The sequence below is a fragment of the Janthinobacterium sp. ROICE36 genome (genome assembly GCF_002869965.1).
Lineage (GTDB): Bacteria > Pseudomonadota > Gammaproteobacteria > Burkholderiales > Burkholderiaceae_D > Janthinobacterium.
Map to the genome: position 1 here is coordinate 1 of NZ_PEBS01000022.1, position 55,132 is coordinate 55,132.

The 55,132-nt window shown below is 62.2% G+C and carries 54 protein-coding genes, 1 other RNA gene and 4 pseudogenes (1 of these 59 cut by a window edge); 22 read left to right on the plus strand and 37 right to left on the minus strand.

The window, feature by feature from the left end; genetic code table 11:
• Positions 1-247: pseudogene (locus CSZ94_RS11295) on the plus strand (IS630 family transposase); the annotation flags it as partial.
• Positions 248-261: 14 nt separating this feature from the next.
• Here CSZ94_RS11295 and ylqF read toward each other — a convergent pair.
• Positions 262-1,209 (minus strand): ribosome biogenesis GTPase YlqF, encoded by a 948-nt coding sequence (ylqF, locus tag CSZ94_RS11300; protein ID WP_102121594.1) that lies wholly within the window; start codon positions 1,207-1,209, stop codon positions 262-264.
• Positions 1,210-1,409: 200 nt separating this feature from the next.
• On the opposite strand from ylqF, the gene CSZ94_RS11305 reads away from it, so the two are divergent.
• Positions 1,410-2,207: a hypothetical protein gene (locus CSZ94_RS11305; protein WP_146009785.1), complete on the plus strand. Its 798-nt coding sequence runs from the start codon at positions 1,410-1,412 to the stop codon at positions 2,205-2,207.
• A 151-nt stretch (positions 2,208-2,358) separates the two neighbouring features.
• Complete coding sequence (locus tag CSZ94_RS11310; protein WP_146009786.1) at positions 2,359-2,751, plus strand: hypothetical protein; 393 nt, start codon at positions 2,359-2,361, stop codon at positions 2,749-2,751.
• Here CSZ94_RS11310 and CSZ94_RS11315 read toward each other — a convergent pair whose 3' ends face one another.
• Positions 2,752-3,678 carry a histone deacetylase family protein gene (locus tag CSZ94_RS11315; RefSeq protein WP_102121597.1) on the minus strand — a complete coding sequence of 309 codons (927 nt, stop codon included), beginning with the start codon at positions 3,676-3,678 and terminating at the stop codon, positions 2,752-2,754.
• A gap of 244 nt (positions 3,679-3,922) precedes the next feature.
• Here CSZ94_RS11315 and CSZ94_RS11320 point away from each other — a divergent pair, with 244 nt between their 5' ends.
• The 5 genes from CSZ94_RS11320 (at position 3,923) to CSZ94_RS11340 (ending at position 9,781) form a co-directional block, all read left to right on the plus strand.
• Positions 3,923-4,831 (plus strand): AAA family ATPase, encoded by a 909-nt coding sequence (locus tag CSZ94_RS11320; RefSeq protein ID WP_102121598.1) that lies wholly within the window; start codon positions 3,923-3,925, stop codon positions 4,829-4,831.
• A gap of 5 nt (positions 4,832-4,836) precedes the next feature.
• A complete protein-coding gene (locus CSZ94_RS11325) occupies positions 4,837-5,826 on the plus strand; it encodes a DUF58 domain-containing protein (protein ID WP_102121599.1) in 990 nt (329 codons plus the stop codon).
• Complete coding sequence (locus CSZ94_RS11330) at positions 5,823-7,856, plus strand: transglutaminase TgpA family protein (protein ID WP_102121600.1); 2,034 nt, start codon at positions 5,823-5,825, stop codon at positions 7,854-7,856. Before CSZ94_RS11325 ends, CSZ94_RS11330 begins: the two co-directional genes overlap by 4 nt.
• On the plus strand, positions 7,847-9,010 hold the full coding sequence (gene mltB, locus CSZ94_RS11335) for a lytic murein transglycosylase B (RefSeq protein ID WP_102121601.1): 1,164 nt from the start codon (positions 7,847-7,849) through the stop codon (positions 9,008-9,010). The genes CSZ94_RS11330 and mltB overlap by 10 nt, the downstream gene beginning before the upstream one ends.
• A 438-nt stretch (positions 9,011-9,448) precedes the next feature.
• Positions 9,449-9,781, plus strand: coding sequence for a hypothetical protein (locus tag CSZ94_RS11340; RefSeq protein ID WP_034751784.1), 333 nt, complete (start codon positions 9,449-9,451; stop codon positions 9,779-9,781).
• 100 nt (positions 9,782-9,881) lie between these two features.
• Here CSZ94_RS11340 and cysM read toward each other — a convergent pair whose 3' ends face one another.
• Positions 9,882-10,784: a cysteine synthase CysM gene (gene cysM / locus CSZ94_RS11345; protein WP_102121602.1), complete on the minus strand. Its 903-nt coding sequence runs from the start codon at positions 10,782-10,784 to the stop codon at positions 9,882-9,884.
• 248 nt (positions 10,785-11,032) lie between these two features.
• Between cysM and CSZ94_RS11350 the strand changes: the two genes are divergently transcribed.
• Positions 11,033-12,796, plus strand: coding sequence for an FAD-dependent oxidoreductase (locus CSZ94_RS11350; protein ID WP_102121603.1), 1,764 nt, complete (start codon positions 11,033-11,035; stop codon positions 12,794-12,796).
• Here CSZ94_RS11350 and CSZ94_RS11355 read toward each other — a convergent pair.
• The gene (locus CSZ94_RS11355; protein WP_258000930.1) at positions 12,793-14,133 is read right to left on the minus strand and encodes a M28 family metallopeptidase; all 1,341 of its coding nucleotides are present in this window, start codon (positions 14,131-14,133) and stop codon (positions 12,793-12,795) included. The two genes, CSZ94_RS11350 and CSZ94_RS11355, sit on opposite strands and share 4 nt — an antisense overlap.
• Positions 14,134-14,458: 325 nt before the next feature.
• On the opposite strand from CSZ94_RS11355, the gene CSZ94_RS11360 reads away from it, so the two are divergent.
• The 3 genes and pseudogenes from CSZ94_RS11360 to CSZ94_RS28635 all read left to right on the plus strand — a co-directional run.
• Positions 14,459-14,719, plus strand: a complete 261-nt coding sequence (locus CSZ94_RS11360; protein WP_102121604.1) for a hypothetical protein — start codon at positions 14,459-14,461, stop codon at positions 14,717-14,719.
• Between the two features lie 34 nt (positions 14,720-14,753).
• Complete coding sequence (locus CSZ94_RS28630) at positions 14,754-14,960, plus strand: hypothetical protein (RefSeq protein ID WP_258000931.1); 207 nt, start codon at positions 14,754-14,756, stop codon at positions 14,958-14,960.
• Positions 14,961-15,225: 265 nt separating this feature from the next.
• Positions 15,226-15,321, plus strand: a pseudogene (locus CSZ94_RS28635) (hypothetical protein); the annotation flags it as partial.
• Positions 15,322-15,424: 103 nt separating this feature from the next.
• On the opposite strand, the gene CSZ94_RS11370 reads toward CSZ94_RS28635, so the two are convergent.
• The 15 genes from CSZ94_RS11370 to gyrA form a co-directional block, all read right to left on the minus strand.
• On the minus strand, positions 15,425-16,087 hold the full coding sequence (locus tag CSZ94_RS11370; RefSeq protein WP_102121606.1) for a ComEA family DNA-binding protein: 663 nt from the start codon (positions 16,085-16,087) through the stop codon (positions 15,425-15,427).
• Positions 16,088-16,260: 173 nt separating this feature from the next.
• On the minus strand, positions 16,261-17,214 hold the full coding sequence (gene rfaE1 / locus CSZ94_RS11375; protein WP_102121607.1) for a D-glycero-beta-D-manno-heptose-7-phosphate kinase: 954 nt from the start codon (positions 17,212-17,214) through the stop codon (positions 16,261-16,263).
• Positions 17,211-18,578 (minus strand): UDP-glucose dehydrogenase family protein, encoded by a 1,368-nt coding sequence (locus CSZ94_RS11380; RefSeq protein ID WP_102121608.1) that lies wholly within the window; start codon positions 18,576-18,578, stop codon positions 17,211-17,213. The genes rfaE1 and CSZ94_RS11380 overlap by 4 nt, the downstream gene beginning before the upstream one ends.
• A 79-nt stretch (positions 18,579-18,657) precedes the next feature.
• Positions 18,658-19,833 carry a lipopolysaccharide assembly protein LapB gene (lapB, locus tag CSZ94_RS11385; RefSeq protein ID WP_102121609.1) on the minus strand — a complete coding sequence of 392 codons (1,176 nt, stop codon included), beginning with the start codon at positions 19,831-19,833 and terminating at the stop codon, positions 18,658-18,660.
• Between the two features lie 46 nt (positions 19,834-19,879).
• Complete coding sequence (locus CSZ94_RS11390; RefSeq protein ID WP_102121610.1) at positions 19,880-20,182, minus strand: LapA family protein; 303 nt, start codon at positions 20,180-20,182, stop codon at positions 19,880-19,882.
• A gap of 241 nt (positions 20,183-20,423) precedes the next feature.
• Entirely contained in the window at positions 20,424-20,729 is a 306-nt protein-coding gene (locus CSZ94_RS11395; protein WP_008446215.1) for an integration host factor subunit beta, read from the minus strand.
• A gap of 17 nt (positions 20,730-20,746) precedes the next feature.
• Entirely contained in the window at positions 20,747-22,459 is a 1,713-nt protein-coding gene (rpsA, locus tag CSZ94_RS11400; RefSeq protein WP_071650172.1) for a 30S ribosomal protein S1, read from the minus strand.
• A gap of 118 nt (positions 22,460-22,577) precedes the next feature.
• Complete coding sequence (gene cmk / locus CSZ94_RS11405; protein WP_102121611.1) at positions 22,578-23,246, minus strand: (d)CMP kinase; 669 nt, start codon at positions 23,244-23,246, stop codon at positions 22,578-22,580.
• Between the two features lie 16 nt (positions 23,247-23,262).
• Positions 23,263-24,618, minus strand: a complete 1,356-nt coding sequence (gene aroA / locus CSZ94_RS11410; protein WP_102121612.1) for a 3-phosphoshikimate 1-carboxyvinyltransferase — start codon at positions 24,616-24,618, stop codon at positions 23,263-23,265.
• 18 nt (positions 24,619-24,636) lie between these two features.
• Positions 24,637-25,545, minus strand: a complete 909-nt coding sequence (locus CSZ94_RS11415) for a prephenate dehydrogenase (protein ID WP_180977436.1) — start codon at positions 25,543-25,545, stop codon at positions 24,637-24,639.
• 4 nt (positions 25,546-25,549) lie between these two features.
• Positions 25,550-26,656 carry a histidinol-phosphate transaminase gene (gene hisC, locus CSZ94_RS11420; protein WP_102121613.1) on the minus strand — a complete coding sequence of 369 codons (1,107 nt, stop codon included), beginning with the start codon at positions 26,654-26,656 and terminating at the stop codon, positions 25,550-25,552.
• A 44-nt stretch (positions 26,657-26,700) separates the two neighbouring features.
• Positions 26,701-27,771, minus strand: a complete 1,071-nt coding sequence (gene pheA / locus CSZ94_RS11425; protein ID WP_102121614.1) for a prephenate dehydratase — start codon at positions 27,769-27,771, stop codon at positions 26,701-26,703.
• Between the two features lie 83 nt (positions 27,772-27,854).
• The gene (serC, locus tag CSZ94_RS11430) at positions 27,855-28,961 is read right to left on the minus strand and encodes a 3-phosphoserine/phosphohydroxythreonine transaminase (protein WP_258000932.1); all 1,107 of its coding nucleotides are present in this window, start codon (positions 28,959-28,961) and stop codon (positions 27,855-27,857) included.
• Positions 28,962-28,985: 24 nt separating this feature from the next.
• Positions 28,986-29,570 (minus strand): DUF2059 domain-containing protein, encoded by a 585-nt coding sequence (locus CSZ94_RS11435; protein WP_102121615.1) that lies wholly within the window; start codon positions 29,568-29,570, stop codon positions 28,986-28,988.
• A gap of 107 nt (positions 29,571-29,677) precedes the next feature.
• Positions 29,678-32,371 carry a DNA gyrase subunit A gene (gene gyrA, locus CSZ94_RS11440; RefSeq protein ID WP_102121616.1) on the minus strand — a complete coding sequence of 898 codons (2,694 nt, stop codon included), beginning with the start codon at positions 32,369-32,371 and terminating at the stop codon, positions 29,678-29,680.
• A 263-nt stretch (positions 32,372-32,634) separates the two neighbouring features.
• Between gyrA and CSZ94_RS27600 the strand changes: the two genes are divergently transcribed.
• The 5 genes from CSZ94_RS27600 to ssrA all read left to right on the plus strand — a co-directional run bounded on the left by CSZ94_RS27600 (position 32,635) and on the right by ssrA (position 35,812).
• The gene (locus CSZ94_RS27600) at positions 32,635-32,841 is read left to right on the plus strand and encodes a hypothetical protein (protein WP_146009787.1); all 207 of its coding nucleotides are present in this window, start codon (positions 32,635-32,637) and stop codon (positions 32,839-32,841) included.
• A 186-nt stretch (positions 32,842-33,027) separates the two neighbouring features.
• Entirely contained in the window at positions 33,028-33,738 is a 711-nt protein-coding gene (gene ompA, locus CSZ94_RS11445) for an outer membrane protein OmpA (protein WP_102121617.1), read from the plus strand.
• Positions 33,739-33,864: 126 nt separating this feature from the next.
• Positions 33,865-34,560, plus strand: coding sequence for a bifunctional 2-polyprenyl-6-hydroxyphenol methylase/3-demethylubiquinol 3-O-methyltransferase UbiG (gene ubiG / locus CSZ94_RS11450; protein WP_102121618.1), 696 nt, complete (start codon positions 33,865-33,867; stop codon positions 34,558-34,560).
• Positions 34,561-34,627: 67 nt separating this feature from the next.
• Complete coding sequence (locus tag CSZ94_RS11455) at positions 34,628-35,332, plus strand: HAD family hydrolase (RefSeq protein WP_102121619.1); 705 nt, start codon at positions 34,628-34,630, stop codon at positions 35,330-35,332.
• A 119-nt stretch (positions 35,333-35,451) separates the two neighbouring features.
• Positions 35,452-35,812: a transfer-messenger RNA gene (gene ssrA, locus CSZ94_RS11460) on the plus strand.
• Between the two features lie 283 nt (positions 35,813-36,095).
• Here the strand turns inward: ssrA and CSZ94_RS11465 are convergent.
• Genes CSZ94_RS11465 through CSZ94_RS11475 form a run of 3 tightly spaced genes read right to left on the minus strand, consistent with a single transcriptional unit; the run spans position 36,096 to position 37,019 of the window.
• The gene (locus CSZ94_RS11465; protein ID WP_102121620.1) at positions 36,096-36,545 is read right to left on the minus strand and encodes an HD domain-containing protein; all 450 of its coding nucleotides are present in this window, start codon (positions 36,543-36,545) and stop codon (positions 36,096-36,098) included.
• A gap of 13 nt (positions 36,546-36,558) precedes the next feature.
• Entirely contained in the window at positions 36,559-36,756 is a 198-nt protein-coding gene (locus CSZ94_RS11470; protein ID WP_102121621.1) for a hypothetical protein, read from the minus strand.
• Positions 36,750-37,019: a type II toxin-antitoxin system PrlF family antitoxin gene (locus CSZ94_RS11475; protein WP_102121622.1), complete on the minus strand. Its 270-nt coding sequence runs from the start codon at positions 37,017-37,019 to the stop codon at positions 36,750-36,752. The genes CSZ94_RS11470 and CSZ94_RS11475 overlap by 7 nt, the downstream gene beginning before the upstream one ends.
• Before the next feature lie 190 nt (positions 37,020-37,209).
• Here CSZ94_RS11475 and CSZ94_RS11480 point away from each other — a divergent pair, with 190 nt between their 5' ends.
• Entirely contained in the window at positions 37,210-38,364 is a 1,155-nt protein-coding gene (locus CSZ94_RS11480; RefSeq protein ID WP_102121623.1) for a sensor histidine kinase, read from the plus strand.
• 57 nt (positions 38,365-38,421) lie between these two features.
• On the opposite strand, the gene CSZ94_RS11485 is transcribed toward CSZ94_RS11480, so the two are convergent.
• From CSZ94_RS11485 to CSZ94_RS11505, 5 genes are all read right to left on the minus strand, one after another.
• Positions 38,422-38,664: a hypothetical protein gene (locus tag CSZ94_RS11485; protein ID WP_102121624.1), complete on the minus strand. Its 243-nt coding sequence runs from the start codon at positions 38,662-38,664 to the stop codon at positions 38,422-38,424.
• 108 nt (positions 38,665-38,772) lie between these two features.
• On the minus strand, positions 38,773-40,218 hold the full coding sequence (locus CSZ94_RS11490; RefSeq protein ID WP_102121625.1) for an ATPase domain-containing protein: 1,446 nt from the start codon (positions 40,216-40,218) through the stop codon (positions 38,773-38,775).
• Positions 40,215-40,631: a hypothetical protein gene (locus tag CSZ94_RS11495; protein WP_102121626.1), complete on the minus strand. Its 417-nt coding sequence runs from the start codon at positions 40,629-40,631 to the stop codon at positions 40,215-40,217. Before CSZ94_RS11495 ends, CSZ94_RS11490 begins: the two co-directional genes overlap by 4 nt.
• A gap of 72 nt (positions 40,632-40,703) precedes the next feature.
• A complete protein-coding gene (locus CSZ94_RS11500; protein ID WP_102121627.1) occupies positions 40,704-42,074 on the minus strand; it encodes a hybrid sensor histidine kinase/response regulator in 1,371 nt (456 codons plus the stop codon).
• 158 nt (positions 42,075-42,232) lie between these two features.
• Positions 42,233-42,469 (minus strand): hypothetical protein, encoded by a 237-nt coding sequence (locus CSZ94_RS11505; RefSeq protein WP_102121628.1) that lies wholly within the window; start codon positions 42,467-42,469, stop codon positions 42,233-42,235.
• Positions 42,470-42,707: 238 nt separating this feature from the next.
• Between CSZ94_RS11505 and CSZ94_RS11510 the strand changes: the two genes are divergently transcribed.
• From CSZ94_RS11510 to CSZ94_RS11520, 3 genes are all read left to right on the plus strand, one after another.
• Positions 42,708-43,052 (plus strand): hypothetical protein, encoded by a 345-nt coding sequence (locus tag CSZ94_RS11510; RefSeq protein ID WP_102121629.1) that lies wholly within the window; start codon positions 42,708-42,710, stop codon positions 43,050-43,052.
• A 5-nt stretch (positions 43,053-43,057) separates the two neighbouring features.
• Positions 43,058-43,252: an Imm32 family immunity protein gene (locus CSZ94_RS11515; protein ID WP_102121630.1), complete on the plus strand. Its 195-nt coding sequence runs from the start codon at positions 43,058-43,060 to the stop codon at positions 43,250-43,252.
• A gap of 112 nt (positions 43,253-43,364) precedes the next feature.
• The gene (locus tag CSZ94_RS11520) at positions 43,365-44,378 is read left to right on the plus strand and encodes an SMP-30/gluconolactonase/LRE family protein (RefSeq protein ID WP_258000934.1); all 1,014 of its coding nucleotides are present in this window, start codon (positions 43,365-43,367) and stop codon (positions 44,376-44,378) included.
• Here CSZ94_RS11520 and CSZ94_RS11525 read toward each other — a convergent pair.
• Positions 44,365-45,432 carry an SDR family oxidoreductase gene (locus tag CSZ94_RS11525; RefSeq protein ID WP_102121631.1) on the minus strand — a complete coding sequence of 356 codons (1,068 nt, stop codon included), beginning with the start codon at positions 45,430-45,432 and terminating at the stop codon, positions 44,365-44,367. The genes CSZ94_RS11520 and CSZ94_RS11525 overlap by 14 nt on opposite strands.
• Before the next feature lie 98 nt (positions 45,433-45,530).
• On the opposite strand from CSZ94_RS11525, the gene CSZ94_RS11530 reads away from it, so the two are divergent.
• Positions 45,531-46,436: a LysR family transcriptional regulator gene (locus CSZ94_RS11530; RefSeq protein WP_102121632.1), complete on the plus strand. Its 906-nt coding sequence runs from the start codon at positions 45,531-45,533 to the stop codon at positions 46,434-46,436.
• Between the two features lie 11 nt (positions 46,437-46,447).
• Here the strand turns inward: CSZ94_RS11530 and CSZ94_RS11535 are convergent, their stop codons facing one another.
• The 9 genes and pseudogenes from CSZ94_RS11535 to CSZ94_RS11575 form a co-directional block, all read right to left on the minus strand.
• Positions 46,448-47,410, minus strand: coding sequence for an ABC transporter substrate-binding protein (locus CSZ94_RS11535; protein ID WP_102121633.1), 963 nt, complete (start codon positions 47,408-47,410; stop codon positions 46,448-46,450).
• Positions 47,411-47,464: 54 nt separating this feature from the next.
• Positions 47,465-48,438, minus strand: a pseudogene (locus CSZ94_RS11540) (ABC transporter permease).
• A gap of 18 nt (positions 48,439-48,456) precedes the next feature.
• Entirely contained in the window at positions 48,457-49,989 is a 1,533-nt protein-coding gene (locus CSZ94_RS11545) for a sugar ABC transporter ATP-binding protein (protein WP_258000935.1), read from the minus strand.
• Between the two features lie 81 nt (positions 49,990-50,070).
• On the minus strand, positions 50,071-50,937 hold the full coding sequence (locus CSZ94_RS11550; RefSeq protein ID WP_102121635.1) for a fumarylacetoacetate hydrolase family protein: 867 nt from the start codon (positions 50,935-50,937) through the stop codon (positions 50,071-50,073).
• 21 nt (positions 50,938-50,958) lie between these two features.
• Entirely contained in the window at positions 50,959-51,714 is a 756-nt protein-coding gene (locus tag CSZ94_RS11555) for an SDR family oxidoreductase (RefSeq protein WP_102121636.1), read from the minus strand.
• A 23-nt stretch (positions 51,715-51,737) separates the two neighbouring features.
• A complete protein-coding gene (locus CSZ94_RS11560; RefSeq protein ID WP_102121637.1) occupies positions 51,738-52,067 on the minus strand; it encodes an L-rhamnose mutarotase in 330 nt (109 codons plus the stop codon).
• Positions 52,064-52,916, minus strand: a pseudogene (locus CSZ94_RS11565) (amidohydrolase family protein). Before CSZ94_RS11565 ends, CSZ94_RS11560 begins: the two are co-directional and overlap by 4 nt.
• On the minus strand, positions 52,916-53,935 hold the full coding sequence (locus CSZ94_RS11570) for an aldo/keto reductase (RefSeq protein ID WP_102121638.1): 1,020 nt from the start codon (positions 53,933-53,935) through the stop codon (positions 52,916-52,918). The pseudogene CSZ94_RS11565 and the gene CSZ94_RS11570 overlap by 1 nt, the downstream one beginning before the upstream one ends.
• A gap of 11 nt (positions 53,936-53,946) precedes the next feature.
• Positions 53,947-55,132, minus strand: the 3' portion of a protein-coding gene (locus tag CSZ94_RS11575) for a UxaA family hydrolase (protein ID WP_102121639.1). The gene runs 38 nt beyond the window's last position; only the last 1,186 of its 1,224 coding nucleotides appear in the window; its start codon lies beyond the right edge, outside the window; the stop codon is at positions 53,947-53,949.

A 55,132-nucleotide genomic window follows, 5' to 3' on the forward strand; every position in this document is an offset into this window, starting at 1 on the left:
CACGCCGACGTCCGCCTCCTGGCTCAACATGGTCGAGCGCTTCTTCCGCAGTTTGACAACGGATCGACTCCAGCGCGGAGTCTTTCGTAGCGTCCATGAACTGACCGTCGCAATCCATGAATATATTGCGGCCCATAATCAGAATCCGAAGCCGTTTGTATGGACCGCCAAGGCTAACGACATCCTGCAAAAAGTGATCCGTGCCAATCGGAGGCTTAGTTCAAAGAATAACGAAGCACTACACTAGCGGCTTTTAGTGAATTATGTGCCGCGCTTGCCGCGCGCCGAATTCCTGGCCTTTTCGGCCGCAATCTCTGCCGCTTTCGCCGCTTTTTCCGCCATCTCGGCCGCGTGCAGGGCCAGCAGGGCCGCGCGCGTATCCGGCGTTTCCAGCGAGATGCGTCCCAGGATGCCGCTGCGGTAGTCGAGCAGCAAGGTATGCGAGGCTTTCTCGAAATCGTAGTCGCCGCCCTTGATGCGGAAGCCACGCTTGGCGGCGATGCCCTCGACCACGCCAATGGCATCGACTTCGCCGACCTTGGTGCCGTAGCGGGCCGTCAGCAAATCCGGATAGCGCTTGAGCAATTCTTCGGCCAGGAACACGGCCACTTCCTCTTCGATCAGCGCATTCGAGCCGATGGCGTGGCTGGCCGCCAGCATCAGGCCGTCGCTGGGGATGGCGATCTTCGGCCACAGCATGCCGGGCGTGTCGACCAGGATGGTGTTCTTGTCGAGGTACAGCTTTTGCTGCATTTTGGTGACGGCCGGCTCGTCGCCCACCTTGGCCACGCGCTTTTTCAGCAGCGCGTTCATCAGGGTCGACTTGCCCACGTTGGGAATGCCCATGATCATGATGCGCAGCGGCTTGGTCGGCACGCCGCGGTGCGGCGCCAGCGATTTTGCCAGGTCAGGAATGCGCGCCACGTCGCCCGGCTTCTTGGTCGTCATCGCATACGCGGTCACGCCTTCCTGGGCATTGAAATAGGCCACCCAGGCGGCAGTGGCGGCCGGATCGGCCAGGTCGGTCTTGTTGAGGATCTTCAGGCAAGGGCGCTGGCGGAACAGGCGCAACTCGTCCACCATGGGATTGCAACTGGCCGCCGGCAGGCGCGCGTCCACCACTTCAATCACCAGGTCGGTATTTTCCATGGTCTCGGCCGCTTTCTTGCGGGCCGCGTTCATGTGTCCTGGGTACCATTGTATCGCCATGCTCTTGCCTTCAGTTCGTTCAGTCAATCCGCTATTTTACGTGGTTGCCGCCACGACGTCCCATTTTCCACCGCCAGCGCCAGCCGTGCGACGCGGACGAGACAATTGGTGATAATTTAGCAGTTACTTGAATGGTAATATCCGCAGTCCGTCCAGCCTGGCCGGTTTCCCTATTGCAAGCTCAACCTGGCACGCATTCCATGCATCTTCCCCGTTTTTTCCTTCTTGCCCCCCTTTGCGCCTGCCTGCTGCCCGCCATGGCCCAGGAACAAGCGGTGGCGCCTGGCGACACGGCCAGCCAGGCAATGCAGCAGCTTGTCAGCGTGCAAGGCACGCGCGATCCCGATTTGCGCCCTTACCGCACCATGCTCAAGGGACTCGACGCGTATGCCGACCACCAGCGCCTGGCGCCGGGCGCGCCGCTGCGCTTCATGCTGATCCCCGCCACGCCCCAGGTCAGGCTCGATGGCGTGACCCTGCACCTATCGGCCGACAAGCTGTCGATCCCCGTCCTCCTGGCGGCGGACGGTGGCTTCACCTTGACGCGCGACAAGACCGCCTACGACGCGAATGCCGACCTGGTCAGCAACAAGAAGCGCGACACCCTGCGCTGGCGCGCCGACATCCACACGCCGGGCCTGCCCCAGAACGTGCGCCGCCTGGGCGACTTGCGCCTGGAATGCGAAATCCGCTGGGCCGTCGAGCAGGATGACCTGCCCTTTGTCCGGCGCAACTTGTTCCGCCTGGCGGGCGGACCCTGCAACTCGTCGTTGATATACGTGCCGTTTCCCGTGGCGCGCAAGCTGCTTGCCGTGCAGGCACGCTCGGGCGAGCGCATCCTGGACATCCGCGTCACGCATGACCGGCAACGCTACGTGCCGCCCTTGCATGACGTGAGCTGGGACGACAATACCCTGCTGACCCTGACCTACGCCGACGATGAAAAAATGGCCGAAGCCGCCCCCGCAGCGCCCTTGCCGGCAGCACAGCGCCAGTAAGGCGAGCGTGGGCAGCCATGTAAAATATTTCCATATGGATTTTTATATTCACTGAAAGAAACAAAAAAGTATGCTCTAATATCGCCTCTTAAATGAAAAGCAATTATTTTCCAGGCTGGCTAGGGGAGATACGCGATGGGGATAGGTCGATATGATGAAGGAACACACTGGCATGGCGCCAGCGGCACACGCGCAATGCGAAGGCGCCAGCCCGCGCCCCGCCAAAGCGGCGCCCAAGCGGGTACCGCGCAATGCCAGCATGCAGCAGTGGAAGAAGCAATGCCGGCAGTTGCAGGGGCAGGTGGCGCAGTTGGAAGAGCGCCTGAAACGCCAGAGCGCCGACAGCTATGGCTTGCAAATGCTGTATGACCAATTGGTCAATGAAATCAAGCACCACCGCGACATGTTGCAGCTCGACAGCTTCGACGCGGATAAATCATCGCTCGTCTACACGCAAGCCTGGCGCCGCTTCATGGCCGGCGACGCACTCGATTACCAGACGCACCGCCATACCAATTCCCGCAGCCGTCCGAGTTTGCTTTAATTACAGCTCCGCCAGCGCCTTCACATGCGCCGCCACGCTACGGCCCAGGGACGACAAGTTGTAGCCCCCTTCGAGGCAGCTGACGATGCGGCCCTTGGCATACTGATTGGCCACAGCCATCATCTGCTGCGTCAGCCACGTGTAGTCGGCCTCCACCAGGCCCATGCCACCCACGTCGTCTTCGCGGTGGGCATCGAAACCGGCAGAAATGAAAATCATCTGCGGCTGCTGCCGGTGCAGCGCCGGCAGCCAGTGGTCGAGCACCAGCTGGCGCACGGCATCGCCCTTCGAGCGGGCCGGCACGGGCACGTTGACGCGCGTGTCGGTGTAGGACTCGACATCGCTGTACGGATAAAACGGGTGCTGGAAAAAGCTCACCATCAGGATGCGCGGATCATTTGCCACGGATTCGGCCGTGCCATTGCCATGGTGCACGTCAAAGTCGACGATGGCGACTCTGTCGAGGCCCCGCACGTCGAGTGCATGCTTGGCGGCGATGGCGACATTGTTGAACAGGCAGAAACCCATGGGTTCGCTGGGCCGCGCATGGTGGCCGGGCGGGCGGATCGCGCAGAAGGCATTGCTGATCTCGCCATCGATGACGGCATCCGTGGCCGCCACGGCCGAACCAGCAGCGGCCAGCGCCGCCTCATAGCTGTGCGCGTTGAGCAGGGTATCGCCGTCGAGCGGATAGTACTCGCCCTCCAGCGGTACATTGTCGCGCACCAGGCCGATGGCCGTGGCGTTGTGGTTGCGCTCGATATCGGACAATTGCGCGCGCACGCCGTCGCGGTGCTCGACCAGGTCGCTGATATGCGCGAGGATCAATTGATCATTGATGGCCTGCAAGCGGGCCGGCGATTCTGGGTGCCAGTCGCCCATTTCGTGGCGCTGGCAATCGGGATGGGTATAAATGGCTGTGCTCATGCGCTGTACTGGTTACCTCTGTCTCTGCTCTCTATCCATACCGGGAACGCGCACCGAAGTTACCGCAGCGCATTCCTGCCTGCCTGGCGCGTTCTCGCATAAAATCACTGGCTGGTCTGTGCCGCCCTTGCCGCCTTTGCTGTCACGCTAATCTACCACGAGCGCGCAGCAAGCGGGCAGCGCCGTTTGACCTGGCCAAAGCGATTGTAAATTAAATAATCCCACGCATTGCGATAAAAATAACATGTTTTCGAAAATACACCAGGCCGCACAGCAGATCGGCGAAGTTCTCGTCGGCAAACACTTGCAGATCCGCCAGACCCTCGCCTGTGTCCTGGCGGGTGGCCACCTGCTGATCGAAGACGTGCCCGGCGTAGGGAAGACCACGCTGGCGCATGCGCTGGCCATCTCGCTGGGCCTGCAATGGAAGCGCCAGCAATTTACCAGCGACCTGCTGCCCGCCGACGTGGCTGGCATGAGCGTGTATGACCGCGCCAGCGCCAGTTTCATCTTCCACCCCGGCCTCCTGTTCACGCAAGTACTGCTGGCCGACGAGATCAACCGCGCCACGCCGAAGACGCAATCGGGCTTGCTGGAAGCGATGGAAGAGCGGCAAGTGACGCTCGATGGCGTCACGCACGCGCTGCCGCAGCCGTTTTTCGTCATCGCCACGCAAAACTGCGCGCACCAGCTGGGAACCTTTCCCCTGCCCGAATCGCAACTCGACCGTTTTCTCATGTGCGTCACGCTCGGCTACCCCGATGCGCCCGCCGAACGGGCGCTGCTGCTGGGCGCTGACCGCCGCGCCATGCTGCACACCTTGCCGGCCGTGATGAACGCGGAGGCATTGCTGCAGGCGCAAGCGGGCCTGCGCGCCATCCACGCCTCGCCCGCCGTGGTCGACTACGTGCTGGCCCTCGTGCATGCCACCCGCGTGCCCGGCGTCTTTGCCGATGGCCTCAGCCCGCGCGCCGCGCTGGCCCTGGTGCAGGCGGCGCGCGCCTGGGCCGCCCTGGCCGGACGCGACCACGTCACGCCCGACGATGTGCAAGCCGTGCTGCTGCCTGTCTGCGCCCACCGTCTGCATGCGGCGCAAGGGACCACGGACAGCCGCGCGCTGCTGCAGCATCTGCTGTTGAGCATCCCCGTCTGAGCGGCATGCGCTGGCGCACTATTCCATGGCTGCCGGCGCGCCCCTGGCTGGGCGCGCAGCGCGTGCACATCCGCCCCTCGCGTGCGGGCCTGGCATTTGCCGCGCTACTGCTGGCGCTGTGGGTCGCCGCCGTCAATGAGCGCCTGGGCCTGGGCTATGCGCTGACGTATTTCGCGGCCGCCAGCGCCATCGCCGACATGCTGTTTAGCAGCCGCAACCTGGCGGGACTGTCGCTGGCGGCCACGCCGGGCAACCCCGTGTTTGCGGGCAGTCACGCCTTGTTCACCTTGCGCCTGATCAATCGCAGCACCCGCCCGCGCCATGCGATCCGCCTGGCGGCGCGCGGCGCGTCGGCAGTGCCCGGCCTGGCCGATATCGCCGCCCACGGGGAAACAGCCGTCAGCATCGGCGTGCCGACGCAGCAACGGGGATGGCTTATTGCGCCAGCCGTGCGCCTGTCCGGCAGTTTTCCACTGGGCCTGTTTGTTGCCTGGTGCCATTGGCAGCCCGAGGCGCGCGTGCTCGTGTATCCACGCCCCGAGCAAGATGCGCCGCCGCTGCCCTGGCTGACCGGCACAGTACGGCAGGCCAGCCAGCCAGGCTCGGGCGGCGGCGCCCTGGAACTGGTGGGCGTGCGCGCCTACCAGCCCGGCGACGCCTTGCGGCGCCTGGCCTGGCGCCAGATCGCCCGCCATGACGGCGAGCATTTGTTCAGCAAGCAATTCCAGCCTGGCGCCGACGCACCAAAGAGTGCAGCCCCCAGCGGCGGCATGCTCGACCACGCGGACCTGCACGCGCTGGCGCCGGAAACGCGCCTGTCCCGCCTGGCCGCCTGGGTGCTGCTGGCGGAACGCACGGGCCTGCCGTATGGCTTGCGCCTGGGTGTGCTGACTTTGGCACCGGCCCTGGGTGCCAGCCAGCGCGACGCCTGCCTGCGCGCGCTGGCCCTGCATGGTTCGCAGCACGATTTGCCGCCAGCGCAGGGGACGCCATGAAAGCCTGGCTGAGCGGCTTGCCGCGCGAAAAGGCCGACATCCTGCTGCTGTTGCTGGCCGCCGCCATGGTGCTGGCGCCGCACGCACTACACCTGCCCGCGTGGTTGTCGATAGCGACAGCGGCACCGCTGCTGTGGCGCGCCATCATTACCGTGCGGGGCCGGCGCCAGCCCCCGCTAGCCCTGCTCGTGCCGCTGGCCTTGCTGGGCATCGCCGGCGTGTACGCCAGTTATGGCACGCTGCTGGGACGCGATCCCGGCGTGGCCATGCTGGCCCTGCTGCTGACCTTGAAATCGCTGGAAATGCATGGCCGGCGCGACAATTTTGTCTTCGTTTTCCTCAGTTTTTTTTTGCTGTTGGCCAATTTTTTTCATGCGCAAGACATCCTCAGCGCCGCCTGGATGCTGGCGACTGTCATCGTCCTGCTGGCCGTCCTGCTGTCGGCCCAGTACGGCACGCTGCAGCCCCGCCTGGCGCAAAGGCTAGGCTTGCTGGGGCGCATGCTGGCGCTGGCCATTCCCCTGTCAGCCGTGATGTTTCTTGCCGTGCCGCGTCCCGACGGCCCCCTGTGGGGTGCGCCGCACGAGGGCGCGCAGGCGCGCACGGGCTTGTCGGACAGCATGCAAGCGGGCGCCATCGCCTCGCTGGCCCTGTCCGGCGAGCCCGTCTTCACGGCCCGCTTTTCCACGCCGCTCCCGCCGCAAGACCAGTTGTACTGGCGCGGCGTGGTGCTGGGCGACTACGATGGCGCCACCTGGACGCGCAGGGGCGCGGACCGGCGCACGCCTGCCAGCGACAGCCGGATAGACATCAGCCTGGAAGGCCAGCCCAGCCACTACGAAGTGACCTTGCAAGCGAGCGGCCAGCGGCGCATCTTCGCCCTCGACCTGCCGCGCAGCATCGAACGCTTGCCCGGCAACCCCTACGTCGTCTCGTCCGCGCTGGAAGTGCTGACCATACAAGCCATTACTTCGACCGTGCGTTATCGCGTCAGTTCCCAGCCCCGCTACCGGCTGCAGGCAGGCTTGTCGCCTGAACAGCAGCAGCCATGGCTGGCCTTGCCCGCTGGCAGCAACCCGCGCAGCGTGGCCTGGGCCCGCGCCCTGCGCGGCAGCGGCGCGCAGATGCTGGCCCCCGCCAACGCCATCGCCGCCGTGCTCGATCACTTCCGCCGCGCGCCCTTCCGCTACACCCTGCAGCCACCGCTGCTGGGCAAGCAAGGCGTCGACGACTTCCTGTTTACCACGCAGGCGGGCTTTTGCGAGCATTACGCGGGCAGCTTCGTCGTGCTGATGCGCGCCATGGGCATCCCCGCGCGCGTCGTCACGGGCTACCAGGGCGGCGCACGCAACACTGACGGCGGCAGCCCCAGCCTGACTGTGCGCCAGTCCGATGCCCATGCCTGGAGCGAAGTGTGGCTGGCGGGCCGGGGCTGGGTGCGCGTCGACCCCACCAGCGCCGTCGCGCCCCTGCGCACCGAGCGCAACCTGGACGCCGCCCTGCTGGCGTCGCCGTCGCCGTCGCCGCTGACGGCCTGGCGCGCCCTGGCCGGCCTCGATGGCGGCGCACACGGGGCGCTTGCCGCATGGCGCCAGCAATGGCAGCAGGCCGAGCACGACTGGAGCCGCTGGGCGCTCGACACCACGCCACAGCGCCAGCGCGCCATGCTCGACAGTTTGAACAAGCTGCCGGCGACGACCCTGGCACTCGCCTGCGCCGTGCTGGCCCTGCTATCCGCCGCAGCTGGCGCACTGGTCTGCTGGCGGCAAGCGCGGCAGGGCGATCCGCTCGACGCCCTGTACCTGCAGTTTTGCCACCAGCAAGCGCGGCGCGGCCACAGCCGTGCGCCGCATGAAGGGCCGCACGGTTATGCTGCGCGCCTGGCAGCAGGCAAGGCCACACCCGAGGCGCACGCCGCCATTGCACAGTTTCTGGCAATCTATGCTGCGATGAAGTATGGTAATGCCAACCCAGACGAACTATCCCGCGCGCGGCGCAGCTTGCGCCGCCTGTTAACCCAATGCCGATGAGACGCTCCTTGTTACCGATCAAAACCTCCGCCCTGTCCCTGCTCCTCTCCCTTCCCCTGTGCCTGGCGACCGCGCACGCAGGCGAAAACAACAACATTTCCGCCGCCGACCGCGCCCGTGCCGTGCGCGCGGCCAAGGCGCCACCCGCCAAGGCGACAGCCAAAAAAGCACCGGCGAAATTCGACTTCGAAGGCGAATTTGTCGACTATGCCAACTGGAAAGAAGTACGCGCCTTCCTCGACGAAATGTCCGCCAAGCATGGCTTTGACCGCGCCGAGCTCGATACCCTGATCGGCAAGGTGCGCTATGTCGATTCGACCGTGCAGTTGATGAAGCCGGCGCCGCCGGGCAAGCCGAAGAACTGGCAAGCTTACAGCGCCCGCTTCATCGAGCCGGTGCGCATCAATGCGGGCGTGAAATTCTGGGAAGAGAACGCCGAAGCGCTGGCGCGCGCCGAACGCGAATATGGCGTGCCGGCCGAGATCATCGTCGGCATCATCGGCGTGGAAACCGTGTACGGACGCAACACGGGCCGTTTCCGCGTGCTCGACGCGCTGACGACCCTGGCGTTTTCCTATCCGGAAAGCCCGACGCGCGCCGCGCGCATGGAATTTTTCAAGGGCGAACTGGAAAACGCGCTGCTGTACGCACGCAAGGATGGCATCGATCCACTGACCCTGCTCGGCTCGTATGCGGGCGCCATCGGCCTGCCGCAGTTCATGCCCAGCAGCATCATGAAATATGCGGTGGACTTCGATGGCGATAGCCACATCGACCTGCGCAATTCCAAGGCCGATGCCATCGGCAGCGTGGCGCATTTCCTCGTCGAACACGGCTGGCGCCGCGATGACCCGGCCATCAGCACATATCGCGTCACCGTCTCGGCCAACCACGCCTGGGAAAAATTCATCGGCCAGGGCTTGCAAGCCACGTACCGGCTGGAAGAATTGCAGGAGGCCTGCGTGACTACCGTCTCGCCCACGCCCCGGAACATGTTGTTCGGCTTGATCGATCTGCAAAATGGTTCCGAAGCAACTGAGTATTACTTGGCAAGCAATAACTTCTTTGCTATAACTCAATACAATAGAAGTTATTTTTATGCCATGTCAGTGATTGACTTGGGCAAGGCCATCAGTCAAGTGCGCGCACGCTAACCAAAAGTCAGTGTAAAGTTATAATATTACTTGTAAGAAAGCGTAAGCGATGTTGAAGCGACCAGAAAACAAGTCTATGGTAGTGCCGATAACATATGCCAGCCTTGCTCGCCAGCCTTTGTGCGGCACGGAATACAGAAATGGTTTTATACTTAACTTTTGTCAAAGTACAATTTTTGTTCTATCATAGAGCATAATAAAGAATAAATAGCTGTTGCAACAAGACAACACCTATTTTATACAAAGCAAGATTGCAGAGCTTTCCGGACTGAAATGGAATCCTGTTGTACAATTGTGTATATATCATGAAAAACTGTATCCCGGATCGTACCGTGTGTGAATTTGTTCCTTTTAGTAAAGAATGAACATGAACGCAGCAAGAGCGAGCTCCGAGTGTTTTTTACTTTGCAGTGCAACTACAGAAGGAACATTAACATCATGACAAATCAAGTCGGCATTGATATGAATAGCGATTCGGACTCCGACGATCTGCTCCAGTACAACCCAAACAGATTGCTCGATACCCTGATCGAAAACCTGCGCCTGAAAAACGACGCAGCGCTGTCGCGCGCGCTGGAAGTCGCGCCACCAGTCATCAGCAAAATCCGTCACCACCGCCTGCCCGTCGGCGCATCGCTGCTGATTCGCATGCACGAAGTGAGCGACCTGAGCATCCGCGACCTGCGTTACCTGATGGGTGACCGTCGTAACAAATTCCGCATCAGCGACAAGCAATTCAAGCCAAAAGAAGGCGAAACGCCACAAGGCTGATCCTGCCAGTTTCGCAGGCTTTCCCTCCCCGCCATGGGGAGGGGGTATTTCCGGTAGTTCTCAGGCCGTTCTGGCCGATATTATTTTCCCGTATTAACGATCAAGCAGGAAACACGCCGGTGGACAAGTAACGGTCGCCGCGGTCGCAGACGACGAACACGATGGTCGCGTTTTCCACCGTTTGCGAGATGCGCAGCGCGATTTCGCAGGCGCCGGCCGCCGAGATGCCGCAGAACAAGCCTTCTTCCGCCGCCAGACTGCGCGCCATGCGCTCAGCCACACCCTGGCTCACGTATTCCACCTGGTCCACGCGCGACTTGTCGTAAATTTTCGGCAAGTACGCTTCCGGCCATTTGCGGATGCCGGGAATCTGCGAACCGTCCTCGGGCTGTGCGCCGATGATCTGGATGGCGCGATTCTGTTCCTTCAAATAGCGCGACACGCCCATGATGGTGCCCGTCGTGCCCATGGCGCTGACGAAGTGCGTGACCTGACCATTGGTATCGCGCCAGATTTCCGGTCCCGTGCTTTCATAGTGTGCGCGTGAATTATCTTCGTTGGCGAACTGGTCGAGGATCACGCCGCGGCCATCCTTTTGCATTTGCTCGGCCAGGTCGCGCGCATATTCCATGCCGCCCGTCTTCGGCGTGAGCAGGATGTCGGCGCCATAGGCGGCCATGCTCTGGCGGCGCTCCACGCTGAGATTGTCTGGCATCAAGAGCAGCATCTTGTAGCCGCGCAAGGCGGCGGCCATGGCCAGCGCGATGCCCGTATTGCCGCTGGTGGCCTCGATCAGGGTATCGCCTGGCTTGATGACGCCGCGCTCTTCAGCGCGCTTGAGCATGGACATGGCTGCGCGGTCCTTCACGGAGCCGGCCGGGTTGTTGCCTTCCAGCTTGCCGAGGATGACGTTGTTGCGCGCAATCGCATCGGCGCCCGGCAAGCGCGTCAGTTGCACCAGCGGAGTATTGCCTATCGTATCTTCAAGTGTCTTGTAAGCCATCGTGTCTGTTTGAGTCATTTCAACAAAGACCCATTCTAATATGAGATGCTGGACGGCGTATGGCTAAAAGCCGTTGCTCCGCCAGGCAGCCCGCGCTGCGGCCACCCGCACGCCAGGCCGCATGGCGCCTGGCTTTGCGCCCTGCCAAGGTGGCCACGTGCGGCGCACCAGCGGGCCGCGCGCGCATGCGCTAGACTCGTGGCGGTTAGTTATTTTAGTAATTTGCTTATTCAATCAATGGATCAGTCATGAGCAGCAGCGCACCCGAATTCATCCCCGAAACCACGCAGGACGATGCCGTCCAGGCCAGCAGCCTCGATATCCAGGGCCGCATGCACCAGATTTCCCCCGTCTTCACCGAAGCGGAACTGCGCCGATTGCAACGCTATGGCAAGGTTTGTCACCATGCGGACGGCGCCACCCTGTTCGAGGCGGGCAGCAGCAGCTTCGGCATGCTGGTCATCCTCGCGGGCCACGTCGCCGTCACGCGCCACGAAGGTCTGGGCCGCACCTCGCTGATGCGCGAAATCGGCCCCGGCTATTTCATCGCCGAAGTGGCGCAGCTGTCGGGCCGCCCCGCCCTCGTCAACGGCCATGCCGTGGGCGACGTGGATGTGCTCGTCATCAGCTCGGAATCCCTGCGCGCGCTGATCGTGGCGGAAGCTGAAATGGGCGAGCGCATCGTGCGTGCCCTGATCCTGCGCCGCGTGGCCTTGATCGAAGTCAATTCGGGCGGCCCCGTGCTGGTGGGCCCCCGCAGCAATGGCAATCTGTTCCACCTTCAAAGTTTTCTATCGAGCAACGGCCACCCGCACACGGTGCTGGACCCGGCCAACGATGCGGCTGCCGCTGCGCTGGCCGCACGCTACCAGCCCACGCCACAGGAGTGGCCGCTGGTCGTTTGTCCCGACGGCAAGGTCATGAAAAACCCCGGCAATGCGGAACTGGGACGCTGCCTGGGCATGCTTCCCGATTTGTCCGGCGACAATATCTTCGACGTGCTGGTGGTGGGCGCCGGACCTGCCGGCCTGGCCACGGCCGTGTATGCCGCATCCGAGGGCCTGACCGTTCTGGCGCTGGAGCAGCGCGCATATGGCGGCCAGGCGGGCGCCAGCGCACGCATCGAAAACTATCTGGGCTTTCCCACCGGTATTTCCGGCCGCGCGCTGGCGGGACGCGCCTATGTGCAGGCGCAAAAGTTCGGCGTCGAAATCGCCACCCCGGCCAGCGCCGCCAACTTGCTGTGCGATACCTGGCCCCTGCGCGTCAAGCTGTGCGACGGCACGCAGGTGCGCGCCCGCACGGTGGTACTGTCCTGCGGCGCGCGCTACCGTCGGCCCTCGCTGGCCAACCTGAAAACGTATGAGGGACGGGGCGTGTATTACTGGGCCTCGCCCATCGAAGCCAAGCTGTGCAAACAGGAAGAGATCATCCTGGTCGGCGGCGGCAATTCGGCCGGCCAGGCGGCCGTGTTTCTCTCAGGCCACGCGGCCAGGGTCCACATGGTGATCCGCGGCGAAGGGCTGGCGGCCAGCATGTCGAGCTATCTGATCGAGCGCATCGCCGCCACGCCCAACATCACCGTGCACACGCACACGGAAATCATCGCCCTCGAAGGCGACGAGGATGGCTTGACGGGCGCCCGCTGGCGCAACAAGCAGACCGGTGAAGAGTGCGATTGCGCCGTGCGCCGCGTGTTTCTCTTCGTCGGCGCCGATCCGAACACGGACTGGCTGCACGACTGCGCCGTGGCCGTCGACGAACAGGGCTTCATCCGCACGGGCTTCGACGTCACGCGCGCGGAATGCCGCGCCCATGGCCACGACCACGCCGAGTATCGAGCGGACTTGCCCGAGCGCGCCGCGCTGGAAACGAGCGTGCCGGGCGTGTTCGCCATCGGCGACGTGCGGGCCGGCTCGACCAAGCGCGTGGCCGCCGCCGTGGGCGAAGGCGCGGCGGTCGTTTCCCAGATCCACGGTTTTCTGGCGCGCCTGCCCGTCAACAACGTCTAGCGCAAGGCTGTGGGGTAGCTTGCCACGCTGACATTGCCATCCTTGTCGACGGCCTGGACACCGAAGAAATAGTTGTCTTTCGATAACTTCAGCCTTGCTTGCGTGACATTGCCTACATCCTGCGCGCCCTGCCACTGGTCTGCCGTGGTGGCGCGCCACACGATGCGGTAGCCGGCCAGGTCCGGCTCCGTATTTGGCTGCCACTGCAGCGAGGTGGCGTTTTCCAGCTGGGCCGTGCGCATCTGCACGCCGGCGGGCGCGGCAGGTGCCAGGGCCAGCGAAGCGAGGGCCGCCGCATTCACCCTCGCCACTTTCGCCACGTAATCATAGTCAACGAATTGCGGCAAGTCGCCATACTGTACGCCGTTTTCCACGCGCACGTCCTGATGTTGGTGGGCAAAATCCTCGTTCGGTTCCGTGAAGCGCAGCGCAGCGTAACCTTGTGCGAGGAAGGGCATATGGTCGCCGCCGCGCAGGTAGCGGTCGGCACGCTGGATCACGTTGACTGTAAAGCCCGGCACGTAGCGCTCGCCCACCTGTTTCACATGGCGCGCCAGCTGGCGCGAGATGGAATCATTTTCTCCGCCCGTCGCCACCAGGGCGCGCACGCCATCGCTCATTTCCTTCACGGCAGGGATACCCTCGGCAAACAGGCGCACCTGGCCACCATCGATCCTGCCGTCTTCGGCGCGCGAACTACCGATGATGTCGTTATTGAGCATGCCGGCGATGTTGAGCTTTTTCAGCTTCGCCTGCTGCGCCCAATGGCCGGAACCCAATAACCCCTGTTCCTCGGCCGCCACCGCCATGAAGACGAGGGTGGCGTCGAACTGGTAGCGCGCCATCACGCACGCCATCTCGATCACGGCCGCCGTGCCCGAGGCGTCATCGTTGGCGCCGGGCGCGTTGCCCTGCGCATCCATCACGTCGGTGGCGCGCGAATCGTAGTGGCCGCTGACAACATAGATGCGCTCGGCAGACTGCGGCTGGCTGCCTGGCAGAGTCGCCACTACATTGACGATTTCCGTCGGGCGCGCAATGCGCTTCGACACGGGCGCCACATGGCTGTCGAACGCCACCTGCAGCCGTCCGCCCGCCTGCGCACCGCAACGCTCCAGCTCCTCCTTGATCCAGCGCCTGGCCGCGCCGATGCCGCGCGTGTCGGACACGGTATCGGACATGCTGTGGCGCGTCTGAAAGCCCACCAGCTTGCGCACATGCGCCTCGATGCGCTGCGGCGAGATGGCGGCCACCACCTGCCGTATCTGCTGCTGCGCCGGTTCGGCGCCCGGCGCCGCCGCCACGCCCGCCGACAGCATGGCTGCCGTCATTGCCATCAAAATCCTTGCCATGCGTGCTTCCCCCGACGATTGTTTGAGCTGGTCATTCTCGCATTTTTGACGCCAGGCAAGCATGTTTCCGGATGAAAATCGCGCATGATAGAAACGATTACAATCGGCTCGTTCCCGTTGCGCTCACGAAAGACAGCGCATACGCCAGCCCATCCTCCCCCCGCAGCGGCAATACGCGGACGGTCCGCTGACGGTGCGCCGCATAGGCATCAAATTGTTGCTGGCCACGCTGCTTGCCATGCTCAGCATCGCTGCCCTGTAAAGCTACGGGCGTTTCGCCGATCGCTCGCTGGCGGAACCAGGCACGGCCTTGCCCGCGACAGCCGGCGCCACACTGCTCGTCCGCGTGCTGGCGCCGCAACGGATGCACCGCCCGGGTCGCAGCCTGGGCCTGCAATTCCACATCTGGCATCACGACGTGACAGGGCGCCTGCTGGTGCGCGTGTTGTTCGACGATATCAACGCGCGCAGCCAGGACGCTGCGATCCTCGCGCTCGACAGCCCCCTGCCGAGCGACGTGCGCATCGTCAATCCAGGCCGCAAGCGCGACGCTATCTGCTTGCGCGCATAGCGTGGCCCTGCGCGCCGTCAGCCTGAACCGGCGCATGCACAACAAGGTCTCGATGGTCGACGGCAGGGTCGCCCTCGTCGGCGGGCGCAATATCGGCGATGACTATTTCGATGCCTCCGAGCAAGTCAAGTTCGAGGATACCGATCTGCTGTCGGTGGGCGCGCCCGAACTGCAGGCTGTGCGCGCCGCCTCGATGCGCTCACGGGCGAAGTGGGCACTTCGCCCTATCTGCGGCAGCTGAGCGATGCGCACCAGTTGCAAGCCCACCTCGATGGCCGCTTGCGCCTGCACGGGAGCGCGCAGGTGCAAGTGCTGTCGGACCCGCCGGAAAAAGCCGCCCGCGTGGCCAGTTTGCAGCGCAGCGAGCACTGGCTCATGCACAGCTTGCCGCCCCTGCTGACGCAGGCGCGCGAGGAAGCGCTGCCAGGTCCTGCTCGACGGCGGCATCTGGCTCCCTGCACCGCAAGCACATCAGCCTGCTGGGGTCGAGCCGCGCCAGCCTGCATATCAAGGCCGTGGTGGTCGATGGCCAGCGGGGCATCGTCGCTTCTTTCAACCTCGATCCCCGCTCGGCCCAGCTCAACACGGAAATGGGCGTGCTGTTCAACGATGCGGCGCAAAAAAACCCCGCGCGGCCGGTACCACGCGGGGTTTTCTTCTCGTACGGCGCGGCACCACCACGCGATACGCTTTACAGCAACACGCTTACTTTTTCTCGGCTTCAGCCTTCTTCGCATCGGCTGCAGCCAGCTTCGCTTCTTTCTTCGCGGCAGCGGCAGCGGCCTTGGCTTCTTTCTTGGCCGCAGCAGCTTCCTTCTTCGCTTCCACAGCGCTCTTCACAGGCGCGGCGCCATCGGCTGCAGGAGCGGCAGCCTTGGCAGCGGCTGCTTCTTTTTTGGCGGCAGCAGCGGCGGCCTTGGCTTCTTTCTTCGCGGCAGCCGCTTCTTTTTTCGTTTCAGCGGCTGTCTTGGCTGGCGCCGCAGCGGTATCGGTCGCAGCAACTGGCTTCGGTGCGGCTTCTTTCGCTGCAACTTCCTTCACAGCAGTGTCCTTTTTTGTCGGGGCAGCTTTCGCCACCGGGGCCGCTGGGGCGCCGGACTTGGCCTGACCATTCACCTGCAAACCCGCTTCCGACAGTTTCAAGGAACTTTTCGGCCCGATGCCCTTCACGCGGCTTTCAAAATCGGCCCAATCCTTGAAGGCGCCGCCCTTGGCGCGTTCATCGACGATGGCTTTCGACGTGACGGGGCCGATGCCCTTGACGCTGTCGAGTGCCGCCTGATCCGCCTTGTTGACATCGACCTGGGCAAAGGCAAAGCCCATCGTCGCGATCAGGGTGACGATGGCCAGTAGTATTTTTTTGAACATGGGTATCTCTCCGTGATGTGGTTTCAAGATGACTCGAACGCAAGGGAAGAGCAGCGCCTTAACGGCTTTAACGCCTGTGGCGTGATACGGTTGACAAGACGGGGCAGCGGAAGGAGGGGAAAACCTGCGCCAGATCAAACGAGGCGGCGCAGGTAGAAGGGGAATGCAGGGGATTATTGTGGGAACAGCTCTTCGCGGGTGACGGTGGCCGTGCCCAGCTTGCCGACGACGATGCCGCCAGCCCGGTTGGCCGTGCGCACGGCGTCACCGAGGCCCATGCCGGCGCCCAGCATGGCCGCCATGGTGGCGATCACCGTATCGCCGGCGCCAGAGACGTCGAACACTTCGCGCGCATCGGTCGGCATGTGCAGCACCTCGTCGGCCGTGTACAAGCTCATGCCTTCTTCCGAACGCGTCAGCAGCAAGGCTTCCAGGCCCAGTTGCGCGCGCATCTGCTGCGCGCGCTCCGTCAATTGCTCTTCCGTATTCCAGTTGCCGATCACGCGACGCAGTTCGGACTTGTTCGGAGTGAGCACTGACGCTCCCGCATAGCGGCTGAAATCATCGCCTTTCGGGTCGACCATGACGATCTTGCCGGCGGCCTTGGCAGCCCTGATCATCTCGGCGACATTCACCAGGCTGCCCTTGGCGTAGTCCGACAGGACCACCACGTCGTAGTGCGGCAAGAGGGCATTAAACTGCGCCAGCTTGTCGCGCAGCACCGTATCGCTGGGCGCATCCTCGAAGTCGATGCGCAGCATTTGCTGCTGGCGGCCGATCACGCGCAGTTTGATGATGGTGGAAATGGCCGCATCGCGCTGCAAATAGCTGTGAATGCCGCCGCCTTCGAGCAGGCGCTCGACCTGGCTGCCGGCCTCGTCGTCGCCGACCACGCCCAGCAAGCTCGTCTTCGCTCCCAGCGCGGCCGCGTTGCGCGCCACGTTGGCCGCGCCACCCAGGCGCTCTTCGCGCTTCTCGATGCGCACGATGGGCACGGGCGCTTCCGGCGAAATACGGCTGACATCGCCGAACCAGTAGCGGTCCAGCATCACATCGCCCACCACCAGCAGGCGCACCTGGGCCAGTGCGGCCGGCGCCGTCAAGGCTGCCACCTCGTGGGTGCTCATGCGCGCGTCAGGATCGAGCGACCGATCCCGTGGTATTCGATGCCATTCTCGGCCATGACGGCCGGCTCGAACAGGTTGCGGCCGTCAAAGATCACGGCCTGCTTCAGGCGCGCCTTGACCTGCTCGAAGTCGGGGCTGCGGAAGGCTTTCCATTCAGTCACGATGACCAGCGCATCGGCGTCTGTCAGCGCATCCTTCGGACTGTCGGCAAAGCGCACCCTTGTTAATTGCTCCGGCGTCAAGTCCAGTTGCAGCACGCGACGCGCCTCGGCCATGGCAACCGGGTCGTACACGGCTACCGTGGCGCCCCGCGCCAGCAAGTCCGCCAGCAGGACGCGGGCCGACGCTTCGCGCATGTCGTCCGTATTCGGCTTGAAGGCCAGTCCCCATACGGCAAAATGCCGGCCCGTCAAATCTTCGCCGAAGCGAGCGACCACTTTGCGTCCCAGCACCTGCTTCTGCTGGTCGTTGACGGCTTCTACGGCACGCAGGATCAGCAATTCCTGGCCGTAGCCGCGCGCCGTGCGCTCGAGCGCCTGCACGTCTTTCGGGAAGCAGGAACCGCCGTAGCCGCAGCCCGCGTACAGGAAGCTGTAGCCGATGCGCGGGTCGGAACCGATGCCGTGGCGCACGGCCTCGATGTCGACACCCACCTTGTCGGCCAGATTGGCCAGTTCATTCATGAAGGAAATACGCGTGGCCAGCATGGCGTTCGCCGCATACTTCGTGAATTCGGCCGAGCGCACATCCATCCAGTAGGTGCGCTCGTGGTTGCGGTTGAACGGCGCGTACAGGCTTTTCAGCAATTCGCGCGCACGCTCGCCGTCCGGTGTGGCATCGACGCCGATGACGATGCGGTCGGGGCGCATGAAGTCTTCGACGGCCGCGCCTTCCTTGAGGAATTCCGGGTTCGACGCCACCGAAAACGTGGCGGCCACGCCGCGCGCGTCGAGTTCGCCCTGGATGGCAGCGCGCACTTTTTCGGCCGTGCCGACGGGCACGGTGGACTTGTCGACGATGACCTTGAAGTCCGTCATGTACTTGCCGATGCCGCGCGCGGCCGCCAGCACGTACTGCAGGTCGGCCGAGCCGTCTTCATCGGGCGGCGTGCCGACGGCGATGAATTGCATCACGCCGTGCGCGGCGGCAGCCTCGACGTCGGTGGAAAAGGTCATGCGTCCGGCGGCGCGGTTGCGCGCCACGACTTCTTCCAGCCCCGGTTCATGGATGGGGATGCCGCCGCTGTTGAGCAAGGCTACCTTCTGTGCGTCCAGGTCGAGGCAAAAGACGTCGTTGCCCAGTTCCGCCAGGCAGGCGCCCGTCACGAGCCCTACATAGCCGGTGCCGATAATAGTGATTTTCATGGATGTACCGTATGGATAAAAAGCAGGTCTTACATAGAAGTACACGCCACATTGCTCAGGGCAAGGTGGCGTGTACGAATCAGTTCATGACATTGAGTTCTTCGGTGCGCCGCGGTGGATACGTTTCCCAGCGGTTGCAACCAGGGCAGTGCCAGTAGAATTGGCGTGCCTTGAAGCCACAGTGGCTGCACTGGTAGCGGGCCAGCTTTTGCGTATAGCCGTGCACGAGGTTTTTCACCATCGACAGCTCGGACCAGATGGCGGCAGGGGCATCCATCATGCGCGCCTCGAGCAGTTTATCCAGGCCCAGCAAGGTCGGCGTGCGGCGCAGCTCGGCGCTGACCAGCTGCTTCGCTGCTTCCACGCCGTCGAGCTCGATGACCGCCTTGAAGACCACTTCGATCAGGTCGATCGACGACGCCTCTTCCAGGTAGGAACGCAGCAGGTTGACGCCTTCCTGCGCGCGGCCCACCTTGGTGTAACCATCCATCAGGCGCTGTGCCACCAGGGCCACGTGCGGAACGCTTTGCTGCTCCACGCGGCGCCAGGTAGTCAGCGCGCCTTCCACGTCGCCGCGCGCCAGCAGCACGTCGCCCGTCAGGATGGTGGCGCGCACGCTCTTGCGGTCCGTCTGCAGGGCTTTTTCCAGCAGCGGCATGGCGTCGTCCGGCCTCATGTGTACCAGCGCGTCATGTGCCAGCTCGCAATAGAACTGGGCGATTTCCTTCTGGCGCGCTCCGGCGCCCGATTCCTGCAAGCCCACGGCCGCTTCGATGGCGCGTGGCCATTCCTTTTCGCGCTGGTAGATTTCCAGCAGCGCGCGGCGCGCCTGGGCCGCATATTGCGTGTCGATCAGGCTATTGAAGGTTTCTTCGGCGCGGTCCAGCAAGCCCGCCTTCAGATAATCCATGCCCAGCTCATAGGCGGCATGACCTTGCTGTTCCAGCGGCAGGTCCGGGCGCGCCAGCAAATTCTGGTGCACGCGGATGGCGCGCTCCGTCTCGCCGCGGCGGCGGAACAGGTTGCCCAGCGCAAAGTGCATATCGGCCGATTCCGGGTCCAGCTTGACGACTTCGATGAAGGCATCGATGGCCTTGTCATGCTGCTCATTGAGCAGGAAATTCAAGCCCTTGAAGTAATTGCGCGGCAGGCTGCGCGATTCGGACACCAGTTGATGAATGTCAACACGCGCGGCAATCCAGCCCAGCGCGAAAAACACCGGGATACCCAAGAGCCACCAGAGTTCAAAATCCATGCGATTGTTTTTATTCGAGTAAGAGAGATAGGAGCGATGGCGCCGATTACTGCGCGCTTACGCTGTCCGGTTGCGGCTGGATATTGCTGGCCACGCCAACGATTTGCAACGCGGCAATGGTGGTTTTTTGCTTGCTCGCTTCGCGGCGGTGACGGAACACGGTCGGCGTCAGGGCCAATACGCCCAGGCTGGCGCCGGCGACAAAAAAGCCCAGCAGCATCAGGACCAGGGGGCCGCGAATTTCATAATTGAGGAAAACATGCAGGTCGACAACCTGCGCATTCTTCAGTGCAAAACTGAAGAACAGGACGAAAAGAACACAGCCAACGATGGTGGAGATGATTTTCATCGATAGGTCCAGAGTGAACAAAAAAATGCCCGTGCCGACATGGCACAAACGTAGGGTGCTGATCAAACCGTAGCGAGCGGCAGTGATTTGTGGCCGAGAAGCGCAACCGTACTGAAGTACGGTGAGCATCGCCGGCCGCAAAGCGCGAGGCGCAGTAGGTTTGAGCAGTGCTCTACAGCATATTAACAAAAAAAAGCGGCATCCAAGGACGCCGCTCTTTGTGTCGCCTTCCAGCAGACGATTAATCCTCGATGATCGGTTGCCCGACCATCGCGTCCACCCGCTCGCGCAACTGTTTGCCCGGTTTGAAATGCGGTACCCGTTTTTCAGGAACCATCACCTTGTCGCCGGATTTCGGGTTGCGGCCGATACGCGGGGGCCTGCTGTTCAGGGCAAAACTGCCAAAACCGCGGATCTCGATACGCTGACCGGTCGCCAGGGCGTTGGTCATCGCATCGAGAATGGTCTTGACGGCATACTCCGCATCTTTCGCCACCAGCTGAGAATAACGCTCAGCGAGGCGGTTGATCAGCTCGGACTTTGTCATCTGCCGTATCCGCAGTCTTAGTTCTTGTTATCGAACTTAGCTTTCAACAAGGCGCCCAGGCTGGTGGTGCCCGAAGCTGCGTTGTTGTCGGTAGCTGCCATCTTCTGCATGGCTTCCTGGGTTTCAACGTTGTCTTTCGCTTTGATCGACAGTTGGATACCACGGGCTTTGCGGTCGATGTTCAACACCATTGCTTCGACGGTATCGCCGACTTTCAGGTGCGTACCAGCATCTTCAACGCGGTCGCGCGAGATTTCGGAAGCGCGCAGGTAGCCTTCGACTTCTTCGGACAGTTGGATCACGGCGCCTTTAGGCTCAACCGATTTAACGGTGCCGGTGACCAGCGAGCCTTTGTCGTTCATGGCTGCGAAGTTGTTGAATGGATCACCTTCCAGTTGCTTGACGCCCAGGGAAACGCGCTCGCGCTCAACGTCGATGGCCAGAACGATGGCTTCCAGTTCGTCACCTTTCTTGAAGCGACGCACGGCTTCTTCGCCGGTTTCGGTCCAGGACAGGTCGGACAGGTGCACCAGACCGTCGATGTTACCGGCCAGGCCGATGAACACGCCGAAGTCGGTGATCGATTTGATCGCGCCGCGGACTTTGTCGCCCTTCTTGTGGGTCACGCCAAAGTCATCCCAAGGGTTGGCTTTACACTGTTTCATACCCAGCGAGATACGACGACGCTCTTCGTCGATTTCCAGAACCATGACTTCTACTTCGTCGCCCAGTTGGACAACTTTGTTAGGAGCAACGTTTTTGTTGGTCCAGTCCATTTCGGAAACGTGTACCAGACCTTCGATACCCTGTTCCACTTCAACGAACGCGCCGTAGTCGGTGAGGTTCGTGACTTTACCGAACAGACGGGTGCTTTGTGGGTAACGACGGGACAGACCGGTCCAAGGATCGTCGCCCAGTTGTTTCACGCCCAGCGAAACACGGTTTTTCTCTTGATCGTATTTCAGGACTTTGGCGGTGATTTCCTGGCCAACCGTCAGAACTTCCGACGGGTGACGTACACGGCGCCATGCCAGGTCGGTGATGTGCAGCAAGCCATCGATACCGCCCAGATCCACGAACGCGCCGTAGTCGGTGATATTTTTGACGACGCCGGTCACGACCGTGCCTTCTTTCAGCGTTTCCATCAGTTTCTGACGCTCTTCGCCCATCGAAGCTTCGATGACGGCGCGGCGGGACAGAACCACGTTGTTACGCTTGCGATCCAGCTTGATGACCTTGAATTCGAGGGTTTTGCCTTCGAATGGGGTGGTGTCTTTGACAGGACGGGTATCAACCAGCGAGCCCGGCAGGAATGCGCGGATGCCGTTGGTCAACACGGTCAGACCGCCTTTGACTTTACCATTGACGGTACCGACGACGATTTCGCCCGATTCCATCGCTTTTTCCAGAGCCAGCCACGAAGCCAGACGCTTGGCTTTATCGCGCGACAGGATGGTATCGCCGAAACCATTTTCCAGCGATTCGATCGCCACGGAAACGAAGTCACCAACTTTGACTTCCAGTTCGCCGTGGTCGTTCTTGAATTCTTCGACAGGGATGAATGCTTCGGATTTGAGGCCAGCGTTCACGATCACGAAATTGTGGTCGAGGCGCACGACTTCAGCGGAAATAACTTCGCCGGAGCGCATATCTTGACGCGACAACGATTCCTCGAAGAGCGCAGCAAAACTTTCCATACCGGTAGATTCGTTAGTTGTAACAGTAGACATAGGGTTCACACAGGTTATCCAGCAGAGATCGCACGACGCGACTTAAACTGGGTTAGGTTTTTGACACACCCGGACAGGCCAGGAGCCGTCAACGGGCACCACATAGCAGAACAACACGCTATTTTGCTGCAGCTGCATACCATTTCAACACGGTTTCAACGGCAACATCTGCCGTCATGGCCGAGGTATCGAGGACATGCGCCCCTTCCGCGGGGACCAGCGGCGCAATCGCACGGTGAGTATCACGTTCGTCCCGCGCCTGCAAATCCATCAGAAGGTCTTCCATATTAGCAGAAAAACCCTTGTCTATCAATTGCTTGTAGCGCCGTTGCGCGCGCGCCTCGACGCTGGCGGTGAGGAACACCTTCAATTGGGCATGCGGAAAGATCACCGTGCCCATGTCGCGTCCGTCGGCCACCAGGCCGGGGGTCTTGCGAAAACCCAGCTGCAAGCCCACCAGAGCCTGGCGCACCGTTGGCAGTACGGCAATCTTTGACGCCGTGTTACCCACTTCTTCGGCACGGATCTGCTCGCTGACGTTTTCCTGCGCCAGCAGGATCTCGCCGCCTGCAAAATGGCAGGGCAAGTGTTCGGCCAGCTTGGCCAGCGCGTGCTCGTCGCGCAAGTCCGTGCCGCGACGTAGCGCCGTCAGCGCCGTCAGCCGGTACAGCGCGCCCGAATCGAGGTAATGAAAGCCCAGCTTGTCGGCCACGCGGTGCGCCACCGTGCCTTTGCCGGAAGCGGTGGGGCCGTCGATGGCGATGACTGGAATGTTGGAGGTCGACATAGTATTAAACAATCAATTAAATCAGGGTGTCTTTGGCTATCCCCGCAAACGCGGCGAAATACTCGGGGAAGGTCTTGGCCACGCATTTCGGGTCGTTGATGCGCATGGCGTTGCCGCGGCGCGCGGCGCCATCGAGCGAGGCCAGCGAGAAGCACATGGCCATGCGGTGGTCGTCGTACGTGTCGATGGTGGCAGCCTGAATGTGCGCCGGCGGCGTCACGCGCAGGTAATCGGCGCCCTCTTCCACTTCCGCGCCCAGCTTGCGCAATTCCGTCGCCATGGCAGCCAGGCGGTCCGTCTCCTTCACGCGCCAGCTGGCGATATTGCGCAAGGTCGAAGTGCCATCCGCGTACAGGGCGGCCACGGCGATCGTCATGGCCGCATCGGGAATGTGGTTGAAATCCATGTCGACGGCCTTCAAGACGCCATTTGAACGGGCCTCGATCCAGTTTTCGCCCATGGTGATGGTCGCGCCCATCTGCTGCAAGGCTTCGACGAAGCGCACATCGCCCTGGATGCTGTCGCGTCCCACGCCCTCGACGCGCACGGGACCGCCGCCGATGGCGCCGGCCGCCAGGAAATACGAGGCCGACGAGGCGTCGCCTTCGACGTGGATGGTGCCCGGGCTTTGATACTGCTGGCCCGGCTGCACGGTAAACGACTGCCAGCCGTCCTGCTCGACCGTCACGCCGAAACGGCGCATCAGGTTCAAGGTGATCTCGCTGTAGGGCTTCGAGATCAGCTCGCCCGTGACGGCGATGGTCACCGCATGCTCGCGCGCCATCAGCGGTGCCACCATCAGCAGGGCCGTCAGGAACTGGCTCGACACGTTGCCCCGCACGGCGATGCGCTGCGCATGTATGTGGCCGCGGCGGATGCGCAGTGGCGGGAAGCCCTGCTCGCCCGTGTATTCTATCTGCGTGCCGACGGCGTTCAGCGCGTCGACCAGGTCGCCGATGGGGCGCTCGTGCATGCGCGACACACCGTGCAAGGTGTAGTCGCCGCCGATGACGGCCAGCGCCGCCGTCAGCGGGCGGATCGCCGTGCCGGCGTTGCCCATGAACAGGTCCGCCTCGTGATGCGGGAAGACGCCGCCGCAGCCTTCCACGTGGTGCACCTGGTGGGCCGTGGCCGGGTCGCCCGTCAATTCATCCTGCGTCCATTTGACGCCCAGCGAGGTCAATGCCGTGAGCATGACGAAGGTGTCGTCGGAGGCGAGCAAGTCGATGATTTTCGTCGTGCCCCTGGCCAGCGCAGCCAGCAGCAGCACGCGGTTGGAAATGCTTTTCGAGCCGGGCAAACGCACCGTGCCTTCGGCGTGCATCACCGGCGTCAAATCGATATGGTGGGGGTAGTGCTTGGTCTGGGTCATGCTGGAATCCTTGAGTATTTATTGTGCGGGCGCGGCTGGTATTTCCGCCGTTTCAATCGCCTCGTTCCATTGCTGGCGCGCGTGCTGGGCGTTCGCGTACACGCCCTCGATGGCGGCGCCGTCGTTGGCCGCCAGGTGGGCGCGCAAGGTCGTCAACTGCGCCAGGTAAGCGTCCAGTTCCTGCAGCAGCGCCGGCTGGTTGGCCAGGCTGATGTCGCGCCACATTTCCGGCGATGAGCCGGCGATGCGCGTAAAGTCGCGAAAGCCGCTGGCCGCATATTGAAACAGCAGGCCCGCGTGCGGTTTCCTGGCGATGTCGTCGACCAGCGCAAAGGCCAGCAAATGCGGCAGATGGCTGACGGCGGCAAACACCTTGTCATGTTCTTCGGGCGTCAAGGTGTGCACGATGGCGCCGCAGGCGCGCCACGCAGCCGCCACCCGTTCCACATCGACGGCACTATTTTCCGCCAGCGGCGTAAGCACCACTTTCTTGCCTTGATACAGATCGATGATGGCCGCATCGGGGCCATTCGTCTCGCGTCCCGCGATCGGGTGGCCGGGCACGAATTGCCCCAACTTGCCACCGAGAACCGAGCGCGCGGCCGCCACCACGTCGCTTTTCGTGCTGCCCGCGTCGGTGACAATGGTACCAGGCTGCAAATGCGGCGCGATGGATGCCAGAATGGCGCCCGTCTGCGCCACGGGCGCGGCCAGCAGCACCAGGTCGGCGCCAAGCAAGGCATCAGACAGGTCGCCGCCGATCTCGTCGATGATGCCCAGTTCGCGCGCGCGCGACAGCGAGGCCGATGAACGACCCATGCCAATCACCGTGCCGACCGCACCCGCGTGTTTCAAGGCGCGCGCAAACGAGCCGCCGATCAGGCCTACGCCGAAGATGACGATTTTTTTCAGTGCAGGCGTCGTCATATCGTCAGGCCAGCGCTTTCGTCAGCGCGGCGATGAAGATGGCGTTTTCCTGCGGCAGGCCGATGGAAATGCGCAGCCATTGCGGCAAGCCATAGCTGCCGACGGGGCGCACGATCACGCCCTGTTGCAGCAGCGCCAGGTTGACTCTGGCGCCGGCGCCATCATCGTCACCCACTTTCACCAGCACGAAATTGCCGTGCGACGGCACGAATTCCAGGCCCAGTTGCGTGAACGCTTCGATGAACTGCTGATAGCCGGCCGCGTTGTTGCGCGCGCTTTGCTCGAGGAATGCCTTGTCGTTCAGGGCGGCAATCGCCGCCGCCTGCGCCAGCGAATTGACGTTGAATGGCTGGCGGATGCGGTTCATCAGGTCTGTCAGCGCCGGCTGGGCGATGGCGAAACCGATGCGCAGACCGGCCAGGCCATAGGCCTTCGACAGGGTGCGCGAGACCACCAGGTTCGGATACTGGCGCACCCACGCCGTCGACTCGTACTGGTCGTCGGCCGACAGAAATTCGTTATAGGCTTCGTCCAGCACCACCACCACGTGCTGCGGCACCTTCTGCAGGAACGCTTCAAGCTGCGCGGCAGTCAGGAAGGTGCCGGTCGGGTTGTTCGGGTTGGCGATGAAGACCAAACGCGTGTCGTCGGCAATCGCCGCCGCCATGGCGTCCAGGTCATGGCCATAGGCTTGCGCCGGCACGACGATGTGGCGTGCGCCCAGGCCTTGCGTGGCCAGCGCGTACACGGCAAACGAATACTGCGAGTACACCACGGATTGGCCATGCTGCACAAACGCGTGCGCGGCGATTTCCAGGATGTCGTTGCTGCCGTTGCCCAGGGTGATCCAGTCGGCCGGCACGTCGTAGCGTTTGGACAGCACGGCTTTCAAGTCAAAGCCGTTGGCGTCCGGGTAGCGGCCCAGGTCATCGATGGCGGCGATCATCGCCTGCTTCGCCGATTCCGGCATGCCGTACGGGTTTTCATTCGACGCCAGCTTGACGATGGCTGCCTCGTCGAGGCCGAATTCGCGCGCGACTTCCGCGATCGGCTTGCCGCTCTGGTAAGGGGCGATGGCGCGGACGTATTCTGGACCGATATTTTTAGACATGGTGCTCTTTAAAAAAGTGGGTAATTGTTAGAATAGCTATAACTTCACAGGCTGACCGGATACGACCCCAGTACCTTGAAAAACGCCGCATTGCTCTGCAGTTCGGCCAGCGCCTGGGCGACGGCCGCGTCGTGCACATGACCTTCCACATCGACATAGAAATAATACTCCCAGCTGCCCATGCGCGCCGGGCGCGACTCGAAGCGCGTCATCGACACGCCGTGTTTCGCCAGCGGCGCCAGCAACTGGTACACGGCGCCCGCCTTGTTCGGCACGGCCAGCACCAGCGAGGTCTGGTCCATGCCCGACGGTGCGGTCTGCAAGGTGCCAACGACGGCAAAGCGCGTGCGGTTGTGCGGATCGTCCTGGATATGCCCCTTGACCACGCCCAGCTTGTACTGCGCGCCCGCCAGTTCACTGGCGATTGCCGCCACCGCGCCATCTTCGCCGGCCATGCGGGCCGCTTCGGCGTTCGAGGCCACGGCGTGGCGCGCGATGTGCGGGTAGTTCTGGTTCAGCCAGACCTGGCATTGCGCCAGCGCCTGCGAATGGGCGCAGATGGAGGTGACGCCATCCATGTTGCCGCTTTTGCTCATCAGGCTGTGGTGCACGGCAATGGCCACCTCGCCGCTGATGATGAGGCTAGTCTGCAGCATCATGTCGAGCGTGCGGTTGACGGCGCCTTCCGAGGAATTCTCGATCGGCACCACGCCGAATTCCGCCGTTCCCGCTTCGGCGGAGCGGAACACTTCATCGATGGACGCGCACGGCAAGCCTTCGACGGCGCTGCCGAACTGCTGATACACGGCCTGTTCGCTGAAGGTGCCGGCCGGGCCCAGGTAGGCCACGGTGACGCGCTTTTCCAGCGAGCGGCAGGACGACATGATTTCGCGGAAGATGGTCTGCACTTCGCGGTCGCCCATGGGACCTGGATTGCGCTCGGCCACGCCGCGCAGCACCTGCGCTTCGCGCTCGGGGCGGAACACGGGCGCCTGTGTTTCGGCCTTCACGTGGCCCACTTGCTGGGCGATTTGCGCGCGGCGGTTCAGCAGCTCGAGGATTTGCGCGTCGATCGCATCGATCTGTTCGCGCAGCGGTTTCAATTTATCGGTCATGGTTGGTGTGTTTCGTCAGCTGTACTTCAATCATGGCCGCGCGGCCTGCGCCGGCGGCGGGCCGGCGCGGTCGTCTATGCGACTCAGCGTCCGGCAAACTCGTTCAAATAGTTGACCAGGGCTTGCACGCCCTCGATCGGCATCGCGTTATAAATCGATGCACGCATGCCGCCGACGGACTTGTGGCCCTTCAGTTGCAGCAGGCCGCGCTGCTTGGCGCCGGCCAGGAATGCGTCGTTCAGACTTTCGTCGCGCAGATAGAACGGGATGGTCATGCGCGAGCGGTATTCCGGGTCAACCCGATTCTGGTAGAAGTCGTCCGCATCGAGCGCCGCGTACAGCAGCGCCGCTTTGTCAATATTACGCTGTTCCATGGCTGCCACGCCACCTTGGCGTTTGAGCCACTGGAAAACCAGGCCGGCAATATAGATGCCGTAGGTGGGCGGCGTGTTGTACATCGATTCATGTTCGGCCACGATGCTCCAGTCGAACGCGGACGGGCAGATAGTCAGGGCCTTGCCCAGCAAATCTTCGCGCACGATGACCAGCGTCAGGCCGGCCGGGCCGATATTTTTCTGCGCACCGCCAAAAATGACGCCATATTGCGATACGTCAATGACCCGCGACAAAATGTGCGAGGACATGTCGGCCACGATGGTGGTGCCTGCCGGCACATTCGGCGCCTGCTGGAATTCCACGCCGTCGATGGTTTCGTTGGTGCAGATGTGCAGGTAGGCGGCGCCCGGCGTCAGCTTCCACTCGGAGACCGGCGGCACGCCCGTGAAACGGGCGGCCTTGGACGACGCGGCCACGTTCACGTTGGCATACTTGGCCGCTTCCTGGATCGACTTGCCCGACCACGAACCCGTGTGCACGAAGTCGATGGTGGCCGGCTGCTGCGCAGCCAGGCCCACCAGGTTCATCGGGATGATGGCGTTCTCGCCCAGGCCACCGCCCTGCAGGAACAGGATCTTGTAGTTCTCGGGCACGGCCAGCAGTTCGCGCAGGTCGGCCACGGCCTGCTGGTAGATGGACATGAATTCAGGACCACGGTGGCTCATTTCCATCACCGACATGCCACTGCCATGCCAGTCCTGCATTTCCGCGGCCGCTTGCGCCAGTACTTCCTTGGGCAGGACGGCGGGGCCGGCGGAGAAATTATAGATAGGGCTTAAGGCTTGATGGGTCACGATACGGTCCTTGGAAAAATGGCGTTATTGGGGCGGCTGCGTGGCCGCCCGCATGACCTGCTCAAGCACGGCATTCACGCGCGGAATTACCACGCGCTGGCTGATGGCCATCGATTCGGCCGACAGTTGCGACATGCTGGCCAGCATCTTGCGTCCCAGCGGCGTCTTGTAGAAGGCCGTCAGCTGCTCGACTTCCGGCACCGTGTAAAAGCGCGCGTACAGGGAAACCATTTCGGCGCTCAGCTCATCGATCAGGGTCGGGTCGGCCAGCACCTGCGTCAGGGTGGCGATGGCAACAGGGATTTCTTCCTCGGCGCTGGCCATCGCGCGCGCCTTGCGCTGCTCATCCAGCTTCGGGTTGCTGCTGATTTGCTGCTGCGCCGACTGGCGAATCATGGCCGGCACCGATTGCAGCATCTGGTCGAAGATGCTGCGCGTGAGCTGCGGGAACTGCATCGCGTCGAGCATGCGCCGCACGGCCACTTTCATGGCGGGGCTGGGCGCCACCTGGCGGGCGGACGTGGCTTGCGCACTCTGGGCCAGGGCCGGCAGGGTCGCAAGGAAGGCCAGCGAAAACGCGGCGAAGAAGGTGGCGACGATTTTTCTCATGGCATGCGGGACTTTACAAAAGAGGGGAACTACCTGGGGGTACGCAGGCTGGCGCTGCGAATGGCGCGCCAACAGCAATTGGGGCTCCCGAAAGAGCCCCAATCATCTTACTCGGGCTGGGCCGGATCAACAGGATCAACAGGATCGGCTGGTTCAGCCGCTGCCGGCGCAGCTGCGGCCTCCAGGCCCGCCTCCGTCGTCAGCTCGACTTCGTCGATATCCGTTTCCACCACGCGCTGCAGGCCGGACAGCTTGGTGCCATCTTCCACGGCGATCAGGGTCACGCCCTGCGTCGCGCGGCCCATCTCGCGGATTTCCGACACGCGGGTACGGATCAGCACGCCACCGGTGGTGATCAGCATGATTTCATCGGTGGTGTCGACCAGGGTCGCGGCAACCACTTTACCGTTGCGCTCGCTGGTCTGGATGGCGATCATGCCTTTCGTGCCACGGCCATGGCGCGTGTACTCGGTGATCGGCGTACGCTTGCCATAACCGTTTTCGGTTGCCGTCAGCACCGACTGTTGCTCGTTCTCGGCCACCAGCAGGGCGATCACGTGCTGGCCTTCTTCCAGGTTCATGCCGCGCACGCCGCGCGCCGTGCGGCCCATCGGACGCACATCGTTTTCATCGAAGCGCACTGCCTTGCCCGAATCGGAGAACAGCATCACGTCGTGCTGGCCATCGGTCAGCGCGGCGCCGATCAGGAAGTCGCCGTCGTCCAGGTCGACCGCGATGATGCCGGCCTTGCGTGGATTGCTGAAGTCCTTCAGCGGCGTCTTTTTCACGGTACCGAGGCTGGTCGACATGAACACGTAATGGTCTTCCGGGAACGTGCGGTTCTCGCCCGACAACGGCAGGATCACGGTGATCTTTTCGTTGTCCTGCAGCGGGAACATGTTGACGATCGGCTTGCCGCGCGAATTGCGCGAGCCTTGCGGCACTTCCCACACTTTCAGCCAGTACATGCGACCACGATCCGAGAAGCACAGGATGTAGTCGTGCGTGTTGGCGATGAACAGCTGGTCGATCCAGTCTTCCTCTTTGGTCGCCATGGCCTGCTTGCCCCGTCCGCCGCGTTTCTGCGCGCGGTATTCGGAAATCGGCTGCGCCTTCATGTAACCGGTGTGCGACAGGGTCACGACCATGTCTTGCGGCGTGATCAGGTCTTCCGTTTCCAGGTCGGTCGCATTGAGCTCGATCTGCGAGCGGCGCACGTCCTTGTTGCCGGCGCCGTATTCGTTCTTCGCCACCGTCATTTCATCGGTAATGATGACGGTGACGCGTTCCGGCTTGGCCAGGATGTCGAGCAAGTCGGCGATATGTTCCATCACGTCCTTGTACTCGTTGACGATCTTGTCCTGCTCCAGGCCGGTCAGGCGTTGCAAACGCATCTGCAAGATTTCCTGCGCCTGGTCGTCCGACAGCTTGTACAGGCCATCCGTTTGCATGCCGTAGTGTTTCGGCAGGTTTTCCGGACGGTAGGCATCGATGCCGCCTGGCGTCGTGCCGTCGCCCGTGCGGGCCAGCATTTCGCGCACCACGGACGAATCCCAGGCCTTGGCCATCAGCTCGACCTTGGCGATCGGCGGCGTCGGCGCGGCCTTGATGATGGCGATGAAGTCATCGATATTGGCCAGCGCGACAGCCAGGCCTTCGAGCACGTGGCCCCGTTCGCGCGCCTTGCGCAGTTCGAACACGGTACGGCGCGTGACCACTTCGCGGCGGTGCGACAGGAAGCATTGCAGCATCTGCTTGAGGTTCAGCAGCTTCGGCTGGCCATCGACCAGGGCCACCATGTTCATGCCGAAGGTATCTTGCAACTGGGTCTGCTTGTACAGGTTGTTCAGCACCACTTCCGGTACTTCGCCCCGTTTCAGCTCGATCACCACGCGCATGCCCGACTTGTCGGATTCGTCGCGGATGTCGGAAATGCCGTCGAGCTTCTTGTCGCGCACGTTCTCGGCGATGCGTTCCAGCAAGGATTTCTTGTTGACCTGGAATGGCAGCTCGTCGACGATGATGGCGATGCGGCCGCCATCCTTGCCGTATTCTTCGAAGTGGGTCTTGGCGCGCATCACCACGCGGCCGCGGCCCGTACGGTAGCCGTCGCGCACGCCCGACACGCCATAGATGATGCCGGCGGTAGGGAAATCGGGGGCGGGAATGATCTCGATCAATTCATCGATCGTGCACTCGGGGTTGCGCAGCACGTACAGCGCGCCGTCGATCACTTCGGTGATGTTGTGTGGCGGAATGTTCGTCGCCATGCCGACGGCGATACCGGACGAGCCATTGATCAGCAGGTTCGGGATACGCGTCGGCAAGACCGTCGGCTCCTTTTCCTTGCCATCGTAGTTGGGCTGGAAGTCGACGGTGTCCTTGTCGATATCGGCCAGCAGTTCGCCGGCGATCTTGTCCAGGCGGCACTCGGTGTAACGCATCGCCGCAGCGCCATCGCCGTCGACGGAACCGAAGTTGCCCTGGCCATCGACGAGCATGTAGCGCAGCGAAAAATCTTGCGCCATACGCACCAGTGTGTCGTAGATCGAGGCATCGCCGTGGGGATGGTATTTACCCATGGTTTCGCCGACCACGCGGGCGCACTTGACGTAAGGGCGGTTCCACACGTTATTCATTTCATGCATCGCGAACAAGACGCGGCGGTGCACTGGCTTCAAGCCATCACGCGCATCGGGCAAGGCGCGACCGACGATCACGCTCATGGCGTAATCGAGGTAGCTCTTGCGCATCTCTTCTTCGAGGGAAATAGGAATTGTTTCTTTTGCGAATTGATCCATTGGCGGTTCGACTGATCTCAGGCTGTGGTTAACTTATCTGTTACGCAATGTATGACGCAATACTGCATATCCTAGGCGGCTGTCGTCGTGGACGCCGCACCGCGCGCTGCTGGCGCGGCCCGGCTTCCATGTCGCAGAGTGCCCGAGCAAATCGGCGAACTGGCGGCACGACCAGTACGCGTACCGCAGGGGTAGGTCCTGGCCATGTCGTGCCGTCGTGGCATTTGCTCGACACTCTTAACAGTCAAGCGCACGATTTTAGCATGCGCGCCCAGCTACCTGTACAAATTGGCCATGCCGACAATATTGACAGTTTGCACCGGCGCCGTGCACGCCGGCTTGTCGATAATGCACAATGGCCATACCAGTTCAAGACGATTGCCCTTCAACGTGGCAAAAAAAAGCGATCAATTGTTACAGATGCGTTACAAATGGGCATTTTCGTTGCGCAAAAACAACGTGCGGTCTAAAATCGGGCAAGCTTTGATTTAACCACGGTCGTGCACCCCTGATGCGTGTGGCAAAATGACTGGGAAGTTAATTGCTAGTTTCGCAATCTGAAACGAGCGCATATGGTCTACATGATAAAATCTTGGCACGTAGCACCAGTAGCGCAGTGTTGTTCTGCGGATATCACCCCCCGAAAGGAAAAAAGAATGAATAAATTTGTAACGCTGTTTTTCGCTGCATCCGCAGTGATTGCTGGCTCGGCTTCGGCCCAAACCCCAACCTCTCCACCATTCGCGCCAGTTACCACTGACATCAAAGCACCAAGCCCAAAAAGCGCTTACGTGCAAGATGCCCGCGGCGTGATCGTGCGCGATCCATTCGGTCTGTGCTGGCGCACCGGCTACTGGACACCTGCTGACGCGGTGCCAGGTTGCGACGTGCCACTGTGCGTCGAGCCAGAAACCCTGCAAGACGGCAAATGCGTCGCTCCACCAGCGCCAGTCGTACCAGCACCGGCACCAGCCGTTGTCGTACCAGTACCAGTCGTCGTTGCTCCTACCTCGGAAAAAGTCAGCTTCGCTGCTGATGCATTCTTCGATTTCGACAAAGCTACGCTGAAGCCAGAAGGCAAAGCCAAGCTGGACGAGCTGACCGCACAACTGGGCGGCATCAATCTGGAAGTCATCATCGCTGTGGGTCACACCGACTCCGTCGGCACCGATGCTTACAACCAAAAACTGTCGGTACGTCGTGCTGATGCTGTCAAAGCCTACCTGGTCACCAAAGGCGTTGAAAGCAACCGCGTGTACACCGAAGGCAAAGGCGAGAAACAACCTGTTGCTGATAACAAAACTGCCGAAGGCCGTGCGAAAAACCGTCGCGTGGAAATCGAAGTTGTTGGTACCCGCAACAAGTAATAGCTGAGCCCCTGGACTTGCCGCAAGTCATCGCGCAAGTCAAGGACAGCATGAAAAACCCCGCCAAGGCGGGGTTTTTTTCGTCCGTGGCTGCCCGATTGTAAAATTGCCGCTATTATTCGACCTATGAACGCCGACCCTCTCGAAATCCAAAAATTCAGTGAGCTGGCCCACCGCTGGTGGGACCCCACTTCCGAGTTTCGTCCCTTGCACGAAATTAACCCCCTGCGTCTGGAATGGATCAACGCGAAAGTGCCGCTGGCCGGCAAGCGCGTGATCGACATCGGCTGCGGCGGCGGCATCCTGGCCGAATCGATGGCCCGCAAGGGTGCCGACGTGACGGGCATCGACCTGTCCGACAAAGCCCTGAAAGTGGCCGACCTGCACAGCCTGGAATCGGGCGCCAAGGTACGCTACAAGCTGATCGCCGCCGAAGCCATGGCCGAGGAAGAGCCGGGCCAGTACGACGTCGTAACCTGCATGGAAATGCTCGAGCACGTGCCGGACCCCGCCGCCATCGTCAAGGCCTGCGCCACCCTGGTCAAGCCGGGCGGCCACATCTTCCTGTCGACCCTGAACCGCAACCCGAAAGCGTATCTGTTCGCCATCCTGGGTGCCGAATACCTGCTGCGTTTGCTGCCGAAAGGCACGCACGACTATGACAAATTCATCACCCCGGCCGAACTGTCGCAATATGCGCGCAGCGCCGGCCTGGACATCAACAGCATGCGCGGCATGGGCTACAATCCGCTGACCAAGATTTACTCACTTAATAGCGATACCAGCGTCAATTATCTGGTGGCCTGCACCCGTCCACTGTAACCATCACGCACAATAAAGGCGGCTACGGCCGCCATTTTTCGTTCCTACTTGACACACTTTGCCCGCCATGATCACAGACCATCTGCCAGCCCCGCGCGCCATCCTGTTCGACCTCGACGGCACCCTGGCCGACACCGCGCCCGACCTGGCAGCGGCCATCAATCTGCTGCGCGCGCGCGCCGGCCTGGCGCCGACCCCGTATGACATCCTGCGCCCCACGGCCTCGGCCGGCGCGCGCGGCATGATAGTCGCGTCGTATGGCATCGGCCCAGGCGAAAGCGGCTACGAAGCCCTGAAAGACGGCTTCCTGAACAATTACGAAGCGGCCCTGGCCGTGCAAAGCCATTTATTCGACGGCATCCCCGCCCTGCTCGACGGCTTGACCGCCCTGGGCCTGGCCTGGGGTGTGGTCACCAACAAGGCCGCCCGCTTCACCGACCCGCTGGTGGGCCAGATCGGCCTGGGCGCGGCCGGCTGCGTGATCTCGGGCGACACCATGGCGCACCCGAAACCGCACCCCGCCCCCTTGCTGGAAGCGGCGCGCCGCCTGGCATTGCAGCCAGAGGAATGCTGGTACGTGGGCGACGACCTGCGCGACATCCAGGCCGGCCGCGCCGCCGGCATGCGCACGGTCGCCTGCGCCTGGGGCTACTGCGGCCCCGTCGAGCCGCAACACTGGAATGCCGACCATTTGCTGGACACGCCACTGACCCTGCTGGAGCTGGTCAGCGCGGTGGTGAAGGCGGCACAGGCGCGGCAACTGGCGGCTTGATGCACTTCACTTTCCGCTGCGGAAAGCTGGGGTCTGACCCGACGGGTCAGACCCCTTACGCCGATGGCGCGAATGCATCATGCAAGAGTGTGAAGATTGCGCTACAATGAAGGTTCTGTGGGGACGACCTGGTTTCGACGTGGGTTGCAAAGCAGCGCAGGGCATACCGAGGGCGGGCTACCTCGTAAATACAACCTGAAAAAACTTAACTGCAAACGATAACTCGTACGCACTGGCAGCTTAATTGCTGTTAGCTCTAGAACACCTCGTCCCTGGGGTGGGCCGTCAAAAGCTCTAGAGTCATTTACAGGGACTCGTCTGATGCTGGGTTACTTAGCGTCCGACTAAATAATAGGTAACTCGCTTGCCCATAACGTGCACATCCGTGCTGGCTGAGTTAAATTAAATGATAGTGCTAAGTATGTAGAACTGTCTGTAGAGTGCTTGCGGACGCGGGTTCGATTCCCGCCGTCTCCACCACTGAATAAATAAAAGGGCTTCCCCGTTTTGGCGGGGAGGCCCTTTTTATTTATTCCATGCATGCAGAACGCAGGCAGCGCATCCGCGTCCGGTACGGGCGCGGCGGTTTTGCGGGGCTTCGGCGAGCGCAGCTCGGCGCCGCAAAACCGGGTTGCGCTTGCAAGCGCAACCCTCTCCGATTCGTCTGGCTAGCTTTTGCGCCGCAGGCGGTTTTTCCTAACAACAACATCAGCCGCTCAGGTCGTGTCCAAATGCATTCGGATACGATCCCGACATTCCAGAATCATTGCTGCGATAGTAATCGCTTAATCGCCCTCCGATACTTTTCCACCCGCGCCAGATCCTTCTGCGTCGGCGCCCCTATCCTCGACAAATCGCTATTCTCGGCCAGATCAGCCAGCTTGACAGCCTTGCCAACCGGATCCAGCGCCGCGCGGGCGATGAAAGCCTCGTACGACTCGCCTTCAATCCTGGTCACGGCGCGCACGCCGTCGATGACTTCCTGGGAAAACCCTTCGCGCGCCAGGTCGGCGAAGGCGACTTTTCCGTCGCTGTCTTCCACCACATCATGCAGCACGGCAACGATCTGCTGGACGCCGGGGGCGACGCGCAGCATCACGCGCAAGGGGTGAAGTAGGTACGGCGCGCCACCCTTGTCCGTCTGGCCGGCATGGGTAACTGCGGCGATTTCAATCGCGCGCTCCAGGGTGGCGCGTCTTGCGTGTTGATTCATGTTCACTCCTTGTTCACTCCACTTTGATTGCTGCCCCTGTTGCGCGCCAGCCGCGGCGCTGCAAATGACAAACGCTGGTGCACAGCAAGGCTGGCAACAATAAATTGAAGACAGGTATGCGCATCAGCAAACACAGCAGCAGGCCCAAGGCAAAAATCGCCGGGCGCTGTTCGCGGCGCAACGCCGTTTGCTGTTCCACGCTGATCAGCACCTTCGTGCCGAGGCCTTAGCCACGGCCAGCAGGCGCTCCGGACGGCTGGTGAGATCGCGTGCCAGGAAGGCCAGGAACTGCCCCAGCACCGTGTCATTGCCTGCGGAAGCGTCGGCGCGCGTCATGACCACTTCGCCATGCGGGCGAACGGAGTAGTGGATCTTGTCCCGCTTGCCCAACCGCAAGGCGCGACGCACGGTTTCCGGCACAGTGGTCTGGTAACGGTCGGTCGGCGTAGATTCGATGTCGTGGATCGCGGCCATGATGCTCTCCGGTCAAAAATAGGAATACATGCATGGCAATGCGATTGCATTACCTTGCATTGCCGACTTCGCCCGGCCCCGCAAGATTCCGGGCAATACGTAGATGACACGCGAAGCAGGGGCGCAATAGCCCCATCCATCGCGTCAACGGCGTACACTGACTCCTTTTCCATCAACGCATTGGTCTATCGTGAAACTATCGCGCTTTATTATCGGCCATCTGGAGCAGATCCTGGAAGAGTGGGAACTCTTCGCCAGATCGCTACCCATTCCTGGAACCGCCATCTCGAAAGCAGAATTACGCGATCATGCAAAACAGATGCTGGAAACCATCGTGCGCGACATGGACGTCATCGAGGACGCGGCACAGCGAAAGAAGAAATCGACCACGGGCGTGTCGGAAATAGCGGGCAAGGAAACCGCAGCCGCGACGCATGGTTCCCTGCGCCAGCAGATTGGCTTCACGATGCCGCAGCTGACGGCGGAATTTCGCGCCATGCGTGCCAGCGTTCTGCGCCTGTGGATGGCACAGGTGTCGGTAGCGTCGAAAACGGCAACAGAAGACATCCTGCGCTTCAATGAAGCGATCGACCAGGCGCTGCAGGAATCAGCCATACGCTATTCGCAGCAGAGCGATCGCACCCGCAATACCTTTCTCGCCATTCTCAGCCACGATCTGCGCAGCCCGCTGACCACCATGACGATGGCAGGCGCTTTGCTCAACCGGCCGAGCGCGAGCGCTTCTTCCACGGTGGAGATCGGTGCACGGGTTGCCCGCAGCGCGGCCGCCATGACAACCATGGTGAACGATCTGCTGGAATTCGCCAGGACGCAGTTGGGGGGACGCATGCCCGTTTCGCCCACCTTGGGCGACCTGGGGGAAATCTGCAAGACGGCCGTCGAGGATGCCTCTGCCGCTCACCCGAAATGCAAGTTTGAACTGAGCACCACCGGCGAGATGATCGGTGACTTCGATGCGGCCCGCTTGGCCCAGCTGTTTTCCAATTTGCTCAATAATGCTGCGCAATATCGCACCGACGACCAACCGGTGACCATCACAGCTTGCGGCGATGCCGATACGGCAGTGGTACAGGTAAAGAATTTTGGCCGCCAGATCCCGGAGGCCGCGCTGAAGAGCATATTCGATCCCCTGGTACAACTGGCCATTTCCGACGATCACAAGGCACCCAACGCCACCAGTATCGGCTTGGGTCTGTTTATCGCGCGTGAAATCGCCAGCGCGCACGGCGGCACCATCGGCGCCGGGTCGAGCCTGGAATGCGGCACGGTGTTTACCGTGCGCCTGCCCAGGGTGTCGCTGAACGAGGGAGCGAACGGCGGCTAGGGCGGACCGGCAGAAAACGACATCGCCTGCCGACGCCCCTGCCAGCACAGGCTCGCCCTACCTGCGGCTGAGCGGCACATACTCGCCCGGCAAGCTGGCCGCTTCCAGCGCATCGGCAAAGGCCAGCAAGAACTTCGCCGGGCCATGTTCCGACACCAGCAGCGAGTCGCCCTTGTGGCGCAGCAGTTTCAAGACTTCCTGCTGGTGCGCCTGGTATTGCTGCGCATGGCCGTAGAAGGTCTGATACATTTCCAACGCTTCCATGGCTTTCGCGGCCAGGATGAATTCAGGTTTGTCCATCACATCTCCTCTTGATCAGCTCGGAAACACAGAAGACGCATCATCCCTGCCCTCTGCGTACAGCCATCACCGTCGGTATGGCCGCACTTCCATCATACGCCTCATCGCCTAGGCACGGTAAGGCTCGCCAGACAGGATGCCCTGGTACTGGCTGAGGGTGCTACCGATCTTCAAGCCATCGGCATCGATATCGTAGAAGCGGATATCCTTGCTGTGACCGCTGCCGCGCACCTTCACCACCGAGACCACGCGCTTGAACTGGCCTTCGAGCTCGATGTAACGCTGCATGACGATGGCATCGGCCAGGAAGGCGTTGCCGTAGGAACTGAAGCGCAGCATGGTGTACTGGTCTTCCAGCTCGGCCGTCATCAGCACGGACACGCCCATGTCCGTCAAGGCCGCCACCAGGCGGTACAGCGATTCGCGGAAATCCTCGCGGAACATGGAGGCCAGCGCCATTTCAAAGCCGGACAGGGAATCGATGACCACGCGCTTGGCCTTCATGCGCGTGATCATGCCCACCAGGTCATGCAGGATTTCATCCAGCGACAAATCCAGGGTGCGCGTGTTGATCACGCCGATCTGGCCGGAACTGACGAGCGTATTGAGCTGATGGCTGAGCAGCTGGTTCGGGCTTTTCTCGAAGGCGGCGATCACGCCGGGTTCGCCGCAGCGCACGCCTTCCGTCAGGAATTGCGTGGCCAGCACGGTCTTGCCGGAACCCGATGGCCCCACCAACAGCAGCGAATAGCCGGCCGGCAAGCCGCCGCCCATCATCTGGTCGAGGTCCGGCACGCCCATCGACAGGCGCTCGTTGGCGGAAATACTGACTTCTTCCATGCCGCTGGCCTTCAGCACGGCGCGGGAAAAAATTTCCACCCCATCGTCATTGATGCGGAAGGTGTGCACGCCCAGGCTTTGTGACTGACCGCGCATCTTGACCACCTGGATCTTGCGCACCATGGCATCGCGGTGCACCATTTGCGACAGCCATAAAATGCCGTCGGCGACGGTAAACACGGCGCTCGATTCGGCCTCGGGCGCCAGGTATTCGCCGATCAGGAAGGTCGTGGCCAGCCAGCTGGTCATTTGCGCGCCCAGTTGCTGCACAAAATTCTGCAGGCCGGCAGCGCCCGTCTCCATGGCCTTGGCTGACTGCACCACGGAGCGGAAGGAATCGACGAAGACGAGGCTGGGCGAGAACGCTTCCACCTCTTCGGCGATGCGCGTCAGCACGCGGTTAAAATCGCCTTCCAGCAAGTCAGCCGACAGATTGACGAACTTGATCGACTGGTTGATCTTTTCCACATCGAAGAAGGGAAATTGCTGCTGATAGCGCAGCATCTTCAGCGGTGGTTCGCCCAGCACCGTGAAAAACAGCGCCTTGCGCTCGGGCGTGGCGAGGGAAAACATGATCTGGTGGGCCAGCGTCGTCTTGCCGCTGCCGGGCGTGCCCGCCACCAGGTTGAAAGAAAACTCGGGTATTCCGCCTCCCAGCAGTTCGTCCAACCCCGGCACGCCAGTGGCCAGGCGGTGGATGGTGACTTTGTTCATTCGTTCGGCTCCGTTCCAGCATTATTCACAACGCCATCACCCCAGGCCTTCAGGAGGATGCTATTCGTTAAGAGTTCGCCAATTAATAAAATAAGGGTGTTGATGAAGTGCATCAACATCGCCGTGCTTGCAGTACAGGCGACGATGTCCGCCTGTCCCTGCAAGCTGGCGCGCAAGGCGGTCATGGCAGCTGCCAGTGCTTGCGGCGGATGGGGCGTCAACCAGCTGAACTGTTTCTGACTCTGGCGCAGGCTGCGGGCATACATCAACGCCACACCCCGCTCACCAATGATCTGAATCAATTCAGTGGCCAGCTGATCCCACAGGCGAATACTGACGACTACCACTGCACCTGGGTCGCGTAACAGCGCATGCTCAATCATGCGCTGCCGCTGTTCATGGACTGTGGCCATAATCGGATCTTTTCTCTGCGGTTTTCGGTGCATGGACCATGTTAAACAAAAGCATCAGGATTTCCTCGTCCATCAGCGCGGAACCGTTGCCATGATTATTCTCGACAAGGCGTCGATATTGATGGGCTTTACCAGGTAGTGGTCAAACCCTGCCTGCCCAGCGCGGTCGAACTCGCCGAGCTGGCTGTACCCCGAGGCGGCGACAAAGCACGGCAGCGGTGCCACCAGGGCGGCACGGGCCGAACTGATGAGCTGATAGCCATCCATGCCCGGCAAGCCGATATCGCACACGATCACATCGTAGGGTGCATCGAGCGCGGCGCGCAAGCCGCTGGGGCCGTCATTGCGCACGTCCACATGGTGGCCGTCCTGCGTCAGCAGCAGCGCCAGCATTTCCGCCGCATCGGCATTATCCTCGATCAGCAATATGCGGCGTGGCAGTGCGCACGCCGCAGGTACCGCCTGCATGCCCTGCGATGGCGGCGCCAGCGACGACAAGGGCAACTGCAAGACAAACTGGCTGCCAAAGCCGACCCCTGCGCTGAAGACATCCACGGTGCCGCCATGCAACTGGGTAATGATGCGCACCAGCGACAGGCCGATGCCCAAGCCGCCCTGCGCCCGTTCCAGCGAACGGAAACCCTGGGTAAACAGGTCGAAGATGAAGGGCTGGATATCGAGGGCAATGCCGGCGCCATCGTCGCTGACGGCAATTTCCACCAAATCATCGTGGCGCCTGACGACGATGTCGATGTGGCCAAACTCGTGCGTAAATTTGCTGGCATTGATGAGCAAGTTGGCAAACACTTGCGTCAGGCGCACCAGATCCCCTTCGATCACCAGCGCTTCCTTCGGCAGGTTCACGCTCAGCACTTGCTGACGTTGGCTGATGCTGACCTGGCCAACTTCCACGGCACTGGCGAGGATGTCGCTCAGCAGGATGGGCGCCAGCTGCAAGTTGATCTTTCCGCTGCTGACGCGCGAAGCGTCGAGCAAGTCGTCGATCAGGCGCGCCATATGCCCCACCTGACGGCCGATCACACCATGCACATCCACCAGTTGGGGATCGAGGTCGACCTTCTTGGCCAGCAAGTCATTGGCCATCGCCAGCGGCTGCAAGGGATTGCGCAACTCATGCGCGAGCATGGCCAGGAATTCCGTCTGGCGCAAGGTTGTCGCTTCGGCGGACGCTTGCATATCCTGCGCGCCAAACGTCGCCAGCACGAGATTTTGATTGGCTTCGCGCAACTGCATGATCAACAGGCCAAAGGCGTCGGATTTATCCTTTTCCTGCAACTGCATCTTGGCCATGATCAACAGTTGATTGATCGTTTCGCGCAGCAGTTTGACTTCGCGGTTATGCAAGGCCTGCAGATTTTGCTCGGAGGGTAACTGCTGGGCGGGCGCATCCTCAGGATCCGGCGAGAGTGCTGTGTAACGCATGGTGACGATGTACGGCCTGTGGGGGCCGACCTCAAGGACAACTCTTCGTTACGCAGCGTTCACTCAGACATCGCCGCGCACGCCAGCTCTATTGCTGCATACGGTGCTTACTATCCGAACACGATACTCTATTTTCCCTATGAAATGAAAGCATTAGATTACTTATCGTCAACAGTGCGCAGGGGTAGCACGTAATTGGCCAGCTGCCAGCCCATGGCCAGGGCCGATTGCTCCGCCTCGTGCTGCGTGCTGCGATTTTCCAGATTGGCTTGCCGCACATCTTCATAGCCGCACTTGCTCAGCACCAACTGTCCCTGCCAGCACCCCTCGGGCAATTCGCAGGCGTAGGCCGAGATCAGGAACCCATTATGGGTGGTGGGATTCGCATAAGACATGAGGCCTCCGCAGGATTGCCAGCGACGCAGTGAACAAGCAGCACAGTCGTCATTTCAGTATAGTCAGACTGAGTGTAACCGCAATGGGGCTCGAAGCAAGCGTAATCCGACGTGAATGCCATGTAAATCAATTACATACGCATCAGTCCGCCTGACGGATAGGGCACGCGTGCGCATTGGCAACATATTACATTCCGTGCAAAAATGCGCCTGTCGCAACCTTGCCCCGCATTGTTCCATGGACCAATACCATTTCCTCGTCGGCGAATTCAGCAAGAATAGCCCGTTTGTTCCCGCCGCGGCCAGCACGCAGCTGTTTGCCTGGTTCGAACACGTGGACGAGCGCGTCGAGCGCTACGGCAGCCGGCGCGGCAAGGTCGTTAAATTCTCGCAGAGAAATTACGAGAAGAACCTGTTCGCGCCCGACGAGGCCGACGAAGTCACCCACTGCGACGCGCTGGCCGTGTATCAGCCGAGCGTTACACTGCTGCTGGCGATGCGGGCCCGCAAACTGCCGTTGCCACAGTTGTGCGACGGCGTGGCAAGCATACCGGGCTTGCTGGGCGCCCATCTCGATAATTGAACTCCATGACCACGCACCTTTCCCTGCACTGCTATCTGCAAGACGCGCCTTCCGAACGCCCCCTGCCCTGCTCCGACGTCACCATCCACGCCGACCCCGCCACCCTGCGCGCCATTGCCCATTTTCTGCTGGCCAGCGCCGACGAATTTGATCTGGCGCAAGAACGCACCGGCATGCACGCGCATTTGCAGGATGCATGAACTGACTGGCAGGACGACTTCCCCGATCTGGTCGTGGTGGCGGTCTAGGGTGGCGGCCTGGCTGGCGCGCCTCGGGTAACATACGCCACCTTTGCTATACAGAGATCGCTCCATGCCTCAATCCTGCTCCTTGCCCGATTCCCGAAACGCCCTGCCCTGGCTGCGCACCGCCGTGCTGGCCGCCGCGCTGGCCAACCTGTCCGCCTGCGCCAGCCCGCCCGCGCACGAAGCGCTGTTCCTCACCACCACCTTCACGCCCGCGCATTCCTTTACCAAGGGCATCGAAGGCCCGGCCGTGGATGCGGATGGCAATATCTATGCCGTCAACTTTGCGCGCCAGCAAACCATCGGCAAGGTGCGTCCCGATGGCAGCGGCGAAGTGTGGCTGAGCCTGCCCGGCACCAGCATCGCCAACGGCATCCGCTTCGGCAGCCGGGGTCAGATGTATTTGGCCGACTACATGGAGCACACGATCTACCTGGTCGATCCAGCCACGCGCGCGCTGTCCATCCACGCGCGCGAGCCGCGCATGACGCAACCGAACGATATCGCCATCACGGCCGATGACGTGCTGTATGCCAGCGACCCGAACTGGAAGGAAAACACGGGCCGCGTGTGGCGCATCGCGCAGGACGGCACAGTGACGCTGGCGCTCGACACCATGGGCACGGCGAACGGCATCGAAGTGAGCCCGGACGGCAAGATTTTGTATGTGAATGAAAGCGTGCAGCGCAATATCTGGATGTATGACATCGCCGCGGACGGCAGCCTGAGCGGCAAGCGATTGCTGATCAAGTTTGACGATTTCGGCATGGATGGCATGCGCGTGGACGTCGATGGCAACCTGTACGTGACGCGCTACGGCAAGGGCAGCGTGGTCAAACTGTCGCCGCAGGGCCGCATCCTGCGCGAAATAAGCGTGCCCGGCGCCAAGCCCAGCAACATCACCTTCGGCGGCCCCGATGGCCGCACGGCCTACGTGACGGAAGTGGTGCAGGGACGCTTGCTGCAATTGCGCGTCGACCGCCCGGGACTGGAATGGCAGCGCGCGCAGCAACACAAGAGCAATGCGGCGGCAGCGGCCGCCCCGCCACCGGCCGCAGCGCAGCAGGTCAGCGCGGAATGATGCGCTCCGCCTTCAGGCGCTCGAACAGGGCGATGAAGGCATCTTGCGTATCCTGGTAATCAAGAAAGCCCGCTTTGCGGCTCTTGCCCATGTCCGTCATCACTTCCATCGGCCGTCCCAGATCGGCATCCGTATGCCACCAGGAGGCAAGGCAGCCGATGTCCGTTTCCACCAGATCATGCTGCTGCGCGATGGCCCGCCATTGCGCGGGCGCATCCTGCATGCGGCCGGCCAGCGGCGCCATGCTCACGGGCAAGTCCGCCGCTGCCACGCCAAAATACGCGGCCAGGCGCGGCCACAACCACTTCCAGCGAAACACGTCGCCATTGACGATATTAAAATCTTCATTGCGCGCGGCGGGGCTGTCGGCCGCCCACGCCAGGTGGCGCGCAATCTGGCCCGCATCCGTCATGTCGGACAAGCCATGCCACTGCGCGGGCGAACCGGGAAAGACGAAAGGCTGGCCGCTGGCCTTGCACACATTCGCATACACGGCCAGGGTCAGTCCCATGTTCATGGCATTGCCCAGCGCGTAGCCGATGATGGTGTGCGGGCGGTGCACGCTCCAGCTGAAACCATGGCGTTCAGCCGCTGCGAACAAGCGGTCTTCCTGTGCATAGTAAAAATTCTCGACGTCCTGGCGGCCCTGCTCTTCGCGAAATGGCGTGACGGACACGGCGCCTTGTCCATACGCCTCGAACGGTCCCAGATAATGCTTGAGACCCGTCACCAGCGCTGCATGGCGCAGGTGGCCAGATGGCCCCAGCGCGGCCAGCACATTGGCCACCATGGCGCCATTGACACGCATGTTTTCCTGCTCATTGGCCTGCCGTGCCCAGGCCGTGAAGAAGACGTGGCTGGCATTCATGCCTGCCAGGGCAATGCCGACAGCCGCGCCATCCGTCGCATCGAGCGGCAAGCATGCGCAGCCGGCGGGCACGGGCGTGCGGCCGCGCGAGACGCCCGTCACCTGCCAGCCTTGCGCCAACAGATGCGTGGCCAGATTGCTGCCGATGACGCCGCTGGCGCCGATGATGAGGGCGTGTTTTTGCATGAGAGCGTGCCTCCGAAAGAAAAAAACCATCATATCCGCGACTGGAATTCTTATCTGCGATACTATTTCATCTTATTCATGAATAATATTCGCGAATCATGTTTTCATCGGAACATTTAAAGGGCCTCACGCCCTTCCTCGCCACGGCCGACGCGGGCAGTTTCACCAAGGCGGCCGGGCGGCTGCACCTGAGCAGTTCGGCCGTCAGCAAGAGCGTCGCGCGCCTCGAAGAACGCCTGGGCGTGCTGCTGTTCGAGCGCAGCACGCGGCGCTTGAAACTGAGCGACGCTGGCCGCGCCTATTACGCCACCTGCAAGCGCGTGCTGCAGGAACTGATGGACGCGGAAGACGTGCTGGCCGAGCATGCGACGGAACTGGCAGGCAAGGTGCGCATTGGCGTGCCCGCTTCGTATGGCCGCATGCGCGTGATGCCGGCGCTGATTGATCTGTGCGAAAAATATCCGCAGTTGCAGCCGTCGATCACCTTCAGCGACCGCTTTGCCGACCTGTTCGAAGAGCGCATCGATATCGCCGTGCGCATCGGCGCGCCGGGCAACTGGCCGCAGACGCTGGGGCAGATGCCGCTGGGTGAAGAACGCCTGATCTTTTGCGCGGCACCCGCTTATTTGGCGCGGCGCGGCGCGCCGGTCGCCATCATGGACCTCGATGGCCACGACTGCATCGCCTACGGCCGGGGCGACGGCACGCCGGCGCCGTGGTTGTTTGCAAACGAGGACGGGGTGGAGCGGCGCGCGGTCCGTCCGCGCCTGACGGTGGGGGATGCCGAGGCGCAGACAGCCGCCGTGCTGGCCGGCCTGGGCATCGCGCAGCAGGCGACCTGGCTGGTGCAGGAGCACCTGGCCAGCGGCGCCATCGTCGAAGTACTGCCGGCCTGGGCCACGCCAGGCTTGCCGCTCTCCCTGGCCTGGCCGCTGGCGCGCCAGCTCACCGCCAAGACCGGCACGTTGCTCAAGGAATTGAAACAGCGCCTGACGATCAGTTGACCAGCTGACGCTTAATACAGAACGTTCTTCGCTTCCGGCAGGTCGACATTGGCCTTGGTGACAATCACCACGCCCGTGTTGACGAACGGCGCGACCTTCTTGCCTTCGATCAGGCTGACCAGGGTTTTCACGCCCAGCGCGCCCATCGAGTACGAACCCTGCACGGCGGTCGCATACAGGGTGCCGTCCTTGACGAAATTTTTCAGGTCTTCATTGCCATCGAAGCCGACGGCGATCACCTTGCCGGCCTTGCCCGCCTGCGCGATGGCGCGGCCCATGCCCACGGCCGTCGGCTCGTTCGCGCCGAAGATGCCCTTCAAGTCCGGATTCGACGCCAGCACGTCGGTCGTCTGGTTCAACGCCGTGGCCATCTGCGACTGCGAGTAATACGTGCCGACGATCTGCAGCTGCGAGTTCTTTTCGATATAGCGCTTGAAGCCGCCCACCCTGCCCGTCTCTGAACCGGCGCCCGCCACATACGACATCACGGCGATCTTGCCCGTCTTGCCGACCTGCGAAATGAGGGCCTTGGCGCTTTGCTCGCCGGCCGCCTCATTGTCGGTAGACAGGAAGGACTGGTAGTAACGCTTGCCGCTGTCGGCCACCAGCGAATCGATCAGCACCACGGGAATTTTCGCTTCCCACGCTTTCTTCAAGGCCGGCACCAGCGCGTCCGGGTCCGACGCGGCCAGCACGATGCCGGCCACTTTGCGCGTGACGGCGTTTTCCACCATGCTGACCTGGTCGGCGATCGCCGATTCCGAGGCAGGCCCCTGGAAGGTCAGGCTGTAGCCCTTGGCATCGGCGGCGCTGGCCGAGGCACCCTTCTTGACGTTTTGCCAGTAGTTGGAATTGGTCGTCTTGACGATCACGGCGATCTCGCCCGGGGCGGCGAAGGCAGCGCTGGAGCTCAGGGCGAAGGCTGCGGTCAACAGACCGAGCAAGATGGTGTTGAAGGCTTTGAAGGTTTTCATTGTCGTCCTCATTTAATTATAGATTTATGGGTGTGACTACTTTCAGCTACTGCTTCAGGCGCGATTGCGCTTCTGATCGATCCAGACGGTCAGCAAGATGACCAGTCCGATAATGATTTGCTGGATAAAGCTCGATACCCCGTTCATGTTCAAGCCGTTGCGCAGGATGCCGATGACGAAGGAACCGATGACGGTGCCTGAAATGGTGCCGATGCCGCCGATCAGCGAGGCGCCGCCGATCACGGCGCTGGCAATGGCATCGAGTTCGTACATCATGCCCTCGTTCGGCTGCGCCGTCACCAGGCGCGACATCAGCACGCAGCCCGTCAAGCCAGACAAGGCGCCGGACAAGGTGTACACCAGCAGGGTCACGCGGCCCACCTTCACGCCCGACAGGCGCGCCGCTTCCGCATTCGAGCCCACGGCATAGATATGCCGGCCAAAGGTGGTGCGGATGAGCATGATGGAGACGGCCACGGCGATCACCACCATCAGCACCACCGGATACGGAATGCCGGGAAAGACGACTTCGGGAAAGGTACCGCCCGTGTCGCGCTCGATGCGCCACAGCACGCCGTTGCCCAGTTCGCCAAACGAATCGCCCAGGCCGGAAATGGCGCGCGCGCCCGTCACCTGCAGCGCCAGGCCGCGCGCGATCAGCATCATGCCAAGCGTGGCGATGAAGGGCGGCAGTTTCAATTGCGTGATGCAGAAACCGTTGACGGCGCCGCACATGGCGCCCACCACAACGCCGCCCAGCATGGCAACCGGCACAGGCACGCCGCTCTTGACCAGCAGCGCGGCGGCAACGCCGGCCAGCGCCAGCACCGAGCCGGAACTCAGGTCGATGCCGCCCGTGATGATGACGCAGGTGGCGGCAATGCCCAGGTAGGCGATCGACGTGACTTGCAAGGCCACGCTCATGCCGTTGCTGACGGAGAAAAAGGCGTTGCTGGTCAGGGAAACACCAGCAGCAACAGCGACAGGCTGCCTAGTGCGGCGAATTTTTGTATCAGTTCTTTATTCATTTTTTAAACTTTCTGTTTTTAACGGACTGCCGCCTGGCCAAGGGCGGGACTGGCGACGCGCCCCGACGCCAGCTGCATGATCTCTTCCTGCGACGACTCGCGCGTATTGACGATGCCGCTGATGCGCCCTTCATGGAATACGGCCACCCGGTCCGTCATGCCCATGATCTCGGGCAGCTCGGACGTGATGAGCACCACGCCGATGCCGTCCGGGGCGAGCTTGTCGAGCAGCTGGTAGATGGCGAACTTGGCCCCCACGTCGATGCCGCGCGTGGGTTCGTCGAAGAAGATGATTTTCGATTCGCGGTACAGCCATTTGCTGATGACGATCTTTTGCTGGTTGCCGCCCGAGAGGTTGCGCGCGATCTGTTTCGAGGTCGGCGTCTTGATGCCCAGCGCCGCGATGTACTGCTGCGCCACCGCCTCTTCCCTGGCGAAATCGATGAAGCCGAAACGGTTCGCCAGCCCCGATACATTGGTCAAGGTCAGGTTGGCCGCCACCGACATGCGGATCGCCAGGCCGTGGCTCTTGCGGTCTTCCGACAGGTAGGCGATGCCGTGTCCGATGGCGTCGATGGGGCTGGCGATTGTCACTGCCATGTCGCCCAGATGGATCGCGCCGCCGGTGAGCGGATCGGCGCCGAAGATGGCGCGCGCCACTTCCGTGCGCCCCGCGCCCATCAGTCCGGAAAAGCCGAGGATCTCGCCGCGCCGCAAATCAAAGCTCAGCGGGCCGAAAACATCCTTGCGGTGCAAATCGCTCACGCGCAGCAGCACCTCACCGGTTGGCGTTGAGAGGCGGTCGGGAAATTTTTCATCGAGGGTGCGGCCCACCATCTTTGCCACGATGGCGTCCAGGCTGGTGCTGGCAAAATCGTCGGTGCAGACGAATTTCCCGTCGCGCAGCACCGTCACCCTGTCGATGATGTGCTGCATCTCCTCCAGGCGGTGCGAGATGTAGACCACGCTGACGCCAGTGCGCTTGAGTTCATTGATGATGTCGAACAGCTGGCCCGTCTCGCTTTCCATCAGCGACGACGTGGGCTCGTCCATGATCAGCACTTCCGTATTGAGCGACAGCGCCTTGGCGATTTCCACCATCTGCTGCTGGGCGCAGGACAGGTTCTTGACCAGCTGGCGCGGGTCGATGCGCAGTTTTAAACGGTCCAGCAGCGCCTGAGCATCAAAGCGCATTTTCTTGCGGTCGATAAAGATGCCGCGCACCGGTTCGCGCGCCAGGAAAATATTCTCCGCCACGCTCAGGTGCGGAATCAAATTCAGTTCCTGGTGGATGATGGCGATGCCGGCCGCCTCCGCATCCACGCTGCAGGCAAAACTGCACACCTTGCCCTTGTAGACCAGTTCTCCCTCGTCGGCCTGGTACACGCCGCTCATCACCTTCATCAGGGTGGACTTGCCGGCGCCGTTTTCGCCACACAGCGCATGCGCCTCGCCCTTGCGCAGGCTGAAACTGACGTTATCGAGCGCCAGCACGCCGGGGAAGCGCTTGCTGACCTTGTTCAGCGCCAGTATCTCTTCGGATTGATTCATGCTGTGTCTCCTCCACTCCACTGCCATAGGCCGGCGCGCCGGTGTCTGAGCACCTTGGCGGCACGCCGGTCTGCTACTCGCTTAACTGTCGATCAGTTGCGGATTCCAGGCATGCACGGTCTGCCGCTGTTCACCCAGGCCTTCGATCCCCAGGCGCATGGTGTCGCCCGGTTTCAGGTACACGGCCGACGGTTTCTGGCCCATGCCCACGCCCGGCGGCGTGCCGGTGCTGATGATGTCGCCCGGGTACAAGGTCATGAAGCGGCTGATGTAGCTGACCAGGTTGGCCACGCCGAAGACCATGGTCCTGGTATTGCCGTACTGGACGCGCTTGCCGTTCACTTCCAGCCACAGGCCCAGGTTTTGCGGGTCCGCCACTTCGTCGGCGGTCACCAGCCAGGGGCCGATCGGGCCGAAGGTGTCGCAGCCCTTGCCCTTGTCCCATTGGCCGCCGCGCTCAAGCTGGTATTCACGTTCGGACAGGTCATTGACGACGCAGTAGCCGGCCACGTGCGACAGTGCATCGGCTACGCTCACATAGCGTGCGGTGGTGCCGATCACCACGCCGAGCTCCACTTCCCAGTCGCTTTTCTTCGAGTCCTGCGGCATCACCACGGCATCGTTGGCGCCGATGATGGCGCTGGTGGCTTTCATGAACAGCACCGGCTCAAACGGCACGGCCATGCCCGATTCGGCAGCATGGTCGGCATAGTTCAGGCCCACGCACAAAAACTTCCCCACGTCCTTCCACGGCGGCGCGATACGGCCGGGATGGTCCACCACTGGCAGGCTGGCGATATCGAGCGCCGCCAAGGTCGCCAGGCTATCCTTGCCCAGGGTTGCGCCGCTAATGTCGGGCAGCACGCCGGAGAGGTCGCGCACGGCGCCGTCAGCATCGATCAGTCCAGGTTTTTCAGCGCCCTTGGCGCCATAACGCATCAGTTTCATGTGGTTCTCTCGTTGTAGTAATCAGTTGGACCAGCCACCGTCGATGACGTGCGTCATGCCGGTGGTAAAGGCGGATTCGTCGGAAGCCAGATACACGGCCAGGGCGGCGATTTCCTCTGCCCGGCCCACTCTTCCCATCGGCTGGCGGGCGACAAACGCCGCCTGCACTTCAGCTATGCTCACGCCTGTCGCTGCAGCCTGCGCGGCAATGCGTTCCTTCAGCGAGGGCGACTCGATGGTGCCGGGGCAGATCGCATTGCAGCGGATGCCGCGCGTGACGAAATCGGCGGCCACCGACTTGGTCATGCCCACCACCGCCGCCTTCGAGGTGCCGTAGATAAAGCGGTTCGGCGCGCCCTTCACGCTGGACGCCACCGACGACATATTGACAATGGAGCCGGCACCCCTGGCCAGCATGCCGGGCAGCACGGCGCGCATCAGCCGGTACATGGAGCGGGCGTTGATGTCGAAGGAACGGTCCCAGGCCGCATCATCGCATTCCAGGATAGTGCCGCCATCTACGAAACCGGCGCAGTTGAACAGGATATCGACGGGGCCGATCTCGCCGGCCAGCGCGAGGATCGCCGCGCCATCGGTCACGTCGAGCAGGCGGATGGCGCAGCCCGTCGCCTCTTTCAGAGCGTCGAGCTGGGCCTGGTTGATATCGGTGGCGATCACGGTGGCGCCTTCGCGCACGAACGCTTCGACCGTGGCGCGGCCGATGCCCTGGCCGGCGGCGGTGAGCAGGGCGATTTTTCCTTGTAGTCTGGCGGTCATGTTTGTCTCCTTGTTTTTTAGGTCTAAGCCATATGAAATACGTGTGCCATCATCGCCCAGTGCTCACCCTCGGCGCGCGAGGCCAGCGGCTGCTGGCACGGTGCGCAAAACGTCCACCAGCGCTGCGTTTCGGGGTCGGCGGCGATGGCCGCCATATCGGCGTCAAAGTCCTCGCCGTGGTATTCCCAGTAACCGAACAGCAGGTTTTCCGGCTGGCGCAGGAAGATCGAATAATTGCTGACATGCGCTGCCGAAAGTTTGGCCAGCACCTGCGGCCAGACGGCGGCGTGCAGGGTTTTGTATTCAGCGATGCGCTCCGGCGCGATGCCGATGACCATGCCCATTCTTTTCATGGCGTTTCCTGGTTGATGTCGTAAAAGCGCAGTGCATTCAGGCCAAAAATATCGTTCCTGTCCTGCAGCCCCAGATGCGCCAGCAGCGCTACGCTGGCGGCCAGCCACGCCGCATAGCCGCCGGCCAGGTCCACCACGGGCCAGTCGCTGCCCCAGATCACGCGCCGGGGGCCGAACACGTCCAGCACATGTGCGGCAAAAGGGCGCAGGTCGTCCACGTCCCAGCCGGAGCGCGCTTCCGTCACCAGCCCGGACAGCTTGCAGTACACGTTTGGCAGCGCGGCCAGCTGCGCCATGTCTTCGCGCCAGTTGCCGAAGGCGGCAGCGGCTATCGGCGGCTTGGCCGCATGGTCGATCACGATGGACAACCCTGGATAATCGCGCGCGCAATGCTGCAGCGCAGGCAGGTGGCGCGGCAGCACCAGGGCGTCCAGTCGCAAGCCGTGCGCCACCATGGCGGCCAGGGCTGGCGCCAGCGCGGGATCGGCGATCCATGCATCGTCTTCGAGGTCCTGCAGCATGGGCCGCAAGCCTTTCAGCTTGCCGTTCGACGCCAGGCGGGCGATATTGGCCGGCGCATCAGGCGCCAGTAAATCGGTCCAGCCCACCACGGCGCGAATGAAGCTGCTTTTTTCTGCCAGCGCCAGCAGCCAGCGCGTATCGTCTTCGGACGGCAGGGATTGCACCAACACAGTTCCAGCTATGCCGTGCGCGGCCAGCAAGGGCGCCAGGTCGGCGGGCAAAAAATCGCGGTGGATGGCGGCCAAGGATGGCGGCCAAGGATGGCGGCGGCCAGTTGCCGCCGCGCGCGGCCAGTTGCCAGAAGTGCTGGTGGGCGTCGATGCGCATCATGCGGCCACTCCCGCAGGCAGTGGCGCGCGCGCATCGAGCAAGTCCGCCTCCCGCAGCGCCAGCCACAGGGCGTCGGGCAGGGGCATGCCGAACCAGTCCAGATTTTGCCGCAGCTGCGCCAGGTCCTGCCCGCCCGGGATGCAGGAAGCGACAGCTGGATGGGCCAGCGGAAACTGCAGGGCGGCAGCTTGCAGCGGCACGCCAAAGTCACGGCAGACGGCGTCCAGGTGCGCCACGCGCTTGAGTATTGCGGCTGGCGCATCGGCATAATTGAATTTTCCGTTACCGGCCAGCACGCCCGAGTTGAACGGGCCGCCAATCACGATGGCGTTGCCGCGTTCCACGCACAGGTCCAGCAGCGGCGACAGCGAGGCCTGTTCCAGCAAGGTGTAGCGGCCGGCCAGCAAGGTGCAATCAAGATCGAATTCCGTCATCGCCCGCAGCACGACGTCGCATTCGTTGACACCGAGCCCCACGGCTTTCACCTGGCCGCTGGCGCGCAGTTGGTCCAGCGCGCGAAAGCCGCCGCCGGCCGTCAGCTGGCGCCAGTATTGCTGATCGTGTTCGCCATGCGTGGCCTTGCCGATATCGTGCACGAACACAATGTCGATGCGCTCAAGTCCCAGCCGCTGCAGGCTGTCGTCGTGCGAACGCAGCACGCCGTCATACGTGTAGTCATAATGAGGGCGGAACGGCAGTGGCGCGGCAAAGCCGTCATCGCCAGGACGCACGGAGACGTCGGGCCGCATCAGCCGTCCCACCTTGGTGCTGATCACGAACGCATTGCGGGGCCGCTCGCGCAGGGCCGCGCCCAGCCGGTGTTCGGACTGCGTATAGCCGTAGAACGGCGCCGTGTCGAAGAAACGCACGCCGGCGTCCCAGGCGCCATCGAGGGTCGCGCGCGCCTGCGCGTCGCTGACCGGCTGGTACAGGCCGCCCAGCGGCGCGCAGCCCATGCCGATGCAGGGTAGCGACAGACCACCACGTGGCAAGGTACGCAATTGTGTGACATCCATGAGCTCGGCCCTCAAGCAGCGCGCAATGGGAAGCAGCCTGGCCCCACCGCGTCGAATTGTTTATAGGTCAGTACGAATTCCTGGTGGCCCAAGTCTTCCGAGCGGCTCAGTTCTCCGCTGGCCACGTTCAGCACGGCGGCGACAATCTCCGCCCCCACTTCTTCCAGCGTGGCTTCGCCCGTGAGTATCTTGCCGGCGTTGATATCCATGTCGTCGGCCAGGCGCTCGAAGGTTTGCGGATTGGCGCACACCTTGATGACGGGCGAAATCGCCGAGCCGACCACGGAGCCGCGGCCGGTAGTAAACAAGGTGATGTGGGCGCCGCAGGAAATGAGTTCGACGATTTCCGCGTTGTCCGACACGTTCGGAAAACCGAAGCGCGGCTCGCCGTCCGGCACCACGTCGAGCAGGTACAGGCCGCCGCCGGCCGGCTGATCGCCCGGTTTCAGAATGCCGACGATGGGCGAGGAACCGCTCTTGGCGTAGGCACCCAGCGACTTTTCTTCCTGCGTGGTGAGGCCGCCATCGGCGTTCCCCGGCGAGAAGCTGCCATGGCCCATGATGGTGTAGTAGCGCGCCGCCTTGGCCACGGTTTCGACGATGGCATTCCCCAAGTCCGGGCTGACGGCGCGCCGCTGCATGTGGTATTCGCAGCCCACCAGTTCGCCCGTCTCTTCGAAAATACAGGGGCTGCCGGCCGCGATCAGGGTGTCAAACGCCACGCCGACGGCGGGGTTGGCGCTGATGCCGCTGGTGCTGTCGGAGCCGCCGCAGATGGTGGCGACGACCAGTTCAGCTATCCCCATCGGCACGCGCTCTTGCTGCGCCAGGTGCTCGAGGGCCCAGCTGATCCACTCGACGCCACTGCTCACGCTGGGGCGCGTGCCGCTGTTTTCCTGGATGGTAATCGTATGCACGGGGCGGTCGCTGTCGGCCACCGCGCTGGAGAGTCCATATTTATTGAAACCTTCGCAGCCGAGCGACACCAGCAGCACGGCGCCCACGTTCGGATGCGTCAGCAGGCGGCGCATCACCTGGTCTGCGTATTCATTGGGGAAGCAACCCGTAAAGCCGATCAGGTGCACGGGCTGGCCGGGAAAGGCATTGACCATCAGGCGCGCCACGTGGTGCGCGCATTCGACCATATAGGCCACCACCACGATATTGCGGATACCCTTGCGGCCATCGGCGCGCAGG

What these genes read in the sequence shown, in the direction of transcription:
- mltB (WP_102121601.1), top strand. Translation starts at nt 7,847, where the DNA reads ATGCCGATGAGACGCTCCTTGTTACCGATCAAAACCTCCGCCCTGTCC.
- cysM (WP_102121602.1), bottom strand. Translation starts at nt 10,784, where the DNA reads ATGGCTTACAAGACACTTGAAGATACGATAGGCAATACTCCGCTGGTG.
- CSZ94_RS11490 (WP_102121625.1), bottom strand. Translation starts at nt 40,218, where the DNA reads ATGAACAAAGTCACCATCCACCGCCTGGCCACTGGCGTGCCGGGGTTG.
- cmk (WP_102121611.1), bottom strand. Translation starts at nt 23,246, where the DNA reads ATGTCGACCTCCAACATTCCAGTCATCGCCATCGACGGCCCCACCGCT.
- aroA (WP_102121612.1), bottom strand. Translation starts at nt 24,618, where the DNA reads ATGACCCAGACCAAGCACTACCCCCACCATATCGATTTGACGCCGGTG.
- CSZ94_RS11525 (WP_102121631.1), bottom strand. Translation starts at nt 45,432, where the DNA reads ATGCAAAAACACGCCCTCATCATCGGCGCCAGCGGCGTCATCGGCAGC.
- CSZ94_RS11350 (WP_102121603.1), top strand. Translation starts at nt 11,033, where the DNA reads ATGAGCAGCAGCGCACCCGAATTCATCCCCGAAACCACGCAGGACGAT.
- lapB (WP_102121609.1), bottom strand. Translation starts at nt 19,833, where the DNA reads ATGGATTTTGAACTCTGGTGGCTCTTGGGTATCCCGGTGTTTTTCGCG.
- CSZ94_RS11310 (WP_146009786.1), top strand. Translation starts at nt 2,359, where the DNA reads ATGATGAAGGAACACACTGGCATGGCGCCAGCGGCACACGCGCAATGC.
- CSZ94_RS11495 (WP_102121626.1), bottom strand. Translation starts at nt 40,631, where the DNA reads ATGGCCACAGTCCATGAACAGCGGCAGCGCATGATTGAGCATGCGCTG.
- CSZ94_RS11530 (WP_102121632.1), top strand. Translation starts at nt 45,531, where the DNA reads ATGTTTTCATCGGAACATTTAAAGGGCCTCACGCCCTTCCTCGCCACG.
- gyrA (WP_102121616.1), bottom strand. Translation starts at nt 32,371, where the DNA reads ATGGATCAATTCGCAAAAGAAACAATTCCTATTTCCCTCGAAGAAGAG.
- CSZ94_RS28630 (WP_258000931.1), top strand. Translation starts at nt 14,754, where the DNA reads ATGCACAACAAGGTCTCGATGGTCGACGGCAGGGTCGCCCTCGTCGGC.
- ubiG (WP_102121618.1), top strand. Translation starts at nt 33,865, where the DNA reads ATGAACGCCGACCCTCTCGAAATCCAAAAATTCAGTGAGCTGGCCCAC.
- CSZ94_RS11500 (WP_102121627.1), bottom strand. Translation starts at nt 42,074, where the DNA reads ATGCGTTACACAGCACTCTCGCCGGATCCTGAGGATGCGCCCGCCCAG.
- CSZ94_RS11415 (WP_180977436.1), bottom strand. Translation starts at nt 25,545, where the DNA reads ATGACGACGCCTGCACTGAAAAAAATCGTCATCTTCGGCGTAGGCCTG.
- CSZ94_RS11560 (WP_102121637.1), bottom strand. Translation starts at nt 52,067, where the DNA reads ATGAAAAGAATGGGCATGGTCATCGGCATCGCGCCGGAGCGCATCGCT.
- CSZ94_RS11555 (WP_102121636.1), bottom strand. Translation starts at nt 51,714, where the DNA reads ATGACCGCCAGACTACAAGGAAAAATCGCCCTGCTCACCGCCGCCGGC.
- CSZ94_RS11510 (WP_102121629.1), top strand. Translation starts at nt 42,708, where the DNA reads ATGGACCAATACCATTTCCTCGTCGGCGAATTCAGCAAGAATAGCCCG.
- CSZ94_RS27600 (WP_146009787.1), top strand. Translation starts at nt 32,635, where the DNA reads ATGCGCGCCCAGCTACCTGTACAAATTGGCCATGCCGACAATATTGAC.
- CSZ94_RS11390 (WP_102121610.1), bottom strand. Translation starts at nt 20,182, where the DNA reads ATGAAAATCATCTCCACCATCGTTGGCTGTGTTCTTTTCGTCCTGTTC.
- CSZ94_RS11340 (WP_034751784.1), top strand. Translation starts at nt 9,449, where the DNA reads ATGACAAATCAAGTCGGCATTGATATGAATAGCGATTCGGACTCCGAC.
- CSZ94_RS11330 (WP_102121600.1), top strand. Translation starts at nt 5,823, where the DNA reads ATGAAAGCCTGGCTGAGCGGCTTGCCGCGCGAAAAGGCCGACATCCTG.
- ompA (WP_102121617.1), top strand. Translation starts at nt 33,028, where the DNA reads ATGAATAAATTTGTAACGCTGTTTTTCGCTGCATCCGCAGTGATTGCT.
- CSZ94_RS11535 (WP_102121633.1), bottom strand. Translation starts at nt 47,410, where the DNA reads ATGAAAACCTTCAAAGCCTTCAACACCATCTTGCTCGGTCTGTTGACC.
- CSZ94_RS11455 (WP_102121619.1), top strand. Translation starts at nt 34,628, where the DNA reads ATGATCACAGACCATCTGCCAGCCCCGCGCGCCATCCTGTTCGACCTC.
- CSZ94_RS11465 (WP_102121620.1), bottom strand. Translation starts at nt 36,545, where the DNA reads ATGAATCAACACGCAAGACGCGCCACCCTGGAGCGCGCGATTGAAATC.
- CSZ94_RS11505 (WP_102121628.1), bottom strand. Translation starts at nt 42,469, where the DNA reads ATGTCTTATGCGAATCCCACCACCCATAATGGGTTCCTGATCTCGGCC.
- CSZ94_RS11475 (WP_102121622.1), bottom strand. Translation starts at nt 37,019, where the DNA reads ATGGCCGCGATCCACGACATCGAATCTACGCCGACCGACCGTTACCAG.
- CSZ94_RS11380 (WP_102121608.1), bottom strand. Translation starts at nt 18,578, where the DNA reads ATGAAAATCACTATTATCGGCACCGGCTATGTAGGGCTCGTGACGGGC.
- CSZ94_RS11485 (WP_102121624.1), bottom strand. Translation starts at nt 38,664, where the DNA reads ATGGACAAACCTGAATTCATCCTGGCCGCGAAAGCCATGGAAGCGTTG.
- CSZ94_RS11355 (WP_258000930.1), bottom strand. Translation starts at nt 14,133, where the DNA reads ATGGCAATGACGGCAGCCATGCTGTCGGCGGGCGTGGCGGCGGCGCCG.
- CSZ94_RS11370 (WP_102121606.1), bottom strand. Translation starts at nt 16,087, where the DNA reads ATGTTCAAAAAAATACTACTGGCCATCGTCACCCTGATCGCGACGATG.
- hisC (WP_102121613.1), bottom strand. Translation starts at nt 26,656, where the DNA reads ATGTCTAAAAATATCGGTCCAGAATACGTCCGCGCCATCGCCCCTTAC.
- CSZ94_RS11545 (WP_258000935.1), bottom strand. Translation starts at nt 49,989, where the DNA reads ATGAATCAATCCGAAGAGATACTGGCGCTGAACAAGGTCAGCAAGCGC.
- CSZ94_RS11320 (WP_102121598.1), top strand. Translation starts at nt 3,923, where the DNA reads ATGTTTTCGAAAATACACCAGGCCGCACAGCAGATCGGCGAAGTTCTC.
- ylqF (WP_102121594.1), bottom strand. Translation starts at nt 1,209, where the DNA reads ATGGCGATACAATGGTACCCAGGACACATGAACGCGGCCCGCAAGAAA.
- pheA (WP_102121614.1), bottom strand. Translation starts at nt 27,771, where the DNA reads ATGACCGATAAATTGAAACCGCTGCGCGAACAGATCGATGCGATCGAC.
- CSZ94_RS11395 (WP_008446215.1), bottom strand. Translation starts at nt 20,729, where the DNA reads ATGACAAAGTCCGAGCTGATCAACCGCCTCGCTGAGCGTTATTCTCAG.
- CSZ94_RS11305 (WP_146009785.1), top strand. Translation starts at nt 1,410, where the DNA reads ATGCATCTTCCCCGTTTTTTCCTTCTTGCCCCCCTTTGCGCCTGCCTG.
- CSZ94_RS11435 (WP_102121615.1), bottom strand. Translation starts at nt 29,570, where the DNA reads ATGAGAAAAATCGTCGCCACCTTCTTCGCCGCGTTTTCGCTGGCCTTC.
- CSZ94_RS11315 (WP_102121597.1), bottom strand. Translation starts at nt 3,678, where the DNA reads ATGAGCACAGCCATTTATACCCATCCCGATTGCCAGCGCCACGAAATG.
- CSZ94_RS11550 (WP_102121635.1), bottom strand. Translation starts at nt 50,937, where the DNA reads ATGAAACTGATGCGTTATGGCGCCAAGGGCGCTGAAAAACCTGGACTG.
- CSZ94_RS11570 (WP_102121638.1), bottom strand. Translation starts at nt 53,935, where the DNA reads ATGGATGTCACACAATTGCGTACCTTGCCACGTGGTGGTCTGTCGCTA.
- CSZ94_RS11520 (WP_258000934.1), top strand. Translation starts at nt 43,365, where the DNA reads ATGCCTCAATCCTGCTCCTTGCCCGATTCCCGAAACGCCCTGCCCTGG.
- rfaE1 (WP_102121607.1), bottom strand. Translation starts at nt 17,214, where the DNA reads ATGAGCACCCACGAGGTGGCAGCCTTGACGGCGCCGGCCGCACTGGCC.
- CSZ94_RS11515 (WP_102121630.1), top strand. Translation starts at nt 43,058, where the DNA reads ATGACCACGCACCTTTCCCTGCACTGCTATCTGCAAGACGCGCCTTCC.
- CSZ94_RS11325 (WP_102121599.1), top strand. Translation starts at nt 4,837, where the DNA reads ATGCGCTGGCGCACTATTCCATGGCTGCCGGCGCGCCCCTGGCTGGGC.
- rpsA (WP_071650172.1), bottom strand. Translation starts at nt 22,459, where the DNA reads ATGTCTACTGTTACAACTAACGAATCTACCGGTATGGAAAGTTTTGCT.